The sequence below is a fragment of the Arthrobacter sp. YAF34 genome (assembly GCF_052113245.1).
In the GTDB taxonomy this organism is placed as follows: Bacteria; Actinomycetota; Actinomycetes; order Actinomycetales; family Micrococcaceae; genus Arthrobacter.
On record NZ_JBFRCV010000004.1, the window covers coordinates 113,643 to 168,195 of the forward strand.

General features: G+C 68.6%; 58 protein-coding genes (2 of these 58 only partly in view). 27 read left to right on the plus strand and 31 right to left on the minus strand.

The features are described from left to right. The 5 genes from AB4Y72_RS06475 to AB4Y72_RS06495 form a co-directional block, all read right to left on the minus strand. A protein-coding gene (locus AB4Y72_RS06475) for a glycosyltransferase (protein WP_441425511.1) crosses the window boundary here: on the minus strand, positions 1-637 show its 5' portion. It extends 155 nt beyond the left edge of the window; 637 of the gene's 792 nt are visible here — the first part of the coding sequence; it begins with the start codon at positions 635-637; its stop codon lies off the left edge, out of view. A gap of 5 nt (positions 638-642) precedes the next feature. Beyond that, entirely contained in the window at positions 643-2,118 is a 1,476-nt protein-coding gene (locus AB4Y72_RS06480) for a PIG-L family deacetylase (protein ID WP_441425325.1), read from the minus strand. After that, on the minus strand, positions 2,112-3,233 hold the full coding sequence (locus AB4Y72_RS06485; protein ID WP_441425326.1) for an acyl-CoA dehydrogenase family protein: 1,122 nt from the start codon (positions 3,231-3,233) through the stop codon (positions 2,112-2,114). The genes AB4Y72_RS06480 and AB4Y72_RS06485 overlap by 7 nt, the downstream gene beginning before the upstream one ends. A 157-nt stretch (positions 3,234-3,390) precedes the next feature. Continuing rightward, a complete protein-coding gene (locus AB4Y72_RS06490; RefSeq protein WP_441425327.1) occupies positions 3,391-4,068 on the minus strand; it encodes an O-methyltransferase in 678 nt (225 codons plus the stop codon). A gap of 75 nt (positions 4,069-4,143) precedes the next feature. After that, positions 4,144-4,518 (minus strand): thiamine-binding protein, encoded by a 375-nt coding sequence (locus AB4Y72_RS06495; RefSeq protein WP_441425328.1) that lies wholly within the window; start codon positions 4,516-4,518, stop codon positions 4,144-4,146. Positions 4,519-4,719: 201 nt separating this feature from the next. Here AB4Y72_RS06495 and AB4Y72_RS06500 point away from each other — a divergent pair, with 201 nt between their 5' ends. The 3 genes from AB4Y72_RS06500 to AB4Y72_RS06510 are packed head-to-tail and all read left to right on the plus strand — an operon-like array spanning position 4,720 to position 6,788. Continuing rightward, entirely contained in the window at positions 4,720-5,352 is a 633-nt protein-coding gene (locus tag AB4Y72_RS06500; protein ID WP_441425329.1) for a TetR/AcrR family transcriptional regulator, read from the plus strand. Positions 5,353-5,400: 48 nt separating this feature from the next. Beyond that, on the plus strand, positions 5,401-5,817 hold the full coding sequence (locus tag AB4Y72_RS06505) for a YkvA family protein (RefSeq protein ID WP_441425330.1): 417 nt from the start codon (positions 5,401-5,403) through the stop codon (positions 5,815-5,817). A 41-nt stretch (positions 5,818-5,858) separates the two neighbouring features. Next, positions 5,859-6,788 (plus strand): NADP-dependent oxidoreductase, encoded by a 930-nt coding sequence (locus AB4Y72_RS06510; protein ID WP_441425331.1) that lies wholly within the window; start codon positions 5,859-5,861, stop codon positions 6,786-6,788. Between the two features lie 40 nt (positions 6,789-6,828). On the opposite strand, the gene AB4Y72_RS06515 is transcribed toward AB4Y72_RS06510, so the two are convergent. The 6 genes from AB4Y72_RS06515 to AB4Y72_RS06540 form a co-directional block, all read right to left on the minus strand. Beyond that, entirely contained in the window at positions 6,829-7,518 is a 690-nt protein-coding gene (locus tag AB4Y72_RS06515) for a GAF and ANTAR domain-containing protein (protein WP_441425332.1), read from the minus strand. A 38-nt stretch (positions 7,519-7,556) separates the two neighbouring features. Continuing rightward, a complete protein-coding gene (locus AB4Y72_RS06520) occupies positions 7,557-7,748 on the minus strand; it encodes a hypothetical protein (protein WP_441425333.1) in 192 nt (63 codons plus the stop codon). A 92-nt stretch (positions 7,749-7,840) separates the two neighbouring features. Then, positions 7,841-8,152 carry an AzlD domain-containing protein gene (locus AB4Y72_RS06525; RefSeq protein ID WP_441425334.1) on the minus strand — a complete coding sequence of 104 codons (312 nt, stop codon included), beginning with the start codon at positions 8,150-8,152 and terminating at the stop codon, positions 7,841-7,843. Beyond that, positions 8,149-8,907 (minus strand): AzlC family ABC transporter permease, encoded by a 759-nt coding sequence (locus tag AB4Y72_RS06530; RefSeq protein ID WP_441425512.1) that lies wholly within the window; start codon positions 8,905-8,907, stop codon positions 8,149-8,151. Before AB4Y72_RS06530 ends, AB4Y72_RS06525 begins: the two co-directional genes overlap by 4 nt. Then, positions 8,904-9,350: a DoxX family protein gene (locus AB4Y72_RS06535; RefSeq protein ID WP_441425335.1), complete on the minus strand. Its 447-nt coding sequence runs from the start codon at positions 9,348-9,350 to the stop codon at positions 8,904-8,906. The genes AB4Y72_RS06530 and AB4Y72_RS06535 overlap by 4 nt, the downstream gene beginning before the upstream one ends. 54 nt (positions 9,351-9,404) lie before the next feature. Then, positions 9,405-10,304 carry a glycerophosphodiester phosphodiesterase gene (locus tag AB4Y72_RS06540; protein WP_441425336.1) on the minus strand — a complete coding sequence of 300 codons (900 nt, stop codon included), beginning with the start codon at positions 10,302-10,304 and terminating at the stop codon, positions 9,405-9,407. 50 nt (positions 10,305-10,354) lie between these two features. On the opposite strand from AB4Y72_RS06540, the gene AB4Y72_RS06545 reads away from it, so the two are divergent. After that, positions 10,355-11,686, plus strand: coding sequence for a DUF445 domain-containing protein (locus AB4Y72_RS06545; RefSeq protein WP_441425337.1), 1,332 nt, complete (start codon positions 10,355-10,357; stop codon positions 11,684-11,686). A 55-nt stretch (positions 11,687-11,741) separates the two neighbouring features. On the opposite strand, the gene AB4Y72_RS06550 is transcribed toward AB4Y72_RS06545, so the two are convergent. From AB4Y72_RS06550 to AB4Y72_RS06560, 3 genes are all read right to left on the minus strand, one after another. Next, the gene (locus AB4Y72_RS06550; RefSeq protein ID WP_441425338.1) at positions 11,742-12,491 is read right to left on the minus strand and encodes a LamB/YcsF family protein; all 750 of its coding nucleotides are present in this window, start codon (positions 12,489-12,491) and stop codon (positions 11,742-11,744) included. Then, positions 12,482-13,363, minus strand: coding sequence for a hypothetical protein (locus AB4Y72_RS06555; RefSeq protein ID WP_441425339.1), 882 nt, complete (start codon positions 13,361-13,363; stop codon positions 12,482-12,484). Before AB4Y72_RS06555 ends, AB4Y72_RS06550 begins: the two co-directional genes overlap by 10 nt. Before the next feature lie 148 nt (positions 13,364-13,511). Next, a complete protein-coding gene (locus AB4Y72_RS06560) occupies positions 13,512-14,885 on the minus strand; it encodes an NAD-dependent succinate-semialdehyde dehydrogenase (protein ID WP_441425340.1) in 1,374 nt (457 codons plus the stop codon). A gap of 320 nt (positions 14,886-15,205) precedes the next feature. Here AB4Y72_RS06560 and AB4Y72_RS06565 point away from each other — a divergent pair, with 320 nt between their 5' ends. The 4 genes from AB4Y72_RS06565 to AB4Y72_RS06580 are packed head-to-tail and all read left to right on the plus strand — an operon-like array spanning position 15,206 to position 18,765. Then, positions 15,206-16,171 (plus strand): ABC transporter ATP-binding protein, encoded by a 966-nt coding sequence (locus AB4Y72_RS06565; protein WP_441425341.1) that lies wholly within the window; start codon positions 15,206-15,208, stop codon positions 16,169-16,171. A 1-nt stretch (position 16,172) separates the two neighbouring features. After that, complete coding sequence (locus AB4Y72_RS06570) at positions 16,173-16,988, plus strand: ABC transporter permease (protein ID WP_441425342.1); 816 nt, start codon at positions 16,173-16,175, stop codon at positions 16,986-16,988. A gap of 35 nt (positions 16,989-17,023) precedes the next feature. Continuing rightward, the gene (locus AB4Y72_RS06575) at positions 17,024-18,160 is read left to right on the plus strand and encodes a sensor histidine kinase (protein WP_441425343.1); all 1,137 of its coding nucleotides are present in this window, start codon (positions 17,024-17,026) and stop codon (positions 18,158-18,160) included. Continuing rightward, on the plus strand, positions 18,157-18,765 hold the full coding sequence (locus AB4Y72_RS06580) for a response regulator transcription factor (RefSeq protein WP_441425344.1): 609 nt from the start codon (positions 18,157-18,159) through the stop codon (positions 18,763-18,765). The genes AB4Y72_RS06575 and AB4Y72_RS06580 overlap by 4 nt, the downstream gene beginning before the upstream one ends. Positions 18,766-18,785: 20 nt before the next feature. Here AB4Y72_RS06580 and AB4Y72_RS06585 read toward each other — a convergent pair whose 3' ends face one another. The 4 genes from AB4Y72_RS06585 to AB4Y72_RS06600 form a co-directional block, all read right to left on the minus strand. Continuing rightward, positions 18,786-21,116, minus strand: a complete 2,331-nt coding sequence (locus tag AB4Y72_RS06585) for a glycoside hydrolase family 65 protein (RefSeq protein WP_441425345.1) — start codon at positions 21,114-21,116, stop codon at positions 18,786-18,788. A gap of 50 nt (positions 21,117-21,166) precedes the next feature. Further along, entirely contained in the window at positions 21,167-21,910 is a 744-nt protein-coding gene (locus AB4Y72_RS06590; RefSeq protein ID WP_441425346.1) for an HAD family hydrolase, read from the minus strand. Between the two features lie 220 nt (positions 21,911-22,130). Continuing rightward, on the minus strand, positions 22,131-22,484 hold the full coding sequence (locus tag AB4Y72_RS06595; RefSeq protein ID WP_441425347.1) for a substrate-binding domain-containing protein: 354 nt from the start codon (positions 22,482-22,484) through the stop codon (positions 22,131-22,133). Between the two features lie 229 nt (positions 22,485-22,713). Then, on the minus strand, positions 22,714-23,331 hold the full coding sequence (locus tag AB4Y72_RS06600; protein ID WP_441425348.1) for an alpha/beta hydrolase: 618 nt from the start codon (positions 23,329-23,331) through the stop codon (positions 22,714-22,716). Between the two features lie 222 nt (positions 23,332-23,553). Between AB4Y72_RS06600 and AB4Y72_RS06605 the strand changes: the two genes are divergently transcribed. From AB4Y72_RS06605 to AB4Y72_RS06615, 3 genes are read left to right on the plus strand one after another with little or no spacing between them, the layout of a single operon-like run. After that, a complete protein-coding gene (locus AB4Y72_RS06605) occupies positions 23,554-24,288 on the plus strand; it encodes a glycosyltransferase family 2 protein (protein ID WP_441425349.1) in 735 nt (244 codons plus the stop codon). Beyond that, positions 24,285-24,944: a TIGR04282 family arsenosugar biosynthesis glycosyltransferase gene (locus tag AB4Y72_RS06610; protein ID WP_441425350.1), complete on the plus strand. Its 660-nt coding sequence runs from the start codon at positions 24,285-24,287 to the stop codon at positions 24,942-24,944. Before AB4Y72_RS06605 ends, AB4Y72_RS06610 begins: the two co-directional genes overlap by 4 nt. Next, positions 24,941-25,624: a methyltransferase domain-containing protein gene (locus AB4Y72_RS06615; protein WP_441425351.1), complete on the plus strand. Its 684-nt coding sequence runs from the start codon at positions 24,941-24,943 to the stop codon at positions 25,622-25,624. Before AB4Y72_RS06610 ends, AB4Y72_RS06615 begins: the two co-directional genes overlap by 4 nt. On the opposite strand, the gene AB4Y72_RS06620 is transcribed toward AB4Y72_RS06615, so the two are convergent. Further along, positions 25,588-26,121, minus strand: coding sequence for a hypothetical protein (locus tag AB4Y72_RS06620; protein WP_441425352.1), 534 nt, complete (start codon positions 26,119-26,121; stop codon positions 25,588-25,590). The genes AB4Y72_RS06615 and AB4Y72_RS06620 overlap by 37 nt on opposite strands. After that, positions 26,118-27,281, minus strand: coding sequence for a molybdopterin-dependent oxidoreductase (locus AB4Y72_RS06625; RefSeq protein WP_441425353.1), 1,164 nt, complete (start codon positions 27,279-27,281; stop codon positions 26,118-26,120). Before AB4Y72_RS06625 ends, AB4Y72_RS06620 begins: the two co-directional genes overlap by 4 nt. A gap of 112 nt (positions 27,282-27,393) precedes the next feature. On the opposite strand from AB4Y72_RS06625, the gene AB4Y72_RS06630 reads away from it, so the two are divergent. From AB4Y72_RS06630 to AB4Y72_RS06640, 3 genes are read left to right on the plus strand one after another with little or no spacing between them, the layout of a single operon-like run. Beyond that, positions 27,394-28,869 carry a glycosyltransferase family 87 protein gene (locus tag AB4Y72_RS06630; RefSeq protein WP_441425354.1) on the plus strand — a complete coding sequence of 492 codons (1,476 nt, stop codon included), beginning with the start codon at positions 27,394-27,396 and terminating at the stop codon, positions 28,867-28,869. A gap of 49 nt (positions 28,870-28,918) precedes the next feature. Continuing rightward, positions 28,919-29,800 carry an MTAP family purine nucleoside phosphorylase gene (locus tag AB4Y72_RS06635; RefSeq protein WP_441425355.1) on the plus strand — a complete coding sequence of 294 codons (882 nt, stop codon included), beginning with the start codon at positions 28,919-28,921 and terminating at the stop codon, positions 29,798-29,800. Continuing rightward, a complete protein-coding gene (locus AB4Y72_RS06640) occupies positions 29,797-30,855 on the plus strand; it encodes an NAD-dependent epimerase/dehydratase family protein (RefSeq protein WP_441425356.1) in 1,059 nt (352 codons plus the stop codon). The genes AB4Y72_RS06635 and AB4Y72_RS06640 overlap by 4 nt, the downstream gene beginning before the upstream one ends. 117 nt (positions 30,856-30,972) lie before the next feature. Here the strand turns inward: AB4Y72_RS06640 and AB4Y72_RS06645 are convergent, their stop codons facing one another. Then, on the minus strand, positions 30,973-31,662 hold the full coding sequence (locus tag AB4Y72_RS06645) for a hypothetical protein (RefSeq protein ID WP_441425357.1): 690 nt from the start codon (positions 31,660-31,662) through the stop codon (positions 30,973-30,975). A 269-nt stretch (positions 31,663-31,931) separates the two neighbouring features. Between AB4Y72_RS06645 and AB4Y72_RS06650 the strand changes: the two genes are divergently transcribed. The 6 genes from AB4Y72_RS06650 (at position 31,932) to AB4Y72_RS06675 (ending at position 37,521) form a co-directional block, all read left to right on the plus strand. Continuing rightward, complete coding sequence (locus AB4Y72_RS06650; protein WP_441425358.1) at positions 31,932-32,195, plus strand: DUF6458 family protein; 264 nt, start codon at positions 31,932-31,934, stop codon at positions 32,193-32,195. A gap of 509 nt (positions 32,196-32,704) precedes the next feature. Beyond that, complete coding sequence (locus tag AB4Y72_RS06655; protein WP_441425359.1) at positions 32,705-33,523, plus strand: DeoR/GlpR family DNA-binding transcription regulator; 819 nt, start codon at positions 32,705-32,707, stop codon at positions 33,521-33,523. Then, a complete protein-coding gene (locus tag AB4Y72_RS06660) occupies positions 33,520-34,506 on the plus strand; it encodes a 1-phosphofructokinase family hexose kinase (protein ID WP_441425360.1) in 987 nt (328 codons plus the stop codon). Before AB4Y72_RS06655 ends, AB4Y72_RS06660 begins: the two co-directional genes overlap by 4 nt. A gap of 2 nt (positions 34,507-34,508) precedes the next feature. Then, a complete protein-coding gene (locus AB4Y72_RS06665; protein ID WP_441425361.1) occupies positions 34,509-36,584 on the plus strand; it encodes a PTS fructose transporter subunit IIABC in 2,076 nt (691 codons plus the stop codon). 84 nt (positions 36,585-36,668) lie between these two features. Next, positions 36,669-36,950, plus strand: a complete 282-nt coding sequence (locus AB4Y72_RS06670) for an HPr family phosphocarrier protein (protein WP_018774864.1) — start codon at positions 36,669-36,671, stop codon at positions 36,948-36,950. Positions 36,951-37,233: 283 nt separating this feature from the next. Continuing rightward, a complete protein-coding gene (locus tag AB4Y72_RS06675) occupies positions 37,234-37,521 on the plus strand; it encodes a DUF7218 family protein (protein WP_441425362.1) in 288 nt (95 codons plus the stop codon). A gap of 35 nt (positions 37,522-37,556) precedes the next feature. On the opposite strand, the gene ku is transcribed toward AB4Y72_RS06675, so the two are convergent. Further along, positions 37,557-38,639, minus strand: a complete 1,083-nt coding sequence (gene ku, locus AB4Y72_RS06680) for a non-homologous end joining protein Ku (protein ID WP_441425363.1) — start codon at positions 38,637-38,639, stop codon at positions 37,557-37,559. 40 nt (positions 38,640-38,679) lie between these two features. On the opposite strand from ku, the gene AB4Y72_RS06685 reads away from it, so the two are divergent. Beyond that, positions 38,680-41,226, plus strand: a complete 2,547-nt coding sequence (locus AB4Y72_RS06685; protein WP_441425364.1) for an ATP-dependent DNA ligase — start codon at positions 38,680-38,682, stop codon at positions 41,224-41,226. Here the strand turns inward: AB4Y72_RS06685 and AB4Y72_RS06690 are convergent. Then, positions 41,223-41,477: a hypothetical protein gene (locus AB4Y72_RS06690; protein ID WP_441425365.1), complete on the minus strand. Its 255-nt coding sequence runs from the start codon at positions 41,475-41,477 to the stop codon at positions 41,223-41,225. The genes AB4Y72_RS06685 and AB4Y72_RS06690 overlap by 4 nt on opposite strands. A 369-nt stretch (positions 41,478-41,846) precedes the next feature. On the opposite strand from AB4Y72_RS06690, the gene AB4Y72_RS06695 reads away from it, so the two are divergent. Both AB4Y72_RS06695 and AB4Y72_RS06700 read left to right on the plus strand, forming a co-directional pair. Beyond that, positions 41,847-43,448 (plus strand): MFS transporter, encoded by a 1,602-nt coding sequence (locus tag AB4Y72_RS06695; protein ID WP_441425366.1) that lies wholly within the window; start codon positions 41,847-41,849, stop codon positions 43,446-43,448. Positions 43,449-43,613: 165 nt separating this feature from the next. Further along, positions 43,614-44,702, plus strand: a complete 1,089-nt coding sequence (locus tag AB4Y72_RS06700; RefSeq protein WP_441425367.1) for an FUSC family protein — start codon at positions 43,614-43,616, stop codon at positions 44,700-44,702. On the opposite strand, the gene AB4Y72_RS06705 is transcribed toward AB4Y72_RS06700, so the two are convergent. The 7 genes from AB4Y72_RS06705 to AB4Y72_RS06735 all read right to left on the minus strand — a co-directional run bounded on the left by AB4Y72_RS06705 (position 44,695) and on the right by AB4Y72_RS06735 (position 51,540). Beyond that, positions 44,695-45,483, minus strand: coding sequence for an SDR family NAD(P)-dependent oxidoreductase (locus AB4Y72_RS06705; RefSeq protein ID WP_441425368.1), 789 nt, complete (start codon positions 45,481-45,483; stop codon positions 44,695-44,697). The genes AB4Y72_RS06700 and AB4Y72_RS06705 overlap by 8 nt on opposite strands. A 23-nt stretch (positions 45,484-45,506) precedes the next feature. Next, positions 45,507-46,247, minus strand: a complete 741-nt coding sequence (locus AB4Y72_RS06710; protein ID WP_441425369.1) for a hypothetical protein — start codon at positions 46,245-46,247, stop codon at positions 45,507-45,509. A 126-nt stretch (positions 46,248-46,373) separates the two neighbouring features. Continuing rightward, the gene (locus AB4Y72_RS06715; protein WP_441425370.1) at positions 46,374-46,718 is read right to left on the minus strand and encodes a GNAT family N-acetyltransferase; all 345 of its coding nucleotides are present in this window, start codon (positions 46,716-46,718) and stop codon (positions 46,374-46,376) included. Then, positions 46,715-48,055 carry an acyltransferase family protein gene (locus AB4Y72_RS06720; protein ID WP_441425371.1) on the minus strand — a complete coding sequence of 447 codons (1,341 nt, stop codon included), beginning with the start codon at positions 48,053-48,055 and terminating at the stop codon, positions 46,715-46,717. The genes AB4Y72_RS06715 and AB4Y72_RS06720 overlap by 4 nt, the downstream gene beginning before the upstream one ends. A gap of 133 nt (positions 48,056-48,188) precedes the next feature. After that, the gene (locus tag AB4Y72_RS06725; RefSeq protein WP_441425372.1) at positions 48,189-49,073 is read right to left on the minus strand and encodes a class II fructose-bisphosphate aldolase; all 885 of its coding nucleotides are present in this window, start codon (positions 49,071-49,073) and stop codon (positions 48,189-48,191) included. Beyond that, positions 49,073-49,972 (minus strand): NAD(P)-dependent oxidoreductase, encoded by a 900-nt coding sequence (locus tag AB4Y72_RS06730; protein WP_441425373.1) that lies wholly within the window; start codon positions 49,970-49,972, stop codon positions 49,073-49,075. Before AB4Y72_RS06730 ends, AB4Y72_RS06725 begins: the two co-directional genes overlap by 1 nt. Positions 49,973-50,055: 83 nt before the next feature. After that, a complete protein-coding gene (locus tag AB4Y72_RS06735; protein WP_441425374.1) occupies positions 50,056-51,540 on the minus strand; it encodes a four-carbon acid sugar kinase family protein in 1,485 nt (494 codons plus the stop codon). 241 nt (positions 51,541-51,781) lie between these two features. Between AB4Y72_RS06735 and AB4Y72_RS06740 the strand changes: the two genes are divergently transcribed. Beyond that, positions 51,782-52,492, plus strand: coding sequence for a FadR/GntR family transcriptional regulator (locus AB4Y72_RS06740; RefSeq protein WP_441425375.1), 711 nt, complete (start codon positions 51,782-51,784; stop codon positions 52,490-52,492). Positions 52,493-52,512: 20 nt separating this feature from the next. On the opposite strand, the gene AB4Y72_RS06745 is transcribed toward AB4Y72_RS06740, so the two are convergent. After that, positions 52,513-52,770, minus strand: coding sequence for a metal-sensitive transcriptional regulator (locus AB4Y72_RS06745; RefSeq protein WP_018774886.1), 258 nt, complete (start codon positions 52,768-52,770; stop codon positions 52,513-52,515). A 192-nt stretch (positions 52,771-52,962) separates the two neighbouring features. Here AB4Y72_RS06745 and AB4Y72_RS06750 point away from each other — a divergent pair, with 192 nt between their 5' ends. The 3 genes from AB4Y72_RS06750 to AB4Y72_RS06760 form a co-directional block, all read left to right on the plus strand. Further along, positions 52,963-53,874: an SGNH/GDSL hydrolase family protein gene (locus tag AB4Y72_RS06750; protein WP_441425376.1), complete on the plus strand. Its 912-nt coding sequence runs from the start codon at positions 52,963-52,965 to the stop codon at positions 53,872-53,874. A gap of 75 nt (positions 53,875-53,949) precedes the next feature. Beyond that, positions 53,950-54,159 (plus strand): dodecin, encoded by a 210-nt coding sequence (locus tag AB4Y72_RS06755; RefSeq protein WP_441425377.1) that lies wholly within the window; start codon positions 53,950-53,952, stop codon positions 54,157-54,159. Positions 54,160-54,281: 122 nt separating this feature from the next. After that, positions 54,282-54,553: the 5' portion of an aldo/keto reductase gene (locus tag AB4Y72_RS06760; RefSeq protein ID WP_441425378.1), read on the plus strand. It continues 700 nt past the right edge of the window; only the first 272 of its 972 coding nucleotides appear in the window; it begins with the start codon at positions 54,282-54,284; its stop codon lies beyond the right edge, outside the window.

Consider the following 54,553-nt stretch of genomic DNA (forward strand, 5'->3'; position numbering starts at 1 on the left):
GGTCCTCTTCGGACGTGACCCGGGCGAACCCTCCGGCGGCCAGGTAAGCGGAAGCACGGACCCCGAAATTCGCGCCGTAAATGTGGGGGTGGTCCTCGTGGAAGGGATGGCGTTCGCGCCAGTGCCGGAGCAGTTCGGGGTCCATCCCCTCGGGGTCCGGTTCCACGGACCCGAGCACGGCGTCGGCCCCCGCCTCGGCGAATTCAAGCTGACGGACCAGCCAGTTCTCCGGCACCCTGGAATCGGCGTCGGTGTTGGCTAGCCAGATCCGGGCGGGCCAAAGCGGCTGCGCCCAGCGCTGCCCCTGCGGCCGCAGCCGGGGCACGCCGATGCCCGAGGCCTGGACGCCGGCGGCCCGGCTCGCGCCGGCGCTGCGGAAGCTGACCTCCAGGGCACTGAACCGCGGATCCGCGGCCACATAGCCCGCCGCGATAGCGGCGGAGCCGTCCGTGCAGCTATCCAGCACCACAGTGACTCGAACGTCGACGTCGGGCCGGGCCCGGCGCAGGGCATCAGCGGACCCCTGCAAGGCCCGCAGCGCCAACTCAAGGTGTTCTTCCTCGTTGTGTGCGGGCATCACGACGGCGACCCGCTCGACGCGGTGCCCACGTGGCAACGGGAACGGCAGTGCCGCCATCCCGGTCACCGCCCCCGTTCCTCGGGGACGCGGTCCGGCGAAGAGTCTGGCGCTGGGCCCGGCGCAGGGTCCGGCGCAAGAAGGATCTCGAGGACAAAATCGCGTTCCAGGTAGATCCCGCCGCCGGTCCAGCCCAGCTGCTGCCGGGCCGCAGCATGGACCGAGTCGCCGTCGAGTTCCCAGCCGGAGACCGGGTGCCGCCAGTGGCACAGGACGAGGGTTCCGCCGGGCATGAGCGCGCCCTCGATCCGGTCAAACAAGCCGGCGAGCTCTGCCGGTGAGAGGTAGTAGCCCACCTCTGAGACGACAATCAGGTCGAAGGATCCGTCCGGCCACTCGTTCGGGACGGTCAGGTGGCGCGTTCGCGCGGCGGGCAGGTGGGCGAGGCGCCTCGCGGCACGGTCCACGGCCGTGCTGCTGGCGTCAACGGCAAGGAAGCGTCCGCACCGCGGCGCGAGCTCCGCGCTCAGGGTCCCGATCGAGCAGCCAATCTCCAGCCCGGCCGTGTAGCTGCCGGCCGGAAGCGCGGCCAGGGTGAGGGTCCGCTTGCGGTGCTCATACCAGCTCGAGGTGTAGTGCCAGGGATCCTCGTCCCGGGCGTGGACGGCATCGAAGAGGCGCTCAGCGTCTTCCGCGGCGTAGGGGCGCCGCTCCCCGTCGTCGCCGTGGGACGGGACACTGGCCGGATGCCAGGCGAATGTCTCCCAGGTCCGTTCGAAGTGCGTCAGGAAGGCCGGAGGCAGGAGCACCTCATCGCCCGGTAGCCCGGAGAGGGGCTGCACCTGGGAGACATGCGCGGCCATGGCCGTAGCCTTGGCTTGTTGCTCGGCGGGGCGCAGCGGCAGCCTGAACCAGCCCTGCCATACCGGGCCAGCCGGCGCGTCAGGTGCGGCCCACAACCAGTACCAGATGGGGTATTCGAGGAGGGCCTGGCCGGCAGCGGTGCTGAGCTCAGCGGCAACGGACCCGAGGACGTCGTGGTCGGTGTGGCCGTCCGAACGGTACGGTGCCACGAGAACGACCTCCCTGGCCGGGCGCCCACAGCCCGCGGCCGCTTCGAGGACTGCGTTGCGGATCTGCTCCCGGTGTTCGGCGAGTTTGCCGTCCGGCAGGCCCAGGAACCTCCATTCCCATTCACCGTCACCGGCCCGCTCCCGGCCGCCGCGCAGGTGCGTCAGGGCGTCGCCGAATTCCCGCAGCCGGACCGCGGCGAGCTGATCCGGCGTCGTGGTTGCGGAGCCGGGGTGCGAGGCCTCCCCCGCAGTGCACAACAGCACCCGGACGGTGGCGCCGACGGCGTGCAGCCGGGCCAGCAGGCCGCCGGCGCCGAGCGATTCGTCGTCCGGGTGGGCCGCAAGGACAACGAAGGCCCTGCCGGCGAGCTCCGCGTCATCCAGCGGCAACTCCGGCAGTTCCGCCGCGCCGCTGGCGGCCCAGGCGGCCTCGCTGGTTCCGGGGTCGTTGTGGGTGAAGCTCACCACGGGGTGTCACCTGCCAGCGTCAGGGAGCCCAGCTGCGCGTCGTCGCGCATGGCGTGGTGCTGGCGGACGTACAGTGCAAGGTCCGCCATCCGTTTGCCGTAGCGCTCATCAAAGGCCAGCGGGGCCGGCCCCAGGTTCTGGCTCACGAGCGTCTGGATGCGTTCCACGGCCGTGGCCACGCTTCCCCGAACGCGCAGTGCCTCCCGCCATGCGCCGCCGCCGGAAAGGCCGCCGGCATCGATCCGCGCGGCAGTCTGCGCGAGGTACCCGGTCAGGGCGGCCAGGGTGCGGTCAATCTCGCCGACGTGGGCCAGGGCAATTTGGTCCGGTTCCCGTCCGCCGTCGGCGGACCTCTGCAGGGATGCGGTGAAGCTGCGGGCCACGGCGACGGCGCCGCCCAGCCAGCAGGCCGCCACGCCCATGCCGCCCCAGGCGAAACCCGGGCGCTGGTAGTACCAGCCGGCTCCGCCGAGCGGAACGGCCGGGACGGCGTCGAAGTGCACCGTGCCGCTGCGGATTTCCCGCAGGCCCCGGCTGGTCCACTCCGGGTCCGCAAAGCTCACGCCGTCTGCGTGGAGGTCGACGGCGAACGCGGCACGGCCGCCGCCTTCGACCTGCGCGGTCAGCACCGCATGGTCCAGCTGCGCAGCCAGCGAACACCAGGGCTTGGAGCCGTGGAGCAGGAAGCCTCCGTTGGCGGCTTTTGCCTCAAGCCGGAGCCCGGGGGCCTCGGCGGCGAACACCCCCCAAGCACCGTCAAAGCGGATCCCGTCAAGCTCCGGGAAGTCCCGGCCTTCCCCAGCGGCCAGACCGGCGGCCTGCCCCAGGATCGCGGCTGCGTCCAGGTGCGGTTCCAGCACACGTCCGGCGGCCACGTCGACGGCGGTCACGGAGGCCAGCATCTCCCACAGGAAAGCGGTGCGGCCTTCGCCCGGCTTTGGCGCCGTCGTCCCCACCGTTTTGGCCAGGTCCAACAACGCCGGGACATCGCCGACGGCGGCCTGCGCCTCGGAAAGCAGGGGGCCGATGGCGTCCAAGTCTGCTGCCCCGGAGCTGATCCTGACAGGGCGGATCATGGCAGGGAGGGGGCTGTGGGAGGGGGAGTTCCCGTTCATTTCGACTGCCTGTATTCCTTCGGACTGGATGGATGGGCGGGCCGCGGCGCCTCGGCCGCCGCCAAGCAATCTAAGCATACTTAGCACTTTGTGCCGGCCGCCCGCGCCCGCTGCCCGCGCCCAGTGCCTGACTGCCTGGCTGAGGGTCCTCCCCTAGCTAGCGGACGATCGCGAGGGCGAAGCCGTCCCACCCTTTCGAGCCCACGGTTTGCATGACGGTGCCGTCCAGCCGCGGGTCGCCTCCGATCATCTGGAGCGCGCTGATGATTCCCGGTGCGTTCACCGTGTCCATCGACGCGTCCAGCACGGCGCCTTCCCACACGACGTTGTCCACCACGATGGTGGTGCCGGGCCGGCCAAGCCGGATGGCCCAGTCCAGATAGTGGGAGTTGTTTTCCTTGTCGGCGTCGATGAACACGAAATCGAACGGCGGTCCCGCCTCACTTTCCAGCTCGCGCAGGGTATCCAGCGCCGCGCCGACCCTGATGTCCACCTTGTGGCCCAGCCCGGCGTCGTCGATGTTCGCGCGCGCGACGCGGGCGTGCCTGGGGAGATATTCGCAGGTGACCAGCCGGCCGTCGTCGGGCAGCCCTTGGGCCATCCAGATGGTGCTGAAGCCCGCCAGCGTGCCGATTTCCAGGACGCGGCGGGCGCCGGAGAGCTGGACCAACAGTTTCAGGAGTTTGCCGGCGTTCGGCGCCACTTCGATAGCCGGCATTCCCGCCTTAAGGGCCGTGTCCACGGTGCGTTGGAGTGCCTGGTCCGGCCGGACCACGACGTCGGAGAGGAACTTCTCGACGGCGACCCAGCCGGGGGCCGACTGATGCTCGATCATGTCCCCAGTGTCCCAGCCGCGCCAGCCCAGCGGTAGCCTCCCCGCAGCCGGATCACGGCGGGGTTCCTGCCGGATTTAAGCCCGGGTCGCGGTTCCGCCGGGTCCGTGCCCGCCGCTCCCCGGCCCCGTTGCCTGACTGCCGATGGCCTCTTCGAGGCGCTCCACCTTGCCCGTCAGCTCGCCAGCGTATCCGGGCCGGATATCCGCCTTCAGCACCAGCGAAACCCTCGATCCATAGGCGCCGACGGCCTCCGTCGCCCGCTTGACGACGTCCATGACCTCATCCCAATCGCCCTCGATCTCCGTGAACATCGAACTCGTCCGGTTGGGCAGACCGGATTCGCGGACAATCCGGACGGCGGCCGCGACGGCGTCGTGGACCGACGCGTCCCCGGGCGCCTGGCCGTTGGCGGGGTCACCGGAGGGTGCTACGGAGAATGCGACCAGCATGTAATGGTTCCCTTCACTCAGTCCGGACAGCGCGGCAGAAAATCTTTGGAGCCGTCCCACATCAGTCTTTCACGGGATCCAGACATCGGACCGCCCGATTTGGCCGCCGAATTACCCCGAAATTGCCCCGGAACCCGTCACATAACGAACTCCCCGTGCGGGAACGGCTCCACCGGCCCCGCGCGTTGCTACCCTAAGCAAATGAACCGGGCAGTAGACCGCAGGCCGCTCCGCGCCGACGCCGCGCGCAACGTGGACAAGATCATCTCCGCGGCCCGGCAGTGCTTCCGCGAGCACGGCCCCGAAGTGCCGCTGCAGACCATCGCCACCACCGCCGGGGTGGGCCCGGCCACGCTCTTCCGGAACTTCGCGGACAAGGAAGAACTCGTGCTCGCCGCCTTGAACCGGCAGCTCCGGCTCCAGGTGGATCCGGCCATCGATGAGGCCCTGGCCGATTCCGACGCCGCCGCCGGGCTCTTTCGGGTCATCGACGCCACGATGCGTGTTGCCAGCGAGGAAGCCAACCTGCTGGGGGCTGTCGCAGGACGGCGCGGGCTGCTGACCGGGATCACCGGGGGCCTCATTGAATCCATCGCCGTGCTGCTGGGCCGCGGGCAGGGCCAGGGCACCCTTCGCAGCGATATTTCGATGACGGACATGATCCGCCTGCTGGCCATGCTGATCGGCGTTGTGGACACGATGGAGCCGGGTTCCGACGCGTGGCGGCGTCCCGTGGCGCTGGTGGAGGACGCCATCCGGACGGAGCGCCCGGACCGGGCCCTGCCGCCCCAGGCTCCGTTCCCGGGCACCGCGTTCGACGCCGTGCTTGGCTAGTGCCGATCTTGGTGGGTCCGTTCGTGGTTGGGTCCGTAGGATCTAGCCATGGGATGGGAAACTCTTGCCGGGGTCATCGGCGGCGTGCTGGTGGTCTACGCGGTCTTGTTGCTGCTGCTGTGGGCCTATGCCCGGCGTCACCCCGAGACCGTCACCATGAAGGACGCCTTGCGGCTGTTGCCGGACCTGCTTCGGCTCATCCGGCGCCTGCTGGCCGACCGCTCGGTGGCGGTGGGCGTCCGGGTCCGCCTGGCACTCCTGCTCCTCTACCTGGCCTCCCCGATCGATCTCGTTCCGGACTTCATTCCGGTGATCGGTTACGCGGACGACGTCGTGATCGTGGCGCTGGTGCTGCGCTCGGTGATCTCCCGGGCCGGAGCTGACGCCGTCCGGCGGCACTGGCCGGGCACCCCGGAGGGCCTGGCGGTCATGCTGCGGCTCGCCGGACTCGGGACGCCGGCCTGAGAGCTGGAATACGACCGGCGGGCCCGCGGTTGGTGTAAGTCATGAAAGCGATCACTTACAGCCAGTACGGAAATCCGGATGTCCTCGAACTCACCGAGCAGCCAATGCCGAAAGTAGGGCCCGGAATGGTCCTGGTGAAGGTCAAGGCGGCGTCCGTGAACCCCGTCGACTGGAAGATCATGGCGGGCTACCTCGATTCCATGATGGACCTTCAGTTCCCGGCCATTCCAGGCTGGGACGTCGCGGGCGTCGTGGAGTCCGTGGGCATCGACGCCCCGGAGTTCCGGCCCGGCGATGAAGTCATCTCCTACGGCCGCAAGGACTTCGTCCACGGCGGCAGTTTCGCCGAGTACATTGCGTTGCCGGAGCGGCTCCTGGCCCGGAAACCGGAATCCCTGGACTGGGACGAGTCGGCAGGGCTTCCGCTCGCCGGGCTGACCGCGTATCAGGTCCTGACCCGGCTGGGCGTCACGGCCGCAGACACCGTGCTGATCCACGGCGGCGCCGGCGGCGTGGGCTCGTTGGGAATCCAGATCGCGGCGGCGCTCGGCGCCCGCGTGATTGCGACCGCCTCCGAAAAGAACCATGATTTCCTCCGTTCCCTCGGCGCGGAACCGGTCGCCTATGGCGAGGGCCTGGCGGACCGTGTCCGCGCGCTGGCTCCCGGCGGCGCCGACGTCGTGGCCGACTTCGTGGGTGACAACCTTGACACCACCCTGGCGGTCCTCGCCGAGGGCGGCCGGCATGCCTCCATCGCGGACAGCGCGGTGGAGCAACACGGCGGCACGTGGATGTGGGTGAATCCCGTCGGGGCCGACCTGGAGCGCCTGGCGCGGCTCGTGGACGAGCGCCGACTCAAGGTCGAGGTGGCCCGGACGTTCCCGCTGGATCAGGCCGCCGAGGCGTTCCGGCTCAACATGGAGGGCCACACCCGGGGGAAGATCATCGTGAAAGTCGACGACGCCGGCTGATCGGCTGGCAGCTCGCCCCCGCTGTTTCCTGCTGCCGGCGTCAGGCCCGGGTGCCGAAGCCGGCCGAGCAGGGCCCGGGATCGAACCTGCGCAGGATCTCCTCGGCCACCAGCCGGAGCTTGACGTTGCGGTTGTTGGAGACCTTGCTGAGCAGGGTAAAGGCCTCGGCCTGTGAGCACCTGCTCTGGGCCATGAGGATCCCGGACGCAAGGTTGATACTGGTCCGGGAATTCATGGCCTGGAGCAGATCCCGGTTCATTTCCTGGACCGATCCGAGGCGCACGGCCAGCCGCATGGACTTCCCGGCCGTGGCGGCAAACGCCTCGCAGGTTGCGGCCGCTCCGGCGTCGAAAGCATCCGGGCCCGTGGCCAGATACGTCAGGGCCGCGGCGGCCCCCTCGTCCAGGGCCACCGGGACGCTCAGGACGCTCCGGATACCCCACCGGGCAGCAGTGCGCCGGTAGCGGTCCAGCCGCGGCTCAACCTGGCCACCATCAAGCAAGGCGGCCCGGCCGGTCTCCAGTGCCACCACGGCCGGTCCCGCGGTCTGGCGCTGCAACTGCTCCAGCGCCAGCGCCGCGGGATCGCTGCCGGCCGTGACGGCAGGCTTCGGGTTGCGGAGGAGGCGGACCGAACTCAGCATCCGGCAGCCGGCCACGGACGCACCAAACTCGGCGATTGCGCCGGACAGTTCCTGCAGAAACTCGTCAATGCTGGCATTTTCAAGCACCAGCTCCTGCAAGTGCTCCGACAGCCTGGCGCCCGGCATTAGTCCTCGACCGGTTTTTCTTTAGCTTCAAGGAGGTGTTGCTGCAGCTTCTCTTCGGCGTCCCGACGACGGCGGGCCATCTCGCGCAGTTCCCGGGTGGATTCGGCTCCTGCGGAAACAAACGGCTCGTGCGGCTTGGCATGAGGATGCTTGCGTGGCACCTCGGCCTCCGGGTCGTCATGTTCACTCATCTTCGAATGCTCCCATGCTGTCCGTGCCGCAAGTAGGGACTAAAGACCGTTCCCGGCACGGCCGGAACCGCCTATCTGTTGCCGACGGCGGGTCAGTTCCAGCCCAGCAGCCGGAGCCCGGCCGCGGCGGCCGCGCCGGCGATCACCACCACCAGGAACGGGGCGCGGAACCACAAGGCGACGGCCGCAGCGGCCAGGGCGCCCAGCCGCGCGTCCAGTGCGAGCGACTGACCTGTCGCCACCGCGTTGACCACGGTCAGGGACGCCAGCAGCCCGATCGTCATGGTCCCGGCAATCCTGGACATCCGCGGGTTGCGGAGCAGGCTGGCCGGCACCAGGTAGCCGAGCAGCTTCCAGGCGTACGCAAGCAGGCAGGAGAGCAGCAGCCACACCCAGAGGTTCATGCGGGGTCCCCGGGGCGTTCTCCAGAGTGGTCGCGGTGCTGCGCGTGCTCCTCGGCGTAGGGGTCGACGTCGGGTTCGAGGCCCTCGTCGCTGCGGCCGTGGCTGAACCAGCCGATGCCGGCCGCGACGACGGCGGCGACGAGGATCGGGACGCCCGGCGGCACGAACGGCACGGCCAGGACGGTGGCCAGAGCACAGACCACGGCGATGGCCACGGGTTCCCTGCCCTTGAGCCGCGGCCAGAGCAAGCCCAGGAAGGCTGCCACGGCGGCGCCGTCGAGCCCCCACTGTTTGGGATCCCCGAGCGCCCCGCCCGCCAGCGCGCCCAGGGCCGTGAACAGGTTCCAGAGGACGAAGACGCCGATGCCGGCGGTCCAGAAGCCGCGCTTTTGCTCTGCCGGGTCTGTCTGTCCGGTGCTGGTGGCGGTCGATTCGTCGATGGTCAGCTGGGCGGCGGCGAACCGGCGCCACCCGCGCGGCTGAAGCAGGGCGTTGATCTGCATGCCGTAGATGCCGTTGCGCATGCCCAGAAGGGTCGCGGCGCTCATCGCGGCCACTCCGGACCCGCCTCCGGCCACCACGCCGATGAACGCGAACTGCGACCCGCCGCTGAACAGCAGCAGGCTCAGGGCCATGGTCTGCCAGAAATCGAGGCCGGACGTGACTGCCAACGCGCCGAAGGAGACGCCGTACAGACCGGTGGCAATGCTGATCGACAACCCGATCCGCACTGCCGGCGACTGCAGGATTTTCACGAGCGCCGGTTCCGCCGCGTCAGGGTCCAGGCCCACGCGATGAGTGGCGCCTGCAGCGGAAGGCGCAGGGTGTGCACCGTCCGCTGGCGCGGCGTGCCCGCGGGCCCGTAGGCGGTGCGCAAGGCCCCGACGTGGCCGACGAGGAACGCGGTGAACATCGCCGTGACGCAGCCGGCGGTGGCCGGCCGTGCGGCCGGGATCAGGAGCCCGACGGCGGCGGCGGCTTCCAGCAGCCCGCTCGCTGCCACCCATTCCTCACGGGACAGCACGGCCAGCGGGCCGTTGGGCCGCTGGCCGGAGTCGTCACGGCACAGGATCTCGGGAACCACCGGGTGGAAGAATTCGGGTTCCCGGAAGTGCTTGGCGGCGCTGGTGAGCAGCAGCGCACTCATCGCTGCCGCGGACAGCGTCTGGAGGTCCCGGCCGGACCAGCGAAATGGCATGGAACCACTCAACCACAGCGGCCCCGCCCGCCGTAATTCGCCCGGTATCCTCCCCTACGGGAGAGGCTGGCTGGCCGCCATCAGCTGGGACAGGACTCGGGCCGGGCAATTGGTGGTGATCTCGTGGATCCCGAGTTCCCTGCAGAGCTCGACGTCGCCGGCGTCGTCAACGGTCCACACCCGGAACTTTCGTCCCGAGCCGAGCCAGCGCTGCACGGTCCCGGGATGCGCGCGGACGTACCCGATGCCCGGGCCGGCAAGGCCTGCCTCGGCCGCGTCCAGGATCCGTTCGCCCTCCGTCTGGGCGGCCTTCATGACGTTGGCCAGGGCCCCGCCGGTGAGGGCGCCCAGGCCCAGTTCCTCACGGATTTCCGCCACGTTGACGTCGTCCACAAGCTGGCAGACGGCCTCGGCGGGCACCGACTCGAGCAGGTGTTTGACGGCGTCGGGGCTGAAGCTCATGAAGGAAACCCTGATGTTGTCCAGCTTCGACGTTCCCGGATCCCAGCCCTCGTCCCTCAGGAGTTCCAGGACCCGGTCCTCGAGGCCGAGGTGGAAGGGGCTGGGGTGCTTGAACTCAATCGCCAGGCCGATCCCGCGGCCCGCAGCGCGCAGGATGTCAAGCAGGTCCGGCAGGGTCAGGAACTGCTCGGACCTGGCACCATAGGCTTCCGGGATGCGTGCCCCCTTCCAGGAGGAGAAGTCCAGGAGCCGGAGCTCGTCCAGCGTCCGGTCCGCGACCTGCCCGGTGCCGTCCGAGGTACGGTCCAGGGTGGCGTCGTGCAGCAGGACGGCGTGCTGGTCCCGGCTCAGGTGGACATCGCACTCCACACCGTCGGCGCCGTCGGCGATGGCCTGCAGGTACGCGGCCCGGGTGTGCTCGGCGAAGGCTTCGCTGGAGCCCCGGTGGGCGTAGACCAGAGGCCGGGCGGAGGCGGACTCGTCAGTCGTCATGGTGCCACGTTAGCGGACGGCCGCTTCCCCGGCGGGGCTAGGCTGGGCTCATGCAGGTGAATACTGAGCCAACTCACGTGACCGGTGCCGCGGAACAGCCGGGCCGCGCTCCGGACAGCCCCGCCGGACGGCGTCCCGCAGCCAACGACGCCGAGAAGGCGGCCGCACTGCGCAGGATGAAACTCCTGGCCCTCTCGCTCCTGATCGTCATGGCCGTGATCTTTGTGGTCGCGTTCGCGCTGCAGAAGTACTATCCGGGGCTCGAATACGTCCGCGCCGCAGCCGAGGGCGGCATGGTGGGTGCCCTCGCCGACTGGTTCGCCGTCACGGCCTTGTTCAAATACCCCATGGGCATCAAGATCCCGCACACGGCAATCATCCCGCGCCGCAAGGACCAGATCGGCGCCTCGCTGGGCGACTTCGTGGAGACAAATTTCCTTTCCGAAGACGTGGTTCAGGAGAAGTTGGCGTCGGCGGACATCGCGCGCAAGGCCGGGGCCTGGCTGTGCAGCCCCGGCGGCCCGGACCGCGTCGCCAAGGAAGGTGCCGCGGTCATCCGCGGCGCGTTCAAGGTCCTCAACGACGACGACGTCCAGGCCGTGATCGAGGCCATGGTCCGCAAGCACCTGCTCGCCCCGCCGTGGGGACCGCCCGTAGGCCGGCTCGCGGAGCGGATCTTCGCCGACGGCCACCACCACGCACTGGTGGACCTGCTCGTGGACCGCACCGTCGACTGGGTGCGTGACAACCAGGAAACGGTCAACCGGCTGGTCACCGACCGGTCGCCGACGTGGGTGCCGTCGTTCGTGGACGGGCTGGTGGGCGACAAGGTGTACGTGGAGATCCTGAAGTTCACCCGTGCCGTGCAGTCCGATCCGCAGCACCAGGTCCGGCAGTCGATCGACAAGTACCTCAAGGAACTCGCGCAGGACCTTCAGCACGATCCGGTGATGATCGCCCGCGCCGAGGGAGTCAAGGCGCAGGTGCTCGGCGACCCCGAGGTCCGGGAGCTCGCCTCCCGCACGTGGGAGACCATCAAGACGGCCCTGCTCAGCGCCGTCGATGATCCGCACAGCGAACTGACCATCAAATTCAAGGCGGCCGTGCATGACTTCGGCACCCGGCTGCTGGTCGATCCCGAGCTCGCCGGCAAGGTGAACGCCTGGATCGGCGATGCGGCCGGCTACCTGGTGAAGACCTACCGTTCGGACATCGCCGGGGTCATCACGGACACCGTGGCCCGCTGGGACGCCGAGGAGACGTCGCAGAAGATCGAGCTCCAGGTGGGCAGGGACCTGCAGTTCATCCGGATCAACGGCACGGTGGTGGGCGCCCTGGCCGGGCTGGCCATCTTCACGGTGGCGACCCTGCTGTTCGGCTAGCCGAGCCCCGCGTGGGGCCGCACCGGGACAGGCAGGGACAGCCCGGGACCGTCAGTTAGGCGAAGCTCTCCAGTTCGACGCCGGCGGCCTCCAGGGCCGTCCGGATCGCGGTGGCCGTCGCGATGGACCCGGGGGTGTCCCCGTGCAGGCACAGCGAGTGCGCCTCGATCCGCAGCACGGTGCCGTCGACCGCCTCGACCTCGCCCTTGGTGGCCAGGCGCACCGCCCGCTCGGCGATCTGGCCGGCGTCGTGCAGCACGGCACCGTCCTGGGAGCGCGGCACCAGGGTGCCGTCGGGGAGGTAGGCGCGGTCGGCGAACGCCTCGGCGAAGACAGGGTGCCCGGCTTCCTCGGCGATGCCCAGCAGGGCGGAGCCGGGGAACCCGAGAACGGGAAGCCCCGGATCGTAGGCCTGAATGGCGGCGATCACGGCCGATGACTGCTCGGCGTCGCGGACGGTGCGCTCGTAGAGAGCCCCGTGCAGTTTGACGTAGTCCACGGACGCGCCGACCGCGTGGGCGACGCCGTCGAGGGCGCCGAGCTGGTACAGCACCGCGCCGAAGAGATCATCAAAGGTCATGTCCAGGGACCGGAGGCCGAACCCGGCGAGGTCCGGGTAGCCGAGGTGGGCGCCGACTTTGACGTCGAGTTCGTAGGCCGCGCGGCAGGTGTCCAGCATGGTCACCGGGTCGCCGGCGTGCAGCCCGCAGGCCACGCTGGCGCTCGTGACGAGCGGAAACATGGCCGCGTCGTCACCCATGGTCCAGGTCCCGAAGGACTCTCCCAGGTCAGCGTTCAGATCCAAAACGCGCCGCCGTCCTTCGTTGGGGCTTTCGTAGACGTCCCCGCGGTGCCGGCGGCCGGGTCCAGGGCAGTGTCCGGCTCGGATTCGTAGAGCGCGGCCGGCCCGGTGGTGTCCGCAAGGGCCCGCAGTTCGCCCGGAATGGTGTCCGGCATCGGCCCGAATGCTTCCTTGGCGTTCGCGACGACGGCGCGGGCCATCAGCCGGTTGCCGACGCCGCCAACGACGGCGCCGATGCCGAAGGGCAGGGCCCGGCCCAGCCACGCCGTGCCCTGCTGTTTCATCAGGGTCCGGAGGAACATCGTCTGGATTTTGGCGCGCACCGTGCCGAAGCCGGCCGCGGGGACGCGGCGGGTCAAGGCCGTCGTCCAGGCCTCGGCCGGGCCTTTGCCCCGGCCGGCGGCTTGTCCGCTGAGCGAGCTCAACAGCTCGGTACCTTCCTCGCCCAGCATGACCGCCATGACCAGGGTGCTGGCCCGGTCCGGATCCACCATCCGCACGCCGTGCAGTTCGGCCAGCGCGGTGGAGTACAGTGCCGTGGCTTCGAGGAACCCGACCGCCGCGGCGGCCGAAAGACCCAGTGCGGCCGCCGTGCCCACGCCGGGAATCACGGCCGCTCCGCCCACGAGTGCACCGCCGCCGGTGACGGCCAGCAGGTAATCGCGTTCCAGGATGCCGGCGAGCTGCGCCGCCGAGGCCTGCGGGTGCTTGCGCTGGAGCCTGCGGATGTTGGCCAGCACCAGCGGGCGCTGGACTTCAACGGCCCGCAGGAGCACGTTGTGGAGGCCGGGCCGGGGCTGGCCGGCGGCGTCGAACATCGCGCTGTGGGCTGTCTGCTGGGCAATCTTCATTGCCGGGTTGCTGCGCTTGGCCATGATCGCCTCTCGTCGGAACCAAAAAAGTAAGTTCACTTAACACTAGGGCACGGCCCGGGCACACCCTTCCGAAGCAACGCGGGGTCACCTAGCGCCCATGTCCGTGGGGATTATGGGCGCCAAGTGACCCCGCGTTGCCTGGAACTGACTACCGCGGGGTGCGGATGAGCTTCTTGTTGACGAACTCATCCATGCCGAAGCGGCCCAGTTCGCGGCCGACGCCGGAGCGCTTGACGCCGCCGAACGGCAGGTCCGCCTGGGTCTGGGCCACCGAGTTGATGAACACCATGCCGGTGTCCAGCTGATCCGCGATCTCCTGCGCCTTGGCCACGTCGGTGCTGAACACCGAGCCGCCGAGGCCGTAGGGCGAGCCGTTGGCCAGTTCGATGGCCTCCGCCGCGTTCGCCACCTTGTAGATGACGGCGGCGGGACCGAAGAGCTCCTCGGAGAACGCGCGCATCCCCGGTGTCACATCGGTCAGTACGGTCGGTTCAACGAAGGCTCCGGGACCGTCCACGTGGTGGCCGCCCGTGCGGAGCGTGGCGCCCTTGTCCACCGCGTCCTGGATCTGCTCGACGAGGCCGTCGGCCGCGCTTTGGGAGGACAGGGGCCCGAAGGTGGTGTCTGCCTGGAGCGGGTCCCCCGGCTTGATCCTGGCCATGCGCGCCGTGAACTTCTCCACGAAGGCGTCGTAGAGGTCCTCCACCACAATGAACCGTTTGGACGCCGTGCAGGCCTGCCCGGCGTTGCCCATGCGTCCCCCGACGGCCGCCTTGACCGTGGCGTCCAGGTCGTCGGCATCGAGCACAATGAACGGATCGCTGCCGCCGAGTTCCAGGACGTATTTCTTCAGGTTCCGCCCTGCCACCTCGGCGACGGCGGAACCGGCCCGCTCGCTGCCGGTGAGTGAGACGCCCTGGAGCCGGTCGTCGGCGATAATGTCGGCAACCTGCTCGTTGGTCAGGAACAGGTTGATGTAGGCGCCGTCCGGAAGGCCGGCATCCTTGAAGATCTGTTCGATCGCCAGGGCGGACTGCGGGCAGCTGCCGGCGTGCTTGAGCAGGATCGTGTTGCCCAGGACCAGGTTCGGGGCGGCGAACCGTGCCACCTGGTAGTAGGGGTAATTCCAGGGCATGATGCCCAGCAGCGGTCCGACCGGAGCCGAGCGGACCACGGCATCGCCGCCGCCCTTGACGTTCAGCGGCTCATCCTTGAGGAATCCGGGGCCCTCGGTGGCGTAATAGGAGAAGATATCGGCCACAAGCTTCACTTCACCGCGGGACTGGGCCAACGGCTTACCCATTTCGGTGCTGATCAGCCGGGCCAGATCCTCCTGCCGTTCCAGGTAGAGTTCGGCAACGCGCGCCAGGATCTTCGCCCGGTCTTCGGCCGGGCCGGAGCGCCAGGCGCGGAACGCCTCCTGCGAGGCGGCGAGCGCCTGCTCCACCTCGGCCGCGGTAGCAACCGGGAATTCCTTCAGCGTTTCTCCGGTTGCGGGGTTCACTGTCTTGTAGGCAGTCATTGATCCACCATCTCCGTTTCGTGGCTAGTCGAGCCGATTCGGGCGCGGGCCCGCGGCGGCGCCGGGTACGGCGCCGGGTGCGGTCCCCGCCCAGTACGCGGGGCCGGCCTGCCCTCAGGAGCAGAACCGGTCCCGCTAGGCGGCAACCGGGACCTGGCCCGGACTATTCCCTGCGGTTCCCGCGGGGCGGTTCCGGCCATGACATTTGTCATGCCCGATCGGTGATGGATGTACGGGGGCGGGGGGCGGCGCCGCTGACAGGATCAAGGGGTACGCGGGGCAAGCCGCTCCGGCCACGAATCGAGAGAAACCCAGCACCCATGTCAGAACCCGTCCTGGTCCAGCCGCGGTTGGACACACCCGGCGCCGCCGCCCCTGCCGTTGAAGCCTCCGGTCTGCGCAAGTCCTTTGGAAAGGTGCGGGCGGTCGACGGCGTCGACCTGCACATCCGGCCCGGCGAGATTGTGGCATTCCTCGGCCCGAACGGCGCCGGCAAGACCACCACTATCGACATGCTCCTCGGTCTGGGCACTCCGGACAGCGGCGATATCCGCATTTACGGGTCAACGCCGCGTGCCGCCATTGCCCGCGGCCAGGTCTCTGCCGTGATGCAGACCGGCGGCCTGCTCAAGGATCTCACCGTCCGGGAGACCGTCCGCCTGACCGCATCCCTGTTCGCTGACAGCCGCCCTGTGGACGAGGTACTCGAGCGGGCCGGCATCCTGGAAATCGCCGACCGCCTCGTGGAGAAGTGCTCGGGCGGCCAGCAGCAGCGCCTCCGCTTCGCCATGGCGCTGCTCTCTGACCCGGGCCTGCTGATTCTGGATGAGCCCACCACGGGGATGGATGTGGAAGGCCGCCGGGACTTCTGGTCCGCGATCCGCAGCGACGCCGCGCGCGGCAGGACCGTGATTTTTGCCACCCACTACCTCGATGAGGCCGATGCCTACGCGGACCGCATCATCATGATCCGCCGGGGCCGGATCGTCGCCGACGGCACGGCCGCCGAAATCAAGGCCCTGGCCGCCGGCCGCACCGTGCGTGCCACCGTGGCCGACCTCGACCAGGCCGCCGTGGCCGCCGTCGACGGGGTGGACTCCGTTGCGCTGCGCGGCGGGCAGTTGACGGTCCGGACCCGCAATTCGGACGCCGTCGCCCGCTACCTGCTGACCAGGACCGACGCCGTCGACCTGGAAATTACCTCACACAACCTCGAGGACGCCTTCCTGGCGCTGACCTCGGACGACCCCGGCGCGGCCGGAGAAGAGCGCGGAGACCATTCCTGACATGAGCACAACTCCCCTTCCCGGCAGCATCGCCGTCGAGCGCCGCGTCCCGCCGTTGGGCGGTTTCAACCTCACGCTGCTCCGGATTGAGCTGCGGCGCCGGCTGCGCAACAAGCGCACCGTGTTCTTCACCGTCGCGTTCCCCGTCATCATGTTCCTGATGGTCGGGGCGAAGTACGTCAATGACCCCCTGGACCCGGGCCAGCCGGTCGGTGCCGGCGGAACGTCCCTGGCCGCCTACGCGATGATTTCGTTCGCCGTGTACGGGGCCATGCTCGCCTCCACAGCAGCCGGCGGCGCTGTCGCGCTGGAACGCGCCCAGGGCTGGAGCCGGCAGCTGCGAATCACCCCGCTGACGCCCGCCGCGAATATCGCCGTGAAGATCCTGGGCGGCTTGGTGCTGGGCCTGCTGGCCGTGCTGGCCACCTTTGCCGCCGGCGTCGCTACCGGGGTGCGGATGCCCTGGCAGGTATGGGTCCTGGCCGGACTGACCGCATGGCTGGGTTCGCTCGTGTTCACGGCCCTAGGTTTGCTGGTCGGTTACCTGGTGCCGTCCGAAAACGTCATGCAGTTTATGGGCCCGGTGCTGGCCTTCCTTGCCTTCTTCGGCGGGATCTTCATACCGCTGAGCCAGCTGCCGGAGCTGCTGCAGGCCGTCGGGGTGTGGACGCCGACGTACGGGATCGGTGAGATCGCCCGGGCCCCGCTGTCAGGCGAAGCGTTCAACTGGCTCGCGGTCGGGAATGTGCTGCTTTGGCTGGTGCTCTTCGGCGCCGGCGCCGCGCTGGCCTTCCGGCGCGACACCAAACGCGTTTAGCCCCCGGCAGCGCCCGGCGGTCCTAAGGTATCCGTATGTCTTGCTTGAACGAGGTGGGGACCGCCCCGGCGCCGGCCATGGGCGCCGGGTGGCGGTCCGCACTCACGCAACCCCGCGCCCGGCGCTGGTACGTCGGCGCGGTCCTGGCCTCCCTGCTGTGGGGCACCGGCGCGTGGACCACCCGCATTGTCGACGACACCCCGGTCCTGCTGAAGATCGCCATCGGCGGCAACATGATCGCGATGCTCGCCCTGTACGCCCTGCTTCCCCCGTTGAGCTGGGGCCGTTCGGTGCGCTTCAAACTTGCGGCGGTCGGCGTGTTGCTCGCCGTCGACCTCCCGCTTCTCCTCACCCTCGGCCCGGACGCCGTCTGGACGTGGACTTTCGTCGGGGTGGCGGCTGCGATGCAGGCGTATCCGGGCCGGATCGGCTACGCCTTGATCGCCGGGCTCGGCGGCGCTGCCGTCCTCGTGCAGCTGTCCCGCGGGGAGGCCCTGGAGCAGTCCCTGGTGCAGCCGGCCATCATCCTCTCGGTCGGATTCATGATGCACGCCTTTGGCCGCCAGGCCGAGACCGTCCGGCAACTGCGCAGCGCCCAGGACGAGCTGGCCGGGCTCGCGGTCGCGGAGGAGCGGAACCGGGTGGCCAGGGACATGCATGACATCCTGGGCCATTCACTGACGGTGATCGCGGTGAAAGCCGAACTCGCCGGCCGCCTGATCGCGGTTGCGCCCGAAAGGGCCGCCGCGGAGGTCGCCGAGCTGGAGGACCTGGCCCGTGGCGCACTCGCCGACGTCCGGGCCACGGTCAGCGGCTACAGAGGGGTGAACATCAGCTCCGAGCTGGCGAGCGCCCGCAGCGCGCTGGAGGCGGCCGGGATTGAACCGCAGCTACCGGGCGCCGCGGACGAGGTTCCGGCGAAGTCCCGTGAGCTGTTCGGCTGGGTGCTGCGCGAAGCGGTGACCAATGTCGTCCGGCATTCCGGCGCGTCCCGCTGCACCGTCACCCTGAGCCGGCGGTCCATCCAAGTCGACGACGACGGCCGCGGCCCGGGCGGGCCCTCTGCGGGCGGGGGCCTGCGGGGGCTCCGCGAACGCGCGGCCGCCCAGGGTGCCACGCTCAGCCTCGGCCGGTCGGCCATGGGCGGCTTCCGGGTGCGGGTGAGCGCGTGATCCGGCTGCTGATCGCCGACGACCAGGCCCTGGTGCGGGGCGCCATCGCAGCCCTGCTGGGACTCGAGACCGACATTGAGGTGGTGGCGGAGGTGGGCCGGGGCGACGAAGTGGTGGACGCCGTGCTCGGATCCGGCGCCGACGTGGCCCTGCTGGACGTGGACATGCCCGGCCTGGACGGGATTGCCGCGGCAGCCGCGGTGCGGGCCGCGGCCCCGGACTGCCGGGTGCTGATGGTGACGACGTTCGGCCGTCCGGGCTACCTCCGGCGCGCCTTGCAGGCCGGCGCCGGGGGCTTCGTGGTCAAGGACACTCCGGCCCGGCAGCTGGCGGATGCCGTGCGCCGGATCCACCGGGGGCTTCGCGTGGTGGATCCGGCGCTGGCGGCGGAGACCCTCGCCAGCGGGGAGAGCCCGTTGACCGAGCGGGAGACCGAAGTGCTGCGCGCCGCCTCCAGCGGTGGGACGGTGGCGTGGATCGCCCGGTCCACGTTCCTGAGCGAGGGAACCGTCCGCAACTACCTGTCCAGCGCCATGGGAAAGACCGGCGCCCGGACCCGGGCCGAGGCGGTCCGGGTGGCCGAGGAGAACGGCTGGCTGCTCTAGGCAGCCTCTCAGACCGCGGCTCAGACCGCGGCGCGCACCACCGGGATCGACGCCGTCGGCAGGCCGCTCGGGAAGATGGTCTGTTCCGGGGCCGCGACGGGCGCGAGCGGGACCCGGACCGGGTCCCCGCCCACGGTGAGGAGTTCACCGCGCACGTCGACCTCCAGCGGCGCGCCGTCACGGACGGTCAGGCTGATCGAGCCCTGTTCCAGCCCGATGTGCAGGAGCCGGCCCTGGATCTTCAGGTGGAACTCGAGTCCGTCCCATTCGGCGGGCAGCCGCGGGTCGAAGTACGGCACCGCGCCCTGGTCGCGCAGCCCGGCGAAGCCGCTGACCAGCGAGCTCCACACGCCGCCGGTGGAGGCGATGTGGACGCCGTCGATCGTGTTGCCGTGGGTGTCGTCGAGATCGATGAACAGGGCGTGGGTGAAGTGGTCCAGCGCGGCTTTGCCGTAGCCGACCTCTGCGGCCATAATGCCCTGGACGCAGGCTGACAGGGTGGAGTCGCCGGTGGTGATGGGATCGTAGAAATCGAAGGCGCGGCGCTTTTCCTCGGCCGTGAAGTCCTGCCACTGCAGGAACATGGCCAGCACGCTGTCGGCCTGCTTCAGGACCTGGTGCCGGTAGATCACCAGCGGGTGGAAGTGCAGCAGGAGCGGGTACTTGGACCGGGGTGTGGTCCAGTCCCACGGTTCCAGGGTCATGAAGTCGTTGTCCTGGGAGTAGACCTGAAGGTCCTCGTCGTAGGGCAGCTGCATCCGGTTGGCAGCCTGCTCCCAGAACTCGCGTTCGGCGTCGTCGATCTCCGGGGACTCCAGCGCCGCCGCGGCGCGCAGGTTAAAGCGCGCCATGACGTTCGTGTACAGGTTGTCGTTGACGACGGCGGTGTACTCGTCCGGGCCCGTGACGCCGTGGATGTGGAACAGCCCGTCCTTGCCGAAGAAGCCCAGGGACGCCCACATCCGGGCGGTTTCGATCAGCAGCTCGGAGCCCAGGGTGGCCTGGAAGTCGGTGTCCCCGCTGGCCCAGATGTAGCGGTTGGTCGCGAACGCGATCGCGGCGGCGATGTGGAACTGGGCGGTGCCGGCGGCGTAGTAGGCGCTGGCCTCGAGGCCGTTGATAGTGCGCCAGGGGAACAGGGCGCCGTCGACGCTGAGTTCCTTGGCACGGATCTTGGCCTCGGGCAGGAGGTCGTGGCGGAACTCGAGGACCTGGCGGGCGTTGCCCGGGTTCGTGTAGGTCAGGTAGGGCAGCAGGTACACCTCCTGGTCCCAGAAGTAGTGGCCGTCGTAGCCGGACCCGGACACGCCCTTGGCCGGGATGCCGGCCACATCGGCGCAGGCTGTGGCCTGCGCGAGCTGGAAGAGGTTCCAGCGCACGCCCTGCTGGAGCTCGGTCTGGCCCGCCACCACGATGTCGCTCGTGCTCCAGTAGGCGCGGTAGTGGGCCTCGCTCTGGGCGAAGATCTCGCTGACCGGTTTGAGGCCGGCTTCGGCGTTGTCCGCGAGGTCCTCGGCCCCCTGGCCGACGGCGTAGCTGACGCTCTTCTCCAGGACGAACGGCTCCTCCGCGCTCACGGCGAGGACGTAGCGAACGCTGCTGTCGTCCTGGTCCACCTGCGTGTCGAACGGCTGCACGCCGGCGGAGGTCCAGTGGTCCACGGCCATTCCGAGCCGCTGCTTGGATTCCGAGGCTTCCCAGGCCAGGCGCAGGGAGCCGTCCCCGCCGTCGAGCCGCAACGGCAGCAGCACGCGCCCGGCGTGGCGGCCGGCGCGGCGCGGATCGTGGGCGGAATGGTCCTCCACCGGCTGGTCCTGGCGGTTGATCACCGAGGACGTGACGTCCGCGGAGATGTCCCGGTCGGCCGCCACCTCGAGGCTGATGCCCAGTGCGCCGCGGGATTCGTAGCCCACGGCACGGCGTTCGGTGGTGGTCACGGTCGCGCCGGAACGGCACTGCCAGGTGATCCGGCACTCATAGACGCCGGTGGCGAAGTCCACGCTGCGGCGGTAGTCCAGCACCGTGGATTCGTCCAGGCTCAGCTGCTCGCCGTCGATGATGACGGTGAAGTTGTTGGCGTCCGGGACGTAGAGGATCCGCTGCCCGGTGCGGGCGAAGCCGTAGGCGTTTTCCGCGTGTTTGATGTCCCACGTCTCGTGGAAGCCGTTGATGAAGCTGCCGGGAAGTTCGGCGTCGGCGGCCGCCCAGTGGGCGCCGCGGATGCCCAGGTGCCCGTTGCCGAGGCTGAACAGGGTCTCCAGGGTCCCGGCGTTGCCGGGAAGGTGGACGGTCTCGACCAGCTGCCAGGGATCGTTGGGGAACCGGGCGCGGTCCGAAGTGATGAGGGCCATGGTTTGGGGGTTCTTTCGGCGGGAGTGGGGGGTGAGTGTGGGCGGTGTGGCTAGAACAGTTCGGCGAGGTCGTTGACCACTACCGTGGCGCCGGCGTCGAGCAGGGTCTGCCGCCCGGCACCACGGTCCACGCCGATGACCGAAAGGAAGTTTCCCGCGCTGCCGGCCTGGACGCCGGAGACCGCGTCCTCGACCACGACGCATTCCTCGCTGGGCAGGCCCAGCAGCCGCGCGGCGTATTCGTAGGTGGCCGGGCTGGGCTTGCCGGGCAGCCCCTCGGCGACGGCGACAACGCCGTCGACCACCACGGGGAAGTAGTCGGACAGCCCGGCGGCCTTGAGCACGGCCGGGGCGTTGCGGGAGGAAGAGACGACGGCGAGCTTGAGCCCGCGGGCCAGAGCGGCGTCAACAAACCGGACCGACCCCTCGTACGGCTGGACTCCGCCGGCCTCGACGATGTCGTTGAAGACCTTGTTCTTTCGGTTGCCGAGCCCGTGGACGGTGTCGTGCGCGGGGTCGTCGTCGGCCGGTCCCTCGGGCAGCACAATCCCACGGGAGGCCAGGAAGTCCCGGACGCCGTCGAACCGCGGCTTGCCGTCGATGTGGTCGAAGTAGTCGCTCTCGCGGTACGGCGCGGCGTCGGGGACCGAGGCCAGGAACCCGTCGAAGAGTTGCTGCCAGGCGTGCTCATGCACCACCGCGGTGGGGGTCAGGACGCCGTCGAGGTCAAAAAGGATGGCGGAGGCGCCGGAAAGTGCACCGGCGAGGCCGGAGGTGTCGGGAACAGCAGTCATGGGTCGAAGTCCTTTCGGAGGACGGTCAGGCAAAACGGTCTTGTTCAAATCTTTGATTCTCAGGCAGCGGGGTCCCAGCCAGCCGCTTCAGGTCAGCCGGGCCAGCGCAACTGGTTCAGTGCAAGTGGTTCAGGGCAAGTGGTTCAGGGCCCGGCGCGACGGAAGCCGCTCCTGCTCCGCTTGGGGCTTCAGGCGGCGGGCGCCATCCGGTTCATCTGCTTCATGTCATCTGCTTCATGCGGTTCGGCGGCGGAGCGTGCTCTTGCTCTACCAGTTTCGTTTCCAGCAGATGGTTCGAGGGCGGCCCGGCAAGCGGCGGGTTGGGGAGGCCTGAGCGATGAAGTCTGTCAATCAGCAGGGTGGCCTCAAAAGCGCGTTGGCCGGCCACGGGCTGGGCCATGGTGGTCAGACCCAGGAACCAACTCATCTGATGATCGTCTATTCCCATGATGGACACGTTTTCCGACGCTGACAAACCGAACTCCCGCAATGCCGTAAGTGTGCCGGAGGCTGTCTCGTCGCTGGCGGCGAATATCGCGGACGGCGTTCGGCCGTTTTCGATGAGCTTCACCATGGCGAGCCGGCCGCCTTCGATGCCGGAGCTGGGGTCGGGGTCGTGGCCTGCGGCACGGGCTCAGCCCTTTCTTCCCCCTGAAGTAGTGGGCCCGGTTTTCATGGCCGAGGTCGATTGTAAGCGCTTACAAATTAGGCATGCAAGTGTAGTATCAGGCGCCGGACCGGCGGCTCGGGGGCATCTCGCGGACGCCCGGGCTGCGCCCGGAAATCACCCGGCCAGCGTCCGGTCAGCGCAGGACGTAGTGGCGCAGGAAGGCGCTGACGTCCACCAGTTCCGCCTTTGAAATCGAATGGCCCATGCCGGGGTAGGTCCTGGCTGTGAGCGCGGTGTTCCGGTTCAGCCACTCCGCGGTGTGTTCGGTGGCGGCGTCGTTGATGACCACGTCGTCCCGGTCCCGGCCCCAGAAGAACGGCGGCCGGGAGGTGAAGGATTCGCTCATGGCCAGGAGCTCGTTGTCCAGGACGAAGCCCGAGAGCCCGACGACGGCGCGGAACTGGGCCGGCCGGAGCCGCAGCAGCGTGCTGGCCATGGCCATGCCCTGCGAAAATCCAAGCAGGCTGACGCTGCTGTGCCGGGCCTTGACGGACTCGATCCAGCTGAAGACCTCGTTCGTGGAGGCGATGACGTCGGCAAAGTCATGGGTGAGGAAGTAGTCCAGCAGGAACCAGCCATAGTGGTCGCCGATATCCTTGGGTCCGCGCAGGGCCGCGCAGCTGAACTCCGGCGGCAGGGAACCAAAGAGCTTGGACATGCGGTACTCGTCCGTGCCGTAGCCGTGCAGCATCACCAGCAGCGGCGTGCCGGTGCGTTCGTATTCAGGTTTGGACCAGACGACCGTCTCCATCGGCCCAGCCTATCCAGTGCCGCCTTGTGCCTCGCGGCCCCCTTGCCCTCGCACCGGTTCCCGCGCCGGAACCGGACATTCGCGCCCCGGATCCCCGGTGCGGCCGCCCGGAAGTCGCGCGACTGTCCGGAAAGGACGCGGCCGTCCCCAAGTGGCGCGGCTGTCCGCAGACCGTAATAATTTCGGCGGGATTTCCCGGGACCAGAATCGTAGGGTGGGGGAATGGATGAGATGACGGGTGCCAGCGTCGATGTGGTCCTGCCCTGCCTCAACGAACGTGGCGCCCTGCCGTGGGTGCTCTCGCGAATTCCCGCCGGATACCGGGCCATCGTCGTGGACAACGGTTCCAGCGACGGCTCCGCGGAGCTCGCCGCGACCCTGGGCGCCATAGTAGTGCGGGAAGAACGGCGTGGTTTTGGCGCGGCGGCCCACGCCGGCCTGCTGGCAGCGACCGCGGAGTTCGTGGCGTTCTGCGATTGCGACGGATCGCTGGATCCGAGCCTTCTGCCCGGGCTCCTGGCGCCTGTCATGGCCGGCGCGACTGACCTCATGTTAGGCAGCCGCCAGCCGCAGCGCGGGTCCTGGCCGTTGCATGCCCGAATCGCGAACATCGTCCTTGCCTGGCGCCTGCGCCGCCTGACCGGGGAAAATGTGACGGATCTGGGTCCCATGCGGGTGGGCCGCCGCACGAAGCTGCTCTCCCTAAATTTGGTAGACCGTCGGAGCGGCTATCCGTTGGAGATGTTCCTCAAGGCCAGCCGCGCCGGTTGGGCCATCGCCGAAATGCCGGTCCCTTACGCGCCCCGCACCGGCCGGTCCAAGGTCACGGGCACCATCCGGGGCACCGTCACCGCCGTGCGGGACATGTCCCGGCAGCTCAAGTCGGCCGCTGCTTTGGCGGCCGACCCGGCGTCCGGACCGGTCCGCGCCCGGACCGGCAGCGAAGAGCAAGTATGAGCACTTCCACAAGCCTGACAGTCGCGGTCATCGCCAAAGAATGCGTGCCGGGTAAGGTCAAGACCCGGCTGAGCCCTCCCTTGACGCCCGCCGGGGCCGCCCAATTGGCCCAGGCCAGTCTGAGTCGGACGCTAGACACCGTCCGCACCCTGGCCGCAGCGCACCGCCTCCTGGTCATGGACGGAACGCCTGCCAGCGCCGACGCGGACCAGTTCGACGTCGTGGACCAGTCCGGCGGCGGCCTGGATGAACGACTCGCGGCGATCTGCGACGCCGTGCCCGGGCCGCTCCTGATTCTCGGCATGGACACCCCGCAGTTTTCGCAAAGCCACTTGGCCGCACTCCTGTCCGATTGGGACTCCGGGCAGCCAGCCCGGGACGCATGGCTGGGACCGGCGGCGGACGGGGGTTTCTGGGCACTGGCGATGCGCCGCCCGGACGGGAACCTCATCCGGGGCGTTCCTATGTCGACAGACCGCACAGGCGCGGCCCAACTGGACCGCCTGGAGTCAGCGGGACTTTGCGTTGGTCACCTGCCGCTGCTCCGCGACATGGACCGCTTCTCTGACGCCACGGCCATCGCACGGGAGATTCCGGGGACGGCTTTCGCCGCCGCCGTCGTGGAGGCCATGGCAGTGACCGGAGCGCTGAGATGACCGTCGTCGCCGGGCCCGCACCCGTTGCGGTATTCGGGCAAGGTACCCACGAGCCCTATGAACGCGCCCTGCGCTTGGGCGGCGGGACCCTAACCTTGCGTCCCGAGCAGGAAAACGGCTCCGAGCCTGTCAGCTATGACGTCCAGGGCTGGTGCGCGGACGCGACCCTCTTGGAAGTCCTCCTGCTGCGGAGCCTGAAGGGTCCCGTGCTCGACGTCGGCTGCGGCCCCGGGCGCCTGCTGGCAGCGGCCGAGTCGCTCGGACTGAGCGCCCTCGGCGTCGATACGAGCCTTGAAGCGGTTCGGCATGCGCGCGGCCGCGGAGCCCGGGCACTGAAACGCTCCGTCTTTTCACCGATCCCCCAGGCCGGTCATTGGTGTTCGGTCCTCCTTCTGGACGGAAACATCGGCATCGGCGGAAGCGTCACGGCGCTCCTGCGCCGCTGCCGCCAACTCATCGCCGACCACGGGACACTGCTGGTGGAAGTCGACGCGGACGACGCCGTTGACATCGCATTCCGAGCGGTGCTTGAGGGTGCCGATGGGCACATCAGCGAACCGTTCCACTGGGCCCGTGCTGGGTACACGGCCCTGGCGGCCAGGGCGCTCCGGAGCGGCTGGTCCGTAGTGTCCACCGAGCGCGTTCAGGGGCGGGTCTTCTGCCGGTTGCGGCCCGTGTAGGAGCCGCTGCTCGGGCGGTGTTCCAGGACCACGATCGCTGCCGCACTCACGGGCAGCAGGACCGCCCAGAACCAGGCCAGATACGCGGCGTAATCCCCTTCCAGGACGCTGACGTTTCGGGCCACCGATTGGGCCTTGAGCAACAGGGCCGCCAGCAGGGTCACCACGGTGCCCACCATCAGGGCGCCCCGAAGCACAGCGGAAGACGCGGGCCGCAGTCCGACGCCTGCCCGGGCCAGCCCTGCCCCGCTCAGAGTCGAGACCGGCACCACCACCCCGTCATGGAGAACCACGGCCGCCGCCAGCCACGCCAGCAGCCCCACCAACTGCGTAGGCCCCAACTGGGTCGGCAATCCGAGGAGCCCGTAGGCGATGCCCAGAACGCCGGCAACGGCGAGGACGCGGCGGATGATTTTCACTCGCCCGGACCGGTCGTTCCCGGACACCGCGGCAGGGACCGGACCGGGGTCGGGTTCCGGGTCTGGCGTCGTTTTCACAGGACCTCCACTGATTGCAGCCATTTGGTTTGCAGTACCCCGGGCCGGCCGGGGGCAATGATGCGGGCGGGGTACCCGTGGTCAATGTCCAGGGTTTCGCCGTTCAGTTCGAGGGCCACGAGCGTGCGTTCGTCTTGTACGTAGGCATTGGGCATGTCCATTTTCCGGTAGGCGCCCTCCGGTTCGAGGCTGGTGACGCGCAGCGCGGCGTCGGCGGGACCTCCGACCGCGGCAACCAAGTCCCGCAGTCGGACGCCGCGCCACTGGGCGGTCTGGCTCCAGCCTTCGACGCACGCGATCGGCAGCTCCTGGCCGTACTGCGGCAGCAAGCGCAGTTCGGCCAGGCTGAAGGCCCGTCGGTTCCCCTGGTACGCGACGGCCAGCCGCCAGCCGGGGTCCATCGCCTTCTCCGTGACGTTGGCCTGGTCCGCGGTCCGGTTCACCGGCACGGACTGGGGGCCGGTGCCCATCTTCCTTGGGGCGAAAAAGTTCAGCGGGCTTAGCCACGCAAACGACTGCCCGGCCGTCAGCAACACCAGGCCGCCCGCCGTCACGCCTGCACCGGCGAGGAAGGCGCGCCGGCTCCAGTGGCCCGCCGCGGCCGGCTCAGGCTCGCCGGCATCTGGCATGGGTGCTGAAGGCCGGCCCGTCCGCCGCCAGTTCGTCATGATGACCGGGAGCTTTATGGCGATGTGGAGGACCAGGGACCCTGAAATCACCCAGGCAAGCCAGTAATGCGTCTCCCGGAACGGGAACGGCCACGGATACCACTTATAGGTGTTGATCAGTCCGGTGGTCACTTGGAGCAGGGACGATGCGACAAACAGCGCAACGGAAGCCCGCTCGAGGCCGTGGAGCAGTGACTTTACCGGGGGCCATTTCAACAGCTCCGGGTACACAGACCAGAGCTTGGCCAGCAACAGGGGAATGGAGGCAAGTCCGGTGGTGACATGAATGCCCTGGCTGAGCTGGTAGATCCAGACCGGGCTGGTGGGGAAGAACATCCACGACGGCGGGTTCTGCAGTCCGTGACTGAACAGACCGGTTGCGAAGCAGACCAGGAAACTTAGCCCCAGCCACCGCCCCAGCACCACTGTCAGCCGCGAACTGCGCGTCGGCGACGCGAACCTGGCCGCCAAGGCATTCGTGAGCTTTTCCATAGTTAGATCACACCACCTTTCCGCGGCGCCGAGGGGCCACCAAATCTTTCCATTTGCGGAACGCTGCGGCCGCCGAACCTCTGGAGGCCCTGGCATGGGGCAGGATCGTAGTGTGGAAACCCGTGCAACCGACCCGGCCGAGACAGCCGGTCCCCCTCCGTTCAGACGGTATCTCGGTGCGGCTGCCCTGTTCCTGGCGAGTGCGGGGTTGCTGTGGTGGATGGTGGCGCCGAACAATGCGTACTCGGATGCCCCGATCGCCGGCTCGTTCATGTGGTGGCTGCTGCTCGCGGCCGCCGTCCGGGTCTTGCGGCATGTTCCCCCCCGCCGGATCGGCGCCGTCGTGGTCGGGGGCACCCTGCTCCTTGGGCTGGCCGGACTGAGCGCTCCCCCGCGGACCAGCAACGACTCCGCCCGCTACTCGTGGGACGGGATAGTGCAGAAGGCCGGCATCTCCCCCTATGCCTATGTCCCGATCGACGAGACCCTGGACCACCTGCGGCCGGCCTGGCTCTTCGCGCCAGGTACCACCGGCGCCACCGGCGAACCGGTATGCGCTCCAGGTCTGTTCGGGACGGAATCCGTGGCGGCGCGCGGCTATCCGTCACAAGACCCCCTGTGCACGGCGATCAACAGGCCTTACGTCCACACGATCTACCCACCCACCGCCGAAATCTACTTCTTGGGTGTGCGGGCGGCGGTTCCGGACGCCGTCGGTTTCCTGTCGTTCCAGCTTGCCGGGCTGCTTGTCAGTGCCGGTGTCACAGCGGTCCTGGTCCGGGTGCTGCGGCGCAGCGGCAAACCCGCCTACCTGGCCGCAGTCTGGGGCTGGAGCCCTTTGGTTCAGCTCGAAGCAGTGAACAATGCACACGTGGATGTTCTGGGCGGGGCCCTGATCCTTGCCGCCGGGCTGTTGTTGCTGGACGGCAAGCCGCTCCGCTCAGGGGCCGCGTTCGGGGCCGCCGTGGCCACCAAACTCATTCCGGTGATCGCGGCCCCGGCCCTGCTGTTCCGGCGCCCGGCCCGGTTCATCGCAGCCTCCGTCGCAACGTTCGTCCTGCTCTACATCCCGTATGTCCTTGGCGCCGGCGTGGGGGTCATCGGCTTCCTGCCGGGGTATCTGAAGGAGGAGGGGTACAGCGGGAACGGGGGCGTCCGTTTCGGTCTTGCCCAACTCGTCTCCACCGGCCCCTGGCCGGCGATCCTCAGCGCGGTGGTTCTGACCGCCGTCGCCTTCACGGTGCTCCGCCGGACGACGCCGGAGAATGCATGGGCGCAGCAGACCGTCATGATCGGACTGACCCTGCTGATCGTCAGCCCGACGTACCCCTGGTACTCACTGATGCTGCTGCCTTTCGTCGTCCTCAGCGGACGATGGGAGTACATCGCCGTGATCCTGGCCTTGGACGTCAACTACCTCACGCCCTCTCTCGGCCTTCCCGCCGATACCGTGAGGCTGGGCGGCCTGCTGGCTGCCGCGCTTGCCGTGGGGGCCGGCACGTGGCTCCGGCACCGGAAAGAACTGGCGACGGCAGCCCTGTCCGGGCTGGATACGGCCCCGCTGCAAGGCACACGCGACGGCGCCTGACGCCAGCCCCGTGGTCCGAGGGTCCGCCACGAACTGGCAGTATTGCCCTATGGACGAGACACCTCTGGACATCCACCGGCCGCGCGTAGGAATCATCGGAGGTTCGGGCACGTACCAGCTTCCCGGAGCCACCGTCCGGGCGACCATCGAGGTCGGCACGCCCTTCGGGCCGCCCTCCGCACCCGTTACTCTGGCAGAGATTGCGGGGCAGACAGTGGCCTTCCTTCCCCGCCACGGCGGTGGACACTCAGTGCCACCCCAGAAGATCAACTACCGGGCCAATCTCTGGGCGCTCAAAAGTCTCGGCGTCGAGGCCGTGCTCTCTTCTTCGGCCGTGGGCGGCCTCCGGGAAGGCTTCGGACCCGACACCTTTGTGGTGACGGACCAGTTCATCGACCGTACCCGGGGCCGGGCCGATACATTCTTCGACGGAACAGTAGCGGAAGGCGTCGCGCCGGCCGGGGTACAGCATCTTCCAGCCGCCGAGCCTTTCTGCCCGCAGCTGCGGTACTTCCTCGACTCCGCACTGGCCAAACACGGCCTCGCATACGTGCCCCGCGGTACGGTGGTGGTGATCGACGGGCCGCGCTTCTCCACCAAGGCCGAGTCCGCCTGGTATGTCGCTGGCGGCGCGGACATCATCAGCATGACCCAGTACCCGGAACCGGTCCTCGCGGCGGAACTGAACATGGGCTTCGCCAACCTGGCCTACATCACCGACTCGGATACCGGCCACGACGGTTCCGAACCCGTCACTGCGGCCGCAGTGTTTGCCAGGCTCAAGGATGCCCAGCACCATATTCTGGCCGTCCTGGAGGCCACGATACGGGCCGTCGACGGGGGATACGGGGCGCGCACCCTGATGGACCCGACCGCCGTCGAACGCATCATGGCCCTGCCGGTACTGCCGAACCCCGCCGACGCCCGATGAGGCTCCTGGTCACCGGCGGAGCCGGTTTCATCGGCACGCACATCGTCGACGCCGCCCTGGCCACGGGCTGGCAGGTCCGGGTCCTCGACTCGCTCGCGCCGGCCATCCATCCCCGGCCGCCCGTGTTCGACCCACGCGTGGAAGTCATCACCGGCGACGCCACCGATCCTGAGACGGCGGCTGCCGCGCTGGAGGGCGTCGACACCGTCTGCCATCAGAGCGCGAAAGTGGGCCTCGGGGTCAGCTTTGCCGACGCGCCCGACTACATCCGGAACAACGACTTTGCAACGGCGGTGCTCCTCGCCGGCATGGAACGCAGTCGCATCAGCAGGCTAGTGCTGGCCTCGTCGATGGTGGTTTACGGCGAGGGCGCCTACACGGATCCGGATACCGGGCTGCCGGTGCGGCCCGGGCCGCGCGCTGAATCCGACCTGATGGCGGCCATCTACGATCCGCGAAACCCGCAGACCGGCACCGTCCTGGAACCAGCTATGGTCACGGAAGACGCTCGACTCGACCCCCGGAACGTCTATGCTGCCTCGAAGCTGAGCCAGGAGCACCTCGCTTCTGCCTGGGCCAGGAGCACCGGCGGCACCGCCGTTGCATTGCGCTACCACAATGTTTACGGGCCGCGCATGCCCCGGGACACACCCTATGCAGGGGTCGCGTCACTGTTCCGCTCGGCCCTTGCCCGCGGCGAGGCGCCCCGGGTCTTTGAAGACGGAAATCAGCGGCGCAGCTTCATCCATGTGCGGGACGTGGCGGCAGCAAACCTCGCCGCGGCGGACTTCGTCTCCGGAATGCCCAGCGGCGGATTCCGCGCCTACAACGTGGGTGCGGACGAGGTTCACACGATCGGGGACGTCGCTGCGGCGCTCAGCCACTTCAGCAAGGGGCCGGAACCGGTGGTGACAGGCGACTACAGGCTCGGAGATGTCCGGCACATCACGGCTTCGTCCGCCCTGATAAAGCAGGAACTCGGTTGGGCCCCGCGCATAGGCTTCGATGAGGGGATGCGCGAGTTCGCCGCCGCTCCGCTGCGCGGGCAGGGCTGACGCCGCGTCCCGCTGCGCACGCACCCGGGAAAGCCACGCGCCTGTCGCGGCCCGTGGCTTGTCCTGGCGCGGGGCCGGTTCGTCCGTCGCATCGGACTGGCCGGCCACCTCGCGGGGTTACTTGGTGTTGACGGTGATCTTGGCGATGCCGACGAGCATGTCGGCCTTCACGGCGTCCGTCTTGAACGTCTTGTTCAGCAATCCGGCGGCGGTGTCCGAGATCAGGACGCGGGTGCCCTCGAGGATGGCGGTATCGCCGGACTTCTCCAGCGGCTTCAACGTCGAGCCATCCAAGTTGAAGATGTACGCCTGCTTCACAGCCGTTTTGCCGTTGACTGCCACGTCACCGTAGAGCTTCGAGGTGCCCGGATCAATCGTGAAGTTGGTCAGTTCCACCTTCGTGTCACCAGCGGTCAGGGAGAATCCGGAGCCCGCGTGGCTGATGAGGCCCTGGACGTAGGGGCGGTACTCCTTGGCCGGGTCATAGTAATCAACCTTGCCGCCCGTGATGGGGAACACCAGCGAACCGTCGGTCAACTGCGCCTTGCCGACCACGCCCGGGGTGAGCTTCAGCGTTTCCAGCGCCTTGGCGAAGGAAGCATCGAGCTTCACGGCCGTGCTGGTGCCGGTCAACGCGGGAATGGATGCCAGCGGCTTGGGCATCTCAGCGGCCGATGATGCCGATGATGCCGATGACGACGTGGCCGGGGCGGAAGAGGCGCTGCCCGATGGACCGCACGCAGCCAGGGAGAACATGAGGGAACCGGCGGCTGCAACGCCGAGGAAAGTCTTGATGGAAGTACGCATGGCCTGTAACTCCTAATAATCTTCGGGGATTTCCGGTCCGGTGCGCGAAATAGTCAGCCGGGCTGGCGTTTGTCTGTCATAGATGATTCGCACCGCCTGCAGCCGTGGATGGGCCCAATTCAGGCCGGGACCCGCTCGTTATGCTCCCGGTCCGATTTTGGGCGCGTCGCGCGCCAAGGCGTTGAAACAGCCCGGGCGGGGTTGTAGCGTGACGCTGGACAGCATGCTTAGCATCATCAATCCGTCCCGCCGGACATCAAGGAGCACCCATGAGAATCGGTTCCGCCATCTTCCTCATCGCCATCGGCGCCATCCTCGCCTGGGCCGTCGCCCCGGGGCTGATCCCCAATGTCGATCAGGCCATGATCGGCTACATCCTCATGGCGGTGGGCGTGATCGGACTCATCGCCTCGCTCATCCTCGCCTCCCCGGGACGCGGCCGCACGCGCCGGGTCAGCGAAAGCCGCACGGTGGTGGACCCCAACACCGGCGAGACCATCACCCGCAATGAGAGCCGCGACGCCGGCATCTGAGAATCACCCGCGCACCCTTCGCGGCGCGGAATGCAACGACCCGGAAGCCGGGCCGGACCTCCAGGTCGGGCCCGGCTTTCGCCATGTCCTGCCCAATGGACATGTCCCGCGTTCCCCGCCCCGACGACTGGACATGTCCCGCGCTGCCCGGCTCGAGCACTGGACATGCCCTATCCCCGGATGGAGCAACGGACATAATCCCAATGTGCCCATTCCCCGGCCCGACCACTGGACGCGTCCCTCGCTGCCCCGGCCCAACCACTGGACATGTCCCTCGCTGCCCGGCCCGAGCACTGGACATGTCCCCCGCCGTACCGCCATCCCGTCTGCGTTCATGTTGTTTCTCATTGACAAACCCACAAGAACAAAGATAAAGTCAAACAATTCCACTTCATGTGATGGGAGTCACTGAAGCAGCGGGACGAATCCGCGGGACCACCGCCCCGGTTTACGCCGGAGCAAGCGCCGCAGCAAACGCCGGGACAGACGCAGTACGCAATGGAGGGTAAGTGTTCGCCGAAGAACGCCAGCAGCTGATCGTGGGGCTCATCTACGCCAGCGGCCGGGCCAGTGTCACGGACCTCGCCGAGCGCTTCAGCATCACTACCGAAACCATCCGCCGGGACCTCGCCGCCTTGGAAGCCGCCGGCAGCGTCCGCCGGGTGCACGGCGGCGCGGTCTCCCCAGACCGTTTCAGCACCACTGAAGAAAGCATCCTGGAGCGGACCGTCCAGCGGAAGTCCGAGAAGACGCGCATCGCCGAGGCCGCCCTGGCCCTGATCCCCCAGGGCCAGGGCGGCAGCATCCTGATCGACGCCGGTTCCACCACGGAGGCCCTGGCCGAGCTCCTGTCGGCCCGGGCAGCCGGAACCGCCGCGCCGGGCATCCTGCCGGCATCCGCGGCCGACGCCGAACTCGTCGTCATCACGCACTCCCTGCCCATCGCCTCGCGGTTGTCCGGCGAACCCGGCATCGCCCTGCACCTGCTCGGCGGCAAGGTTCGCGGGCTGACCCAGGCCGCCGTCGGCCAGACCACGGTGGAGGCCGCCCGCCGGATCCGCCCGGACATCGCCTTCATCGGCACCAACGGCATCCATGCAGCCTTCGGGCTGAGCACCCCCGATCCTGAAGAAGCCGCCGTCAAAGCGGCCTTCGTCCAATCAGCGCGCCGCATCGTGGTGCTGGCTGATTCCTCCAAGCTGGACGCGGAGACGCTGGTCCAGTTCGCCTCGTTGAAAGATCTGGACACCGTGATCACTGACACGCAACCCAGCCGGGAACTCGCCAGCGCCCTTGCGGAAGCCGGAGTGGAGGTGGTGGTCGCGTGATTGTCACCCTCACCGCCAACCCCAGCCTGGACCGCACCGTAGCGCTGCCCGGCCCCCTCCTCCGCGGCGAAGTCCAGCGGGCCCTCTCTGTCCGCCAGGAATCCGGGGGCAAGGGCGTCAACGTCTCCCGCGCCCTCGTGGCCTCGGGGCTGAAGACCATCGCGGTCCTCCCCGGCGCCGAAGCCGATCCTGTCCTAGCCGGGCTGCGGGACACCGACGTTCCGTTCGCGGCGCTCCCGATCGGCGAGCCGCTGCGCAGCAACGTGGCCCTCACCGAGCCCGGCGGCGTCACCACCAAGATCAACGAACCCGGACCGGCCCTCAGCGAGGACCAGCAGGAGGCCCTGATCAGCCTGCTGCTGGACCACGCCCGCGGTGCCGCCTGGGTTGTCCTGGCCGGCTCGCTCCCACCCGGGGTTCCGGCCGACTTTTACGCAACCGTCACCCGGCGGCTGCGTTCGAAGTTTGATGGCGAGGCCGCACCACGGGTCGCCGTCGACTCCTCAGGCGAACCTCTCGCCGCAGCGGTCTCCGGCGACACCTCGGGAAAGCCGGACCTCTTGAAACCCAATGCCGAGGAACTGGCCGAACTGGCTGCCGCAGCCGGCTTTGCCACGAACAAATCCGCCGAGGAGCTCGAAGCGGACCCGGAAGCAGCAGCAGCAGCTGCCTCCGCCGTCGTGCGCTCCGGAGTGGGTGCTGTACTGGCCACCCTCGGCTCCAAGGGTGCCGTTCTTGTGACGGCCGACGGCGCGTGGCTAGCCACGCATCCGCCGGTCACCGCGGTCAGCACTGTCGGCGCCGGCGATTCCTCGCTGGCCGGATACCTGCTCGCCTCCAGCCAGGGCGCCGCCCCGGTTGATTGCCTCCGTCAGGCGGTAGCCCATGGTGCCGCCGCCGCTTCCCTGCCAGGCTCCACTGTCCCGGCAGTCAACCAAACCACCCCTGATGCCGTAACCATCACGGCCCTCCGGAAGGATTGACAGTGACACAGCTCATTACTACCGAACTGGTCGAGCTCGACCAGAATCTGGGCAGCACGCCCGAGGACGTGATCCGGCACCTGGCAGGCAGAGTTGCAGCCAACGGACGGGCCACCGAGGTCGAGGGCCTCTTCGCCGACGCCTTCGCCCGGGAGTCCAAGACCGCCACCGGCGTCCCCGGAGGCATCGCGATCCCGCACTGCCGTTCGACGGCGGTCACCGAACCCACCCTGGCGATGGCACGGCTGTCCCAGCCGGTCGATTTCGGCGCCAAGGACGGCCCCGCGGACCTGATCTTCTTCATTGCCGCTCCTGAGGGCGCGGACCAGGAGCATCTGAAGCTGCTGTCGAGGCTGGCACGGTCCCTGATCAAGAAGGACTTCACGGCCAGCCTGCGCGCCGCGACCTCCCAGGCGGAGATTGTGGAGCTCGTCGAAGCCGCGCTGGCCGACAAGCCCGCCACCCACGCCGCGGAAGCACCGGTTGCTGCAGCACCGGCGGCCGCGGCCGCCGCAACGGCGGACACCGGGGAGGGTGCCGGCGCCGCGAAGTCCAAGGGCCCCAAGCGTCTCGTCGCGGTGACGGCCTGCCCCACCGGCATCGCCCACACCTACATGGCCGCCGACTCGCTGGTCGCCGCGGCCAAGGAAGTCGGCGTGGACCTGCAGGTGGAAACCCAGGGGTCCTCCGGCGCTAAGGCCCTTGACCCCGCCGTGATCGCCGCCGCCGACGCCGTGATCTTCGCCGTGGACGTGGACGTGCGCGGCAAGGAGCGCTTCGCCGGCATGCCCGTGATCAACGCGCCGGTCAAGCGCGGCATCGACGAGCCGGACCAGATGGTCGCGGAAGCCCTCGCCGCCGCGGACAACCCGCATGCCCGCCGCGTGCCGCACTTCGGCGCAGAGGAACAGGCCGAACACGAGGCCGAGGAAAAGGGCGAGCACATCGGCACGAAGCTGAAGAAGGCGCTGCTCACGGGCGTCAGCTACATGATCCCGTTCGTCGCGGGCGGCGGTCTGCTGATCGCCCTCGGCTTCCTGCTGGGCGGCTACGACATCACCGGCTTCGCGGACAAGATCCTGGCGGAGAACAGCCTGTTCAACCTGCCCACGGTGTACCCGGCGCTGGCCTGGGGCCCGCTGGGCGCGTTCCTGGGTGCCGTGTTCTTCAAGATCGGCGCCCTGTCCCTCGGCTTCCTCGTGCCCGCCCTGGCCGGCTACATCGCCTACGCCATCGCTGACCGGCCGGGCATCGCCCCGGGCTTCGTGTCCGGCGCCGTTGCCGTCTTCATGGGTGCAGGGTTCCTTGGCGGCATCGTCGGCGGCCTGATCGCCGGTTACGTCGCACATTCGATTGGCAAGCTCCACGTGGCCCGCTGGCTGCGCGGCCTGATGCCGGTGGTCATTATCCCGCTCGTGGCGTCCATCGCTGCTTCCGGCCTGCTCTTCGTGTTCCTGGGCAGGTACGTCGCGGCGGTCACCGTCGGGCTCAACGAATTCCTGGCCGGCCTGACCGGTGCCAGCGCCATCGCCCTCGGCGTCATCCTGGGTCTGATGATGTGCTTCGATCTCGGCGGGCCCGTCAACAAGGTTGCCTACTCGTTCGCCGTCGCGGGCCTGGGAGCAGCTTCCCTCACCAACCAGGCCCCGTGGCAGATCATGGCGGCCGTCATGGCCTCCGGTATGGTCCCGCCGCTGGCCATGGCGCTGGCTGCGACCGTGCTGAACAGGCGGCTCTTCAGCCTGGCCGAAATTGAAAACGGCAAGGCCGCCTGGCTGCTGGGAGCCTCCTTCATCACCGAAGGCGCCATTCCCTTCGCCGCCGCGGACCCGCTCCGCGTCATCCCCGCCAGCATGCTGGGTGGTGCGGTGACCGGTGCCATCTCGATGGCGGCAGGCGTGGGGTCCAAGGCCCCGCACGGCGGAATCTTCGTCTTCTTCGCGATCGACAACTTCCTGATGTTCGTTGTCGCGATTGCGGCCGGTACGGTCGTGAGCGCGTTCGCCGTGATCGGGCTCAAGCGCTTCGCAGTCAAGAAGCAGGTTGATACGGTGGAAACTGTTCCAGTAGCCGCCTGAGCCAGTCGTCGCCGACAGTTCCAGACGATTTTTCCAAGCAGATATTCACAGCTGATATTCACAAGCTGACTTCAAGGAGCAGAAATGACCGAACGTAACGCCACCATTGCCAGCCGCGTTGGGCTGCACGCCCGTCCGGCCGCCATCTTCGCCGAGGCTGCGGGCGAGTTCGACAACCTCGAGATCACGATTGCCCGCCTGGGCGAGCCGGAGGACGAGGCCATGGACGCCGCCAGCATCCTGTCGCTGATGAGCCTGGGCGCCTCGCACGGCGAGGTTGTGGTGTTGCGTGCCGAAGGCGAAGGCGCCGACGCCGCCCTGGACCGTCTCGTCCAGATCCTCGAGACGGATCACGACGCCGAATAGCCCCGCCCTCCGGCGCCCGTGCCCGGAGACCTGGCAGTAACCCGGCAGCAGCAGAAAGCCCGGCCGCCCCCGCTCAGGGGTCGGCCGGGCTTTCGCGTTGCCGGGCGCTCAATTCAGACGCAACGCGGGGTCACCTACGGCCCGTGCCGGCAGGGAACTTGGGCGCTAAGTGACCCCGCGATGCTTGTCACCGCGCGGCGGCGCGGCTAGTTTGGAATCCCCGGCGGCCCCGTCCGCGGGCCGCCGCCCCACCGGTTCCCGGCCGAAGGAGATGATCGCAGCCATGCCAACGAAGAAGGGCGAGCCCCGCGGCTCAGAAAGCCCGAGCATCAAGGACCCAGAACTCTACGAGAAGCTGCTCGAGGACGGCGCTTCCAAGCAAAAGGCCGCCAGGGTCTCGAACGCGGCCGCCAAGCGGGGCCGCTCCGCAGTAGGCCGCAAGGGCGGCAAGGCCGGAGACTACGAGGACTGGACGGTGCCGCAGCTGAAGGAACGCGCCAAGGAGATCGGCCTCAAGGGATACTCGGCCAAGAAGAAAAGCGAGCTCATTTCCGTCCTGCGGAACTCCTGATTCGGGTGAACGACGGCGCCAGCCGGCTTCCGGCCTCAGGCCCCCTTGCGGGCCGACTTTGCGGCGGTCGCCTTGGACGTGGCAGCCGTTTTGGCGGCCGCCGTCGTTTTGGACGCGGCAGTCGTGGCAGAACCAGTCCCGCTGGATGCCGTCTTGGCGGTTCTGGACTTGGCCCCCGCGGACTTCGTAGCAGTGGATCTCGTACTAGTGGACCTCGTACTAGTGGACCTCGTACCTGCGGACTTGGCCGCCGTCGTCTTGGCGCCCTTGCCCGGGGCGGTCTTGGCCGCCGAACCGGGGCCCCGCACCGGAGTCTCCGCGGATCCTCCCCCACCTCCGCGCTTTTTTTCTATGCTGCGCTTGAGGGCTTCCATCAGATCAATCACTTCACCCTCGCCCGTCTGGGCCGGAGCCCCGAAGGTCTCCTCGGTATCCAGCGACTCCCCCTTGTCCAGTTTCGCCTCGATCAGCTGGCGCAGCTGCTGCTGGTATTCGTCGGTGAACTGGTCGGGTTCAAAGTCGGCGGCCATCGAATCAACCAGGGCCGCGGACATTTCGCGTTCCTGGGCCGAGATCCGGACGGAGGCCTCGAGGGCGGCAAAGCTGGCTTCACGGACTTCATCGGCCCACAACAGCGACTGCAGCACCAGGACCTCGTCGCGAATCCTCAGCGCGCCAAGCCGGGTCTTGTCGCGGAGCGCGAACTGCACAACGGCCACACGGTCCGTATCTTCCAGGGCACGCCGCAGCAGTACATAGGCTTTGGGCGACGCGGAGTCCGGTTCAAGGTAGTAGCTTTTTTCAAACATCATGGGATCGAGCTGGTCGGCCGGAACGAACTGGACCACTTCGATTTCGTGGCTGTTTTCCGCCGGGATGGACTTGAGCTCCTCGCGGGTCAGGACCACCGTGCGGCCATCGTCTTCATACGCCTTGTCGATGTCCTCGTAGTCGATGACCTTGCTGCAGACCTCGCAACGGCGCTGGTAGCGGATCCGGCCGCCGTCGGCGTTGTGGACCTGATGGAGGCTGATGTCGTGGTCCTCGGTGGCGCTGTAGACCTTGACCGGCACGTTGACCAGCCCAAACGCTATTGCGCCTTTCCAGATGGCTCTCATGGATCAAGTGAACATCACAGATGCGCGGAGGTGAAGAGTTTTGCCCAACGGTAAGGAGCGCGTCCGCGTGGACGGGCGCGAGCTGGTGCTCACCAACCTGGAAAAAGTCATGTACCCGGAGACGGGCACCACCAAGGCCGACGTGCTGGCCTACTACGCTGCCGTCGCGCCGGTGCTGATCCCCGCAGCCCTCAACCGGCCGGCCACGCGCAAGCGCTGGGTCCACGGCGTCGGGACCGCAGACGCCCCCGGGGAGATGTTCTTCCAGAAGAACCTGGACCATTCAACGCCCGGCTGGGTGCCCCGCGCCTCCATCACGCACAAGAACCGGACCATCCAGTACCCCCTGGTCAACGACCCCGCCACCCTCACCTGGCTGGCCCAGATCGCAGCCCTGGAGATCCACGTGCCGCAGTGGCGGGTGGATTCGCACGGCAACGCGTTCCCGCCCGACCGGCTGGTGCTGGACCTGGATCCCGGCGAGGGTGCGGGACTGGCGGAATGCGTGGAGGTGGCCCGGCTGGCCCGCGCCATCCTGCAGGACGTGGGCCTTGACCCCGTGCCCGTCACGAGCGGCAGCAAGGGCATCCACCTCTACGCGGCCCTGGACGGGTCCCAGAGCTCGGACCAGATTTCCGACTTCGCCCACGAACTGGCCCGGTCGCTCGAAGCGGACCACCCGGATCTTGCCGTCAGCGACATGAAGAAGACCCTGCGCGCCGGCCGGGTGCTCGTGGACTGGAGCCAGAACAATGCCGCCAAGACCACCATCGTGCCGTATTCGCTGCGCGGCCGGCTTAGGCCTACGGTGGCCGCTCCGCGCACGTGGCGGGAACTCGCTTCCCCTTCGCTGCACCACTTGGACTTTGAGGAGGTAATGAAGCGCGTCGCGGCCGGCAAGGACCCGTTCGCCCCGATCTCCGGCGGCCGGCACGATGCCGGAGCCGCAGCAGCACGCGCGGAGCACCGCCGGGCGGACCCCCGGGCCGCGCACCTCCCCGGCGGTCGGCCTGAAACGTCGGCCGAGCAGGCCGCCGACGGCGGCGACGCCGACCCGCGGCTGGAAACGTACCGCAGCAAACGGGACAGGGCAGGCACGCCCGAGCCCTTCACGGCGGACCGGCACCACGCCGGAAGCGACGGCGGGACACGGCGGGAAAGGTTCGTCATCCAGGAGCACCATGCCCGGCGGCTGCACTACGACTTCCGGCTCGAACGCGACGGCGTCCTGGTGTCCTGGGCACTGCCCAAGGGCGTCCCGACCAGCAAAACGAAGAACAACCTCGCGGTCCAGACCGAGGACCACCCGATGGACTACGCCGACTTTGAGGGTGTCATTCCCAAGGATCAGTACGGCGCCGGGACGGTCAGCATCTGGGACCGCGGATACTACGAATGCGAAAAGTGGATCGCCGGCAAGGAGGTCATCGCCACCCTGACCGGCGCGGACGACGGCGGGCTCGGCGGTGCCCGCAGGTTCGCCCTGATCCACACCGGCCAGGCCAACGACCAGTGGCTCATCCACCTGATGGACCCGGCGGGGGCACCCCACGGCACCGGCTCCGCACCGCCCCCCGACCCGGCCCCCGCGCCCGCCCCCGATGCCTCCGGCTTCAGCCCGATGCTGGCCAGCGCCGGGACCGCCGCCGACCTGGCGGACAAGGACTGGCAGCTCGAACTCAAATGGGACGGCGTGCGGGCGCTGATCGTCGGCGACGCTTCGCGGATCCGGCTCATCAGCCGCAACGGCAACGACATGTCCGCGAGCTACCCGGAGCTCACGGACCGGTCCGGCTGGCCGGACCAGAACTTCGTGGCCGACGGCGAGATCATCGCCGTCGGGGGCAACGGCAGGCCCGACTTCGGCCTGCTGCAGGGCCGCATGAAGCTCACCAGGGCCGCCGACGTCGCGAGGGCGCGGGAGTCGACGCCGGTCCGGCTGATGCTGTTCGACCTCCTGTCCGAAGCCGGCGAGGACCTGCGTCGCCTGCCGCTCAGCGAGCGCCGGGTGCGCCTCGAGCGCTTCTTCCGCCCCTCCGGCGGCCCGGTGGACCTCTCGGGCCTGATCGACGGCGACGCCGCGCACAACCTCGACGTCACGCACATCCTGGAAAGCGCCGCGGAGTTGGGGCTCGAAGGGGTCATGGCCAAGCGCACGGACGGCCGCTATGTAGGCCAGCGCAGCCGGTCCTGGCTCAAACTCAAGGTAGAGCGGACCCAAGAGGTGGTGGTCGGCGGCTGGCGGCCCGGGAATGGCGAGCGCCGGGAATCTGTGGGCTCACTGCTGCTGGGGATCCCGGACGGCCCGAAGCTGCGCTACGTGGGGCGGGTGGGCAGCGGCTTCAGCACCCGCGAACTCAAGGAACTCAGGCAACAGTTGGACGCCCTGCCGCGGAAGACGTCCCCGTTCCACGACGTACCGGCGGCTGACGCCGCAGACGCCCACTGGGTGAGCGCGAAACTTGTCGGCGAGGTCACCTTCGGGGAATGGACCGGCAGCGGAAAGCTGAGGCACCCGGTGTGGCGTGGCTGGCGCCTGGACAAGACGCCAGCCGACGTTGTGGTGGAAGCTGCTGCGGGCCCCTAATCGTGGTGGGGCATCTGCGGACGGCTCTGCCGGTGGATTGCCGACGCAGCCACCTGCTGGCCCTGCCGCCCGCGGCCGGCCTCGCGGTCCTTGGGATGACGGTGCTTGCCACTGCCGTCCGGCCATTGCTGTCCCTGCGCCGCCGGGGGAACGTGAGGCTGGGACTCCGGCCCGGGGGCCTCGGCCATGGACTCGGCCAGATGACTCGCGACCTCGGGCTGGATTTCTTCTCCGAACTGATGATCCGCCATTGATCTTCCTTTCCGCTGGAAATAACCGCTGTGAAATGAAGTGTTCATCAATCGTAGGACCGTAGGGATGAGATGTCTGTAGCAGGCTCCGGCGGACTCCCCTTCGACCCCGAAGCCGGCCGAAATCACCCATTTTTGCGGGTCCGCGCGGAATTTTTGTCCGCGGCGCCGCGGACAACATCGATTCCCAGTGTCCGCGCGGCGAAACAGGGCAAAAGAATCCCGCGGATTGCCCCATATAGCCGCCGAAATACTGGATGATACGCCACCGAACTCGGAAACTCCAGAGAAATCCCGTAAAATTGAAGGCCTGCCCGGAGCGGGGCAGCTACAAGTCGTAAGCAAATGACCTCCATAGGAGTGGCCCAAATGCCCATAGACCGAAGCACGACCGACTCTTCAGCAGGCGTTTTGAACGCCAGCGGAACCAACCAAAGCGCGCCCAAGGGTGTGAAGAAACCGAAGCTACGCCGCCGTCGGCTCCGCGAGTCCGACGTCAACGTTGTGGACCAGCCGATGCTGAAGAAGGCGCTCGGCGGCACCATCGTGGGTAACACCATGGAGTGGTACGACGTCGGCGTGTTCGGCTACCTGATCACCACCATGGGACCGGTCTTCCTGCCGGAAGCGGACAAGTCCGTCCAGACCCTGTTCCTCTTGGGTACCTTCGCCGCCACCTTCATCGCCCGCCCCCTCGGCGGCGTGGTGTTCGGCTGGCTCGGCGACAAGATCGGCCGCCAGAAGGTTCTCGCCGCGACCCTCATGATCATGGCGGCCAGCACCTTCGCCGTCGGGCTCCTGCCCGGTTATGCCCAGATCGGAATCTGGGCCGCGGTACTGCTGGTCCTGTTCAAGGTCATCCAGGGTTTCTCCACCGGCGGCGAGTACGCCGGTGCCACCACCTTCGTGAGCGAGTACGCCCCGGACAAGCGCCGCGGATTCTTCGCCAGCTTCCTGGACATGGGCAGCTACCTCGGCTTCGCCCTGGGCGCAGCCCTCGTCTCCGTGCTGCAGCTGACCCTCGGCCAGGACACCATGGAGCAGTGGGGCTGGCGCATCCCGTTCCTCGTTGCCGGACCGCTCGGCCTGATCGCCGTCTACTTCCGGAGCAAGATCGAGGAATCGCCGCAGTTCCAGGCCACCCTGGATGCCCAGGCGAACCTGGCCAAGGACGCAACCGCCTCGGACGCCGCAGCCTCCAAGGGCCCGGTGGGCATCGTGAAGGCCTACTGGCGCTCCATCATCGTCGCGATGATCCTGGTGGCGGCCGCAAACACCGCCGGCTACGCCCTGACCTCGTACATGCCGACCTACCTCACCGAGTCCAAGGGCTACGACGAGCTGCACGGCACACTGCTGACCATCCCCGTGCTGGTCATCATGAGCCTCTGCATCCCGCTGACGGGCAAGCTCTCTGACCGGATCGGCCGCCGGCCGGTGCTCTGGATCGGCGCTATCAGCACCGTGGTCCTGGCCACCCCGGCGTTCCTGCTGATCGGCATCGGCGAAATCTGGTCCACGCTGGCCGGCCTTTCCCTGATTGCCTTCCCGGTGACGTTCTACGTGGCCAACCTGGCCTCTGCCCTGCCGGCCCAGTTCCCGACGGCCAGCCGCTACGGCGCCATGGGCATCGCTTACAACTTCGCGGTTGCCATCTTTGGCGGCACCACCCCGTTCATCGTTGCAGCCCTCATCACGGCCACCGGCAATGACATGATGCCGGCCTACTACCTGATGGCTACCTCGGCGATCGGCGCCGTGGCGATCTACTTCCTCAAGGAATCGGCCCAGATGCCGCTGCCGGGCTCCATGCCCAGCGTGGACACCCAAGCCGAGGCCCGCGAGCTGGTCGAGAACCAGGACGAGAACCCGCTGATCGATCTCGAGCACATGGACATGCCGATGGTCGCACCGGCCGCGGACCCCGCCGCAGGACGCGGCGAAGCCGAGAAGGTCCCGGCCTCGGTCTGAGCCTGCCCGCCCCGGCAGCGCTAGTCCGGACACCGTAGCCACAGCCCCGCCCTTTAAGGCCTGGTCCGCATGCTTCCCCGTTGGGGCAGGCAGCCGGATCAGGCCTTAGGCGTGTCCGCCCCACCGCCACCACCAGAGTCGTCCCGAGAAACCGGAAAGGCAGTCGTGAAGCCCCTGCTGCGCCACGTCCGTTCGCTGCACAGCCTGGCACCACCCAACAAGGACCACGCCTCGGCGTGGCGGGTGGCCATCAGCGTGGCCGTCCCGTCCCTGGCACTGCTGGCGGCCGGGCGTCCCGAGCTGATCGGCTACGCCGTCTTCGGCGCCCTGACGGGCATGTACGGCCGCACCGAGCCCCATCAGCTCCGGCTCCGCCACCAGGGCCAGGCGGCTGTGCTGCTGCTCGCCGGCGTCGGGGTCGGGGTTTTCCTCTCCATCCAGCACATCCACTCGTGGGCGCTGGTGATCACGGAGGCCTTATTCGCCGGCGCGGGGTCGCTGTTCACGGACAGGACGGCCCTGAAACCCGCAGGCCCCTTCTTCGGAATTCTGGCCCTGGGCGCGTGCGCGTCCGTTCCCGCCGCCGTCCCCTGGGCCGCCGCCGTGCTGATCGCCGCGGGATCGGCCGCGTTTTCGATCCTGGTGGGCTTCGGCGGCTGGTTTCTGGGCCGTAACTGGCAGCGCGGCTGGCGGCGGGACGTCACGATGCTGCGCGGGGCGCGCCGCCGGGCGGCGTGGCTTCATGCCGCCCGCTACGTGGCGGCCGTTGGGGTTGCGGGGGCTGTTGGGGTCCTCAGCGGCAGCGGCCACCCGCATTGGGCCATGGCCGCGGCTGCCGTGCCGCTTGCGGGCGCCGATTTGCCCAGCAGCGTCTACCGCGGAATCCACCGCATTGTCGGCACGCTCCTCGGGCTCGTGGTGGTCGCGGCCATCCTGCTCCCCTGGCCAGGATCGCCGTTGCTGGCCTTCCCCGGCCACGAGGCCGCCGTCATGGCCTGCCTGGTGGTCGTCCTGCAGTTCAGCACGGAGCTGTTCATGACCCGGCACTACGGCCTGGCCATGGTCTCCTTCACTCCGGTCATCCTGATGATCGGACAGCTGGCGGCCCCGGCGGACCCCCGCGTCCTGGTGGCCGAACGAGCCGCCGAAACGCTGGTGGGCGCCGCCGTCGGAATCCTCGTGGTGGTGCTGATCCGGCGCAGGCGGCCGGCAGCTCCAGGCCGCCCCGCTCCGGGGCGCGCCGCGGCTACTTAGCGCGCCGCGGCGGCCCGGCGACAAGCCGGGCCGGGAGCACCCGCGAAACCGATGTCAGGACCTTGTAGCGCCTGCTGGGGATCGAGACGGCTTTGCCCTTGGCGTTGTCCGCCAGGGATTCACTGACCACTTGCCGGGCCTCGAGCCACATCCAGCGCGGTGCCACGGCCTTGTCCATCCCCATCCGGTCGTGGAACTCGGTGTGCGTGAAGCCGCGGCACACGGCGGTGACCTTGATCCCGCGGGCCGCGTAAGCCAGATTGGCCCAGCGCGAGAAGCTCAGCAGCCACGCCTTCGCGGCCGAGTATGTTCCGCGGGGCAGGAAGGCCGCCACGCTGGCGACGTTGATGATCCTGCCCGACTGCCGCGCGAGCATGCCCTGCAGGGCGGCGTGGCTGAGTTCCATGGCGGTTTCGACATGAAGTTTCAGGTGCTTCTTCTCTGCGGCGATGTCGTTGTCCTCGAAGGACCGCAGCAGGCCGATTCCCGCGTTGTTGACCAGGATTTCCACCGGCCGGGCCGGATCGGTCAGGCGCGCGACGACGGCGGCAACCCCGGCGTCGTCGGTCAGGTCCGCGGCGATCGTCTCGGTCGCGGCCCCGTACCGGTTCTCCAGCTCCGCCGCCGCGGCCGCGAGGCGGCCCGCGTCTCGGGCCACGAGCACCACGCGGTGGCCCTGTTCGGCAAGCTGGCGGGCGAACTCGGCGCCAAGGCCCGCAGTTCCGCCCGTGACGAGAGCGGTGCTGCCCGGCGCCGGTGAGGAGGCTGTGTGTGGGTTCATAGCCACAGCCTAACCGTGCCGGCTTAGGCCAAGGCCGTGTCCGGCTCCAATTCTTCCTCCGCCGGGCCGTCCCCGTCCGTCAGGTGGCGGGTCTGGATCTCTTCGGTCGCGAGCTCGTACCAGGTGTGCGCCCCAAACGAAGGGCTGCTGGTATCGAGGTGGCGGTAGAGGGCGTCCGCGAGCTGGCACAGCGCAGTGTCGGACAAGGCCCGCACCGTAGCCGCGGGATCCAGAGTCCCCTCGAAGTACTCCGAAAGCGCCAGCGCGTCAATGGCGCCAAGGTCGTTGACGCTCCCGGCCTCCGCGGCTAGCGGCGCGTTGGACTCCCCTAGCCCGGAGTCGAGCAGTCCGGGGGCTCCGCCGCTGCCGCCCGCGGCGACGGCCAGCGGGGCCGGGCGGTCATCGGAGTCGAGCCCGGCGAGCACCTCGGCGTCGGCGCCGACGTGCGTGAGGCAGATAGGCAGCTCAGCCGGCTCGTCCAGCGTGAGGACGAACGGCACAGCCGCTCCGGGCTCCCCGGCGTCGGGGCCAGGCAAAAGTGCGGCATCCGCGAGCCGGCGGAGGTCCAGCAGAACTTCCGGGTCCAGGTGCGAGGCGCCGTGGAGGTCGAGGACGACGTCGGCCCCCGCTCCGAGGCGGCCGGCGCGGCGCACAATATGCATCAGGGCAGCGGAATCGGACGGGGTGATGCAGCCGGTAATTTCAAGGGTGACCTGTACGGGATCGACGTCCACACGGACAAGCACACGCAGTTTATGGTTCATGGGTACTCCAAAGGGACCTGTCCAAGAGCCAACTGCATAACTCTGCTCAAACCTTACGAGGTTGTTGTCCGGCTCACAAGCCGGAGCTTATCTCCCCGGCTGCTGCTGCCCGCCCTTTCGCAGGAGTCAGGCGCCCTCCGGCAGCCGCTCCGGCCAGTCCACATATTGGTGGTACGACTCGTGCCTGCGCAGGTAGCGGTACATGAAGGGGCAATGCGGGATGATCCGCTTGCCGGATGCCACCACGTCATCGAGCGCGAAGTGCGCCAGCACCTTGGCGAGCCCCTGGCCCTGGAACTGCTCTGCCGTGTCCGTGTGGATAAAGTCGATATGGCCCGGCCTGTCGATGAAACGCACCTGGACGGCGAGCTTGCCGCCGGCATGGAGTTCATAGCGGTGCAACTCGTCGTTCCTCGTCGTGGAGACGTCCGGGCTGAAGGTGTCTTCCGTCGCTGCCGAGTTCTCCGTCATGGTTCGACATTGGCACTTAATGGCGGGCGTGGCAATGGCGGTTCCGATCCGCCGGGCCGGTCAGCCGATGCCGTGAGCCGGGCAGGAATCCGCCCCAAAAGCACCACCGCGAGCGCGAAACATGCGGCGCCGCCGCCCAGCAGACCGAGCGTGAGCCCATTGAGCGCCGCCTGGACGGCGGGGACAAAGACGGCGACGGCGGCCAGCAGCACGGCGGCCGCCGGCCGGCTCCGCGCGGGGCCCGGCGCCGTCGGCGGATCTTCGAGTCTGCCAAACAGCGCCAGCACCGGCAGTAACAGCGCGATGACACCCAAGAGCACCAGGGGCCGCGCCCACCACCATGCCGCGCTCCCGCCGGCCGGCTGCGGAACGTCGGTCAGCAGCAGCAGCCCGGACATCGCCGCCAGCAGGGGAAGGTGCCACAAATAGACGGTCATGGACCGCCGTCCGGCCACCCCCACCACCTTGCGCACCCAGGCCAGGGACGCGATGCGGACCAGCGCCGGCCGGAAGAGCTTCAGGGCAGCGGCCTGCGAGATGCCCAGGAGCAGCAGCGTCACATTGGGCGGGTTGAGGTTCACCAGCATGTTCCCGGAGTACAGCCCCAGCAGGACCAGCAGCCCCAGCACCGCGTTGCTGGCGACGATAATGCCAAACAGCGCCGGCCGGCTCGGGTGCAGCGGCCGGCTGTCAGCGACGATGAATCCGAGCTGCTGCACGGCGCACCACAGAAACACCATGTTGAGGTAGGCCAGCGCCGGCAGCACGCCGCGCAGGCAATCGACCGTCACCACCAGGGAGGTGAGCCCGGCGAGGGTCAGCCACGGGGCACGGCCGTGCAGGGCCGCCAGCCACGGAAGATTCAGCTGCGCGGCGAGGTACGCGGCGAGGAACCAGAGCGGCATGCCCGCTCCGCTGGTGAGCAGCTGGATGACCTGCGGATCCACCCCCGAGAGGAGGGCCAGGGACAGGCCGGTGAACATGACGGCCAGCAGGACCGCCGCCGGACGGATCAGGCGCAGCAGCCGGACCTGCATGAAATCACTGGCGTTGCCGCCCCTGGCCCGCAGCCGCCGCCAGGACTGCAGGCCCGTGATTCCGCCGGCCACGAAGAAGAGCGGCATGATCTGCAGGACCCACACGACAGGCTCAAACCAGTGTTGATTGCCGAGGGTGTTTTCGGTGGTCACGGTGCCGTCCCGGTGCAGGACGGGGCTGACCATCATGGTGTGCCCGACCACCACCAGGACCAGGCAGAAGAACCGGGCCAGATCGATCACCGGGTCGCGGTCCGGCATCACGGCCGGCCTGCCGGCTGCGCGCTGCTGTGAAACCATAGCGCCCCCTAGGAAGCCCGGCTCTGTTGCCTCCATTGTCGGCCTTGGAGACGCCTCACGGCGAGGGGTAATTCGGCCCGTCCGCTCGGAGCCGCGCCGGGCCGCACGGAGCCGCGCCGGGCCGCCGGCGCCGTCAGCGGGACAGCGTGGCCAACGCTGTGGCCGCGAATGTCCTGGCGGTGGAATCCCAGTGGCCGAGAAGGGCCTGGAGGTTCTCGCCGTCGGCCCGGTGTGCGGCGGTCTGGTCCTCAAGGACCGCGAGGACTCCGGTGCGCAGCTCGGTGTTGAAGTTGACCTTCCCCACGTTCATGGCCGCGGCCTTGACCAGTTCCTCCGCCGGAATCCCCGAGGCGCCATGCAGGACCAGGGGGATCCGGGTCCGCACGGCGATGTCCTGCAGCACGTCCCAGCGCAGCCGGGGCTCCCCCTTGTACTTTCCATGGACATTGCCGACGGCCACGGCCAGCAGCTGCGCCCCGGTGCGGGCCACGAAGTCCTCCACCTGGGCGGAGTCCGTGAGGCCGGCGGGCCCGTCCGCAGCCGTGCTGCCTGCGTCGTCCGCGCCGTCGGTCCCGAAAGCCCGGTCCTCGTCGCCGGCGAGTCCGCCCAGTTCGGCCTCAATCACGACGTCGGCCCTTCCTTGCGCCGTCAAGGCGGCGCGGACGCTCCGGACCAAGGCGATGTTGTCCTCGTACGGCAGCGATGACCCGTCGACCAGTACTGAGTCGGCCCCGGCGCCGACGGCGCGGGCGATGAGCTGCGGGTCGGTGGCATGATCGATCTGCACCGCAATCGGCACGCCGGCGGCGTCGGCGAGGCCGCGGAGCGCGGCGATCAGCCGCAGCCCGTTGGGCGTGGCCGCCGTCTTCGGCGCGACGAGCAGGATGGCGCCGCGGCCGGATTCCTCGGCCGCACCCACAACGGCGAGTGCGGTGGTGAAGTCGTAGCACGTGAACGCCGGCACGGCCGAGCCGTGTTGCAGGGCGCCGCTGACCAGGGTGTCGAGTCGGGCACGCATCAGGCGGTGCGCTTGGTGGGCGCGAGGACCTTGATGACGGCGGAGTCATCGGCGGCCGCGAGGCCCTGGGCCTGGCCGAGGAGGTAAAGCTGCTCGGCGGCGGTGGCCACCGGGGCGGCGAGGCCGGCTGCGCGGGTGGCCTTGCCGACGATCCCCATGTCCTTGACGAAGATGTCCAGGCGGCTGAGGACCTCGGCACCGTCTTCGGTGTAGGCCTCCAGGATGCGCGGGCCGCGGTTGGAGAGCATGAAGGAGCCGGCCGCGCCGGCCTCAAGCGCGGCGAGGGTCTTGGCCTGGTCCAGGCCGAGGGCGTCCGCCAGGGCCATTGCCTCGGCGGCCGCGGCGATGTGGATGCCGCAGAGCAGCTGGTTGACGGTCTTGAGGGCCTGGCCGTCGCCGGGGTTGTCGCCCACGACGGTCAGGGTGGAGGCCAGCAGCTCGAGGGCCGGGCGGGCCTTTTCCCGGGCCTCGGGCGATGCGCCCACCACAATCAGGAGGTCGCCGTCGCCGGCACGCTTGGGGCCGCCGGACAGCGGGGCGTCAACTAACTCGACGCCGTAGCCGGCCAGGCGCTCCACCGTGGCCGGGATGGCCTCGGTGCCCACGGTGCTGCCCAGAATCACGACGGCGCCCGGCTTGAGTACGGAGGCCACGCCGTTCTCGCCGAAGAGGACATCGGCCAGCTGTTCACCGTTGCGCACTGCCAGCAGCAGGGCGTCGGCGCCCTCCGAGGCTTCCCGTGCGGAGGCGAACGTGCGGATGCCGGCTTCTTCTGCCAGCTTCAGGCGCGGCTCGGCGATGTCGAAGCCGTGGACGGTGAGCTGGCTCGCCAGGCGCGTGGCCATGGGCAGGCCCATGGCGCCGAGGCCCAGGACGGTAATGGTGTAGTTGCAGGTCATGGTGTTCTCCATCGAATGACGTGGTGTGCCGTGCGGTGTTGGACGGTTTTGGGCGGGCCCTCGCCTGGGACAGGCGGGACGATTCAGAAGGCGCTGCTGAGCTTGCGGGTGACCTGGGCCAGGGACTGGTCATCGCCGACATTGCCGGCGAAGACGATGTACGGGATGCCCTTGGCGGGCCCGTCCACCGGCTCCCACAGGCTGACGATGCCCGGCAGCATGGGGCCACGGACAATCGCGTGCCGGATTTCCAGGCCGTGGGCGGCGACGTCCGAGGACGTGATGCCGCCCTTGGCGATCACGAAGCGGGGCGGGAAGGTCTTGAGCGTGCGGTTCACTACCGCGACGACGGCGGCGGACACGGTGCGGGCGATCCGCAGGCTTTCGGCGGCGTCGGCGGTCTTGATCAGCAGCCGGCTGGTGTGAACGATCACGTCGCCGCGACGGAGGGCCGCAACCACCGTGTCAACGGTCTCGTCGAGGTACTCCCCCGCGTTGTCGGCAAGGAGTTTTTCGACGTCGATCTCCACGATCCGTGCCGCGCGGTGCTGTTCGGTGAGGGCCTTGAGTTGGCGGGTGGTGACGCCGACATGCGAGCCGACGACGATCAGGCCACCGGCAGCCGAGGGGGTGTTGCCCGCATACGCTTCGTCGCTGCTGAGCTCGGTGCGGATGTCCTGGCCGATCCGCGCCCGGACAAACGGCGGTCCCACGCGGTAGAGCAGTTTCTTGCCGCGGCGTTCTGCCTCCTCCAGGCCCAGGGCCAGGGCGCGGAGATCGTTTTCGGTCACGATGTCCGCCACGATCGGTGTGGACCCGGTGGCTGGGTCGATGGCGTCGGCAATGGCCTTGGCGGAGATCAGCGGATCGGTGGAGGCCCGGATGAGGTTCAGGTCCAGCACGATCACCGAATCCGCGGGGAACCGGCCCTGCGACTTCTCCTCCACGTATTTGGCCATCTCCGAATTGGTGAAGCCGAAGCTGGCGTCGCGGGCGAATTCTGTCTCGGCGACGGGGGTGAGCTGGCTGGCATCCGCACCCGTGCCGCGCATGTAGTGCACGCCGCCGACTGTCACGCGGCCGGCGTCGGGGAAGGCGGGAACAATCACGACGCCGTCCGTCACCTCGCCGGTGACGGCCGTGACGGTGGCCGCAATGACGTCCGGCTCGAGCGGGTAGTGGCCCCGGAGGGTGGAATCGCTGCGGCTGACGAAGCTGAGCCGCAGCGTCCGGTCTGCCGAGGCGGCCATGAGGGCGTTCCGGACGATTTCCTCGTTGCGGGACGCCGCCTCCGCGGGGTCAAGGCTGCGGGTGTTGGTCAGCACGTAGACCGCGCGCTGGCGCTGGCCGTCGGCTTCGTAGGCAAAGGCCCAGGCGAAGTCGGCCACCTCCCACCGGGTGAGAACCGGAAGGTTCGCCACGGACTGCGTGCCGGTGGGGTCGTCGTCGAGCACTACCAGGATCCGGCGGGACACCTCGGACGAGGCGGCCACGCTATCTGCCACTAACCGGGCGGGGATCTGTACTTCCGCGGGGAAAGCGGCCAGCACGTCTGCTTCGAGGGGCACTATGCACTCCATTGTGTGGGATCGATCTGTGGAAAGCCGCGGTTCGCAGGGAGCCGCACCAAGGGCATAAATGTAAGATGTCAGACATCTTATTTATGGGTGTTAGTGTGGCATATGGCACAACGGTACGCAAGTAGACTTGGCCCTCAGGAAGACGCCATCAGAAAAGATCAGGCCAAGCATCCGGCACGGCATTATCAGGCAGGGCATCAGGAAAAGCGGAGCCGCTGGACGGGGAGAATTGGCTAGGAAATCGCTGGTCGGCGTAGTGGCCGACGAACTGCTGGACCGGATTATTGCCGGGGAATTTCCGCCCGGCGCGAGCGTCCCCGGCGAACTCGAACTCAGCTCCCGGCACGAGGTCAGCCGAATGACCGTGCGCGAGGCGATGAAGACTCTTGAAGCCCAGCGGATTCTCAGCGTGGAACGGGGCCGCGGCACCTTCGTCAACCCGGTGAACCGCTGGGGCTCGCTGGACGCCGTGCTGCGGGCCGCGTCGGAAGGCACGAACGACGCCTCGGCGGCGATTCAACTCATTGAGCTGCGCCGGATGCTGGAGACGGGCGCCTGCGAACTGGCTGCCGGGCGGATGTCCGACTCCGACCTCGGGCTTCTGGGCAGGGAGGTCGAGAAGATGAGGCGGGCGCACGAGGCGGACGATCTCGGCGCATTCGTGGAGGCTGACCTCGCCTTCCACGACCTCATCCTGCAGGCCTCGGAAAACGTCTTTGTCGCGGTGCTCTTCGAGCCGCTGCACCGCGTCCTGGAAAAGCGGCGGACGGAAACGTCCCAGGTGCCGGACATCCAGGAGCACGCCATCGGACACCACCAGAACATTCTGAATGCCCTGGCATCACGCGATCCGCACCGTGCCCGCGACGCCATGGACGCGCACATGCAACAGACACTTGATGATTTGAAGACCTACGTCCTGGCCGACGGCCCCGCCTGACGCGCCGGGCCGTCCGCGGCTCAGGCGAGCGAGAGGAAGAGCTTCTCGAGTTCGGCCCGGTCCAGGCTGGGGTCCTCCTGCTGCATGCACTGCTGCAGGCCCGTGGCGATGATGGAGAAACCCGCTTTGTCCAAGGCGCTGGAGACGGCGGCCAGCTGGGTCACGACGCTCTTGCAGTCACGGCCCTCCTCGATCATCCGGGTCACCGCCGCGAGCTGCCCCTGGGCACGGCGAAGCCGGTTGATGACAGGCTTCATGTCGGTGGGATCGAGTTCCATTGGCTCCTCCGGGATCGATGCGCTTGACTTACCATCATACCCCCCTGAGTATTTGGCCCGCCGTAGTGGACCCGGTCCGGCAGCGGGGCCCGTTAGGGCCCGCCGTCGAACCTGTTGGGGGCGCCTCTCCGGCACCCCGCTAGGGGCATAAGTACCTAGCGCGGCATGAATTATCAGCGTAATGCTGGTGATGTGAACGCCGCCAGGTTCCTTGAGCCGGGCGCCGGCCATACCGGCGCCAACATTCCCGCCGCGGGTCCGTGGCATCCGGGGGATCAGAGTACCGCGCGGGGGCGCCCGGACGATTGGCGCCCACAGCCGTGGAGCCGGTACGTCGCCATCGGGGATTCGTTCACGGCAGGCGTCGGCGACCCAGAGCCGCTGAGTCCGGGCGGCATGCGGGGGTGGGCGGACCGCATTGCGGAGGAACTCGGCGAAGGCCGCGGCGAGTTCGGCTACGCGAACCTGGCCATCAGCGGCATGGTCCTGCGCGACATCCTCGACCAGCAGCTCGGGCCGGCCCTGAACCTTATGCCGGACCTCGTCACCCTCTCGGCCGGCGGGAACGATCTCGTGTTTCATCGCGGCGACCCGGACCGGATGGCCGCCGCCCTCGACGACGCCGTCGTGACGCTCTCGGCCACCGGGGCCACGGTGATCCTGTTCACCGGACCGGACTGGGGCGAGACCGCCGTGTTCGGGCACATCCGGGGGAAAGTCGCCGTTTTCAACGAAAATATCCGCGTCATTGCCGCCCGGCACAATGCCGTGATCGCCGATTTGTGGGCGCTGCGGCAGCTGAGCGACCCGCGGATGTGGGACCCGGACCGGCTGCACTTCTCGCCGCTGGGGCACCACACCATAGCTGCCATGGTCCTGGACACGCTCAGCGTGCCGCACAGGCTGCAGCCCCTGGAGCCCAAGCCCATGCCGCCGGGCAATTGGCGCGAAACACGGGCCAGCGACCTGGCCTGGGTCGCGCACTACATGCTGCCCTGGATGGTGGGGCGGATCCGGCCCCGCGCCGACGTCGTGCCGCGGCAGGCCAAGCGCCCGCTGCCGGGGCCGCCCCCGGGTTCGGCGGCCCCGGGCGCAGGCCCCTAGTCCGGCCGGGGCCGGTGAGCTAGTCTGCAGGAACGGCCCGCAGCCGGGCATCGATGGCGATCACGAGGAGCGAAGTTGTCTAATCACACCTACAGCATTTCTGAAATTGTCGGAACCTCGGACGAGGGCGTCGATGCGGCCGTCCGGAACGGTATCGCCGAGGCCGCCAAGACCCTGCGGAACCTTGACTGGTTCGAAGTGAAAGAAATCCGCGGCCACCTGGAAAACGGGCAGATCGCCGACTGGCAGGTCACCATCAAGCTCGGGTTCCGCCTGGAACGCTGACGCCAGCCTTCGGGGCGGCGGCACGCGCCGGCCCGGACAACACAACCCGGGACAACACAACCGGCAACACGCCAGGACAGCAACGTCAGGACAGAGGAGGTCAGGACGGAGAGGAGCGCGTCATGCGCTATACGCATTTGGGCCGCTCCGGCCTGACAGTCTCACGCCTGTGCCTGGGGACCATGAACTTCGGCCAGCAGACCGAGGAGACTCAGGCCTTCGAAATCCTCGACACCGCCCAGGCCGCCGGCATCAATTTCATCGACACCGCCAATGTGTACGGCGGTTCGAGCCACCGCGGCTGGACGGAGGAAATCCTCGGCCGCTGGTTTGCCCAGGGTGGCGAGCGCCGCGAGCGCACGGTGCTCGCCACGAAACTGTTTGGCACCATGAC

Bases quoted from the DNA above. Each gene is read 5' to 3' on its own strand.
- ku (WP_441425363.1), bottom strand. From the start codon at position 38,639: ATGAGAGCCATCTGGAAAGGCGCAATAGCGTTTGGGCTGGTCAACGTG.
- AB4Y72_RS06575 (WP_441425343.1), top strand. From the start codon at position 17,024: ATGTCTTGCTTGAACGAGGTGGGGACCGCCCCGGCGCCGGCCATGGGC.
- AB4Y72_RS06625 (WP_441425353.1), bottom strand. From the start codon at position 27,281: ATGGAAAAGCTCACGAATGCCTTGGCGGCCAGGTTCGCGTCGCCGACG.
- AB4Y72_RS06605 (WP_441425349.1), top strand. From the start codon at position 23,554: ATGGATGAGATGACGGGTGCCAGCGTCGATGTGGTCCTGCCCTGCCTC.
- AB4Y72_RS06730 (WP_441425373.1), bottom strand. From the start codon at position 49,972: ATGACCTGCAACTACACCATTACCGTCCTGGGCCTCGGCGCCATGGGC.
- AB4Y72_RS06645 (WP_441425357.1), bottom strand. From the start codon at position 31,662: ATGCGTACTTCCATCAAGACTTTCCTCGGCGTTGCAGCCGCCGGTTCC.
- AB4Y72_RS06725 (WP_441425372.1), bottom strand. From the start codon at position 49,073: ATGCGTGCCCGACTCGACACCCTGGTCAGCGGCGCCCTGCAACACGGC.
- AB4Y72_RS06640 (WP_441425356.1), top strand. From the start codon at position 29,797: ATGAGGCTCCTGGTCACCGGCGGAGCCGGTTTCATCGGCACGCACATC.
- AB4Y72_RS06545 (WP_441425337.1), top strand. From the start codon at position 10,355: ATGCAGGTGAATACTGAGCCAACTCACGTGACCGGTGCCGCGGAACAG.
- AB4Y72_RS06520 (WP_441425333.1), bottom strand. From the start codon at position 7,748: ATGAGTGAACATGACGACCCGGAGGCCGAGGTGCCACGCAAGCATCCT.
- AB4Y72_RS06485 (WP_441425326.1), bottom strand. From the start codon at position 3,233: ATGAACGGGAACTCCCCCTCCCACAGCCCCCTCCCTGCCATGATCCGC.
- AB4Y72_RS06650 (WP_441425358.1), top strand. From the start codon at position 31,932: ATGAGAATCGGTTCCGCCATCTTCCTCATCGCCATCGGCGCCATCCTC.
- AB4Y72_RS06610 (WP_441425350.1), top strand. From the start codon at position 24,285: ATGAGCACTTCCACAAGCCTGACAGTCGCGGTCATCGCCAAAGAATGC.
- AB4Y72_RS06695 (WP_441425366.1), top strand. From the start codon at position 41,847: ATGCCCATAGACCGAAGCACGACCGACTCTTCAGCAGGCGTTTTGAAC.
- AB4Y72_RS06500 (WP_441425329.1), top strand. From the start codon at position 4,720: ATGAACCGGGCAGTAGACCGCAGGCCGCTCCGCGCCGACGCCGCGCGC.
- AB4Y72_RS06510 (WP_441425331.1), top strand. From the start codon at position 5,859: ATGAAAGCGATCACTTACAGCCAGTACGGAAATCCGGATGTCCTCGAA.
- AB4Y72_RS06590 (WP_441425346.1), bottom strand. From the start codon at position 21,910: ATGACTGCTGTTCCCGACACCTCCGGCCTCGCCGGTGCACTTTCCGGC.
- AB4Y72_RS06675 (WP_441425362.1), top strand. From the start codon at position 37,234: ATGCCAACGAAGAAGGGCGAGCCCCGCGGCTCAGAAAGCCCGAGCATC.
- AB4Y72_RS06495 (WP_441425328.1), bottom strand. From the start codon at position 4,518: ATGCTGGTCGCATTCTCCGTAGCACCCTCCGGTGACCCCGCCAACGGC.
- AB4Y72_RS06525 (WP_441425334.1), bottom strand. From the start codon at position 8,152: ATGAACCTCTGGGTGTGGCTGCTGCTCTCCTGCCTGCTTGCGTACGCC.
- AB4Y72_RS06705 (WP_441425368.1), bottom strand. From the start codon at position 45,483: ATGAACCCACACACAGCCTCCTCACCGGCGCCGGGCAGCACCGCTCTC.
- AB4Y72_RS06585 (WP_441425345.1), bottom strand. From the start codon at position 21,116: ATGGCCCTCATCACTTCGGACCGCGCCCGGTTCCCCAACGATCCCTGG.
- AB4Y72_RS06565 (WP_441425341.1), top strand. From the start codon at position 15,206: ATGTCAGAACCCGTCCTGGTCCAGCCGCGGTTGGACACACCCGGCGCC.
- AB4Y72_RS06595 (WP_441425347.1), bottom strand. From the start codon at position 22,484: ATGGTGAAGCTCATCGAAAACGGCCGAACGCCGTCCGCGATATTCGCC.
- AB4Y72_RS06540 (WP_441425336.1), bottom strand. From the start codon at position 10,304: ATGACGACTGACGAGTCCGCCTCCGCCCGGCCTCTGGTCTACGCCCAC.
- AB4Y72_RS06635 (WP_441425355.1), top strand. From the start codon at position 28,919: ATGGACGAGACACCTCTGGACATCCACCGGCCGCGCGTAGGAATCATC.
- AB4Y72_RS06600 (WP_441425348.1), bottom strand. From the start codon at position 23,331: ATGGAGACGGTCGTCTGGTCCAAACCTGAATACGAACGCACCGGCACG.
- AB4Y72_RS06720 (WP_441425371.1), bottom strand. From the start codon at position 48,055: ATGGTTTCACAGCAGCGCGCAGCCGGCAGGCCGGCCGTGATGCCGGAC.
- AB4Y72_RS06505 (WP_441425330.1), top strand. From the start codon at position 5,401: ATGGGATGGGAAACTCTTGCCGGGGTCATCGGCGGCGTGCTGGTGGTC.
- AB4Y72_RS06570 (WP_441425342.1), top strand. From the start codon at position 16,173: ATGAGCACAACTCCCCTTCCCGGCAGCATCGCCGTCGAGCGCCGCGTC.
- AB4Y72_RS06535 (WP_441425335.1), bottom strand. From the start codon at position 9,350: ATGCCATTTCGCTGGTCCGGCCGGGACCTCCAGACGCTGTCCGCGGCA.
- AB4Y72_RS06560 (WP_441425340.1), bottom strand. From the start codon at position 14,885: ATGACTGCCTACAAGACAGTGAACCCCGCAACCGGAGAAACGCTGAAG.
- AB4Y72_RS06715 (WP_441425370.1), bottom strand. From the start codon at position 46,718: ATGACGGAGAACTCGGCAGCGACGGAAGACACCTTCAGCCCGGACGTC.
- AB4Y72_RS06490 (WP_441425327.1), bottom strand. From the start codon at position 4,068: ATGATCGAGCATCAGTCGGCCCCCGGCTGGGTCGCCGTCGAGAAGTTC.
- AB4Y72_RS06745 (WP_018774886.1), bottom strand. From the start codon at position 52,770: ATGGAACTCGATCCCACCGACATGAAGCCTGTCATCAACCGGCTTCGC.
- AB4Y72_RS06615 (WP_441425351.1), top strand. From the start codon at position 24,941: ATGACCGTCGTCGCCGGGCCCGCACCCGTTGCGGTATTCGGGCAAGGT.
- AB4Y72_RS06670 (WP_018774864.1), top strand. From the start codon at position 36,669: ATGACCGAACGTAACGCCACCATTGCCAGCCGCGTTGGGCTGCACGCC.
- AB4Y72_RS06710 (WP_441425369.1), bottom strand. From the start codon at position 46,247: ATGAACCATAAACTGCGTGTGCTTGTCCGTGTGGACGTCGATCCCGTA.
- AB4Y72_RS06555 (WP_441425339.1), bottom strand. From the start codon at position 13,363: ATGGCCAAGCGCAGCAACCCGGCAATGAAGATTGCCCAGCAGACAGCC.
- AB4Y72_RS06690 (WP_441425365.1), bottom strand. From the start codon at position 41,477: ATGGCGGATCATCAGTTCGGAGAAGAAATCCAGCCCGAGGTCGCGAGT.